The organism is Sedimentitalea sp. (assembly GCF_039973035.1).
Lineage (GTDB): Bacteria > Pseudomonadota > Alphaproteobacteria > Rhodobacterales > Rhodobacteraceae > Sedimentitalea.
Genome location: NZ_JBDWLR010000056.1, coordinates 1 through 52,277, shown reverse-complemented (window position 1 = coordinate 52,277; position 52,277 = coordinate 1). Strand labels below are relative to the sequence as shown.

Genomic DNA, 52,277 nt, shown 5'->3' with positions numbered 1-52,277 from the left:
AAATGACATCATCTACGATGGCGGCGGCAATGATGAATACCATGGCGATGCCGGCGCAGATCTGTTTGTGTTCTCATCCGGGCATGGCTACGACGTGATTGCCGATTTTGTCTCGGGTCAGGACCATATCCGGTTCACCATACCGAACCTGAACTTTGACGATCTTGTCTTTCGGGACATGGGGCAAGATGTGCAGATCGACACCGGGAGCGACACGATCACGCTGTACGATCTGGAACCGATGGACCTAGGAGCCACCGATTTCCTGTTTGCCTGACGTCCAAAACGCCCGATTTCACAAAATTATTAACATAATATAAACTATAGGATCAGTTCCTGTACGCGCAAAGTAGAAGTGTCACACTCCGACCCGCGAAACAGAAAAAGGCAGGCCCGCAGGCCTGCCCCAAAATCTCATACCGGTTGAACTGACGATTCAGTTCGTAGTGGTGGTAACCGTGGTTGGGTTGTCATCGTCATTGGATATGGCAATTGCCAATATAACGACAGCAGCACCAATGGCGACAGCCGCGCCGGCTGTCAGACCGCCACCGATCGCGCTTGGGACGCCACCGCCAGCACTTTGTGCATGGGCTGGTGCCGACAATGTGAGTGCGCCGAGGGCGGCAACTGCGAGAAGCTTTTTCATGATCAGAATCCTTGGCTGGATTAAAACTTTGGTAACCTACTTGGCCTAGCTCTACCCTAGGGAACAGGGTTTTTCAATATGGCCTCTGTGTATCTGGCGCATTGTCGCTACTTTTTCTGCGGACCGATGAAAACAGCAGCATATTGGCCTGCGTTCTCTCGGAATTGGGCTGAATGTCTCTAATCCGTCACCTGTCGCAACCGCAGATAGCCCACATGCGGTCCGGCCCATTGCCGCGACTGCCAGATCAGCCCCCGACCCGCGTCGACCCAGTAGTCGTTGGTGATGGCACCGCTGTTGCCTTGGCAATGCTCTCGCAAATGCCGCGTGGCATGGCGCACCTCAATGATTTCAATAGTCTCAGACCCCAGATCGGTCACCTCGCAGGCCAACGTCAGCGTTGTCTGCGTGTTGTTGCCACCAAAGATCTGATAGATTCGTTCACCACCCGCCGCCGGGCCAACGCCGCTGCCAGCCAGCAGCACCTCGGTCGACAGCAAATCCCCGCCCAACCCACGGGTCGCAATCAGCACCCCGCCCCGCACGGTCACGGTTTCGTTGCTGTCGGTGCGCCAGACCACGATCTCGCCAGGCCCCGAATCGCGGGTTACATAGCTGGGATAGAGAAACGCGGTCTGGTCTTCGCGCAGGCGGGTGACCTCCACAAAGGTGCCGTCCAGCGTATTCAGAACCGCCCGTGTCACCGGCGGGCGTTCCGGTGGCGGGTTGAAGCGTGCGGATATCGCCTCACGCGCGGTATCGATCACCTGCAATTGCAGGGTCGGAGCATCGACGCCGCCGCTGCAGGCCGCCAGAAAGGCCGCAGCGATGAGGCCTGCCATCAGGCGTGTCGATCGCATCATTCCCAGACCCTCGCCCATTGATCGGTCAACGCCCTGCGATGCGCCAGCCGCACCTGCCCATAAAGCCGCCCCGGCACGCTGACCATCTGGCCACCATCGCGCTGCACCGGACGGATGGAGGTGCCGAATGTCTGCTGACTGGGTTTCCCGAGGAACCAGTTGATCGGGATGCGGAACCGGATGCCCTTGTCAAAAGAGCCTTCTCCGAATTCCTCGGCCGACACGTTGGTCTTGGTCGCAAACGCCCCGACCATCCAGCCATTGCCGAACGTGCGGTCCACGCTGAGGGTGGCACCGACATCCCCGGCGAGGTATTGGCCCACGCTCAACTGTGCCAGATATCCGCCTGAAAATTCGTAATAGGCGGTGCCGTGACCGGTGAAGACATCATAGTCCTGAAACCCCAGAAGCTGGTCAAAATCACGTTTCTTCACGTAATTCGCCTCGACCCCCAGGGCCAGGTTACTGCTGACCGGTTTCCACAACAGTTCGGTGGACAGCCCGCCATACATGGTCTCCAGATATCCACCGGTCACGCGGGCATAGAGGTTGTGCCCCGGCCGCCATTGCTTGGCGACGAACAGGTTGTTCAGCGTGGTGCCATATTGCGCATATTCCACCTGGTCGGTGCGCACATGCGGCAAGACCGAATTGGACGGCGGCCCGCCATCGACGTTGCCGGCGAGACGCTGGCGGATGGCCCCCGAGATGATCCAGCCGGGGGCAGGCCGATAGGTGCCCCGCAAGGTCAGCCCCACATCGATCCGGAACGGCTGATCCGGGTCAAAATAGGCCGGGCTGAAATAGGGCGACAACGACCAGCTCTTGTCGGGATAGAGATCCGCCGCCGGGGTCGCATCCGCCGACAGCGGCGGCGCATCGGAAAAGGCGGTGACCGCCAGCAACGCATCGGTGGCGTTGCCGTCAAATTCCAGCGCCTCAAGGTCAGACCGGCGCACCGTGGTTGCCGACAGCGCCATGCCCCCGCTCAGAGGCACCAGCCGGAAGGTTTCCACCGATGGCGGCATCACCCGGCTCATCGCCCGCGCCGCCCGGCCCACCGCATTGGCAAAGGACAGGTACTGAATATTGCGGAACCGCAGTTCGGCGGTATCGGCCGTGACTGTCAGGCTCTCCAGAACCAGCCCGTCAGCCATCAGGATCGGCGCCAGCAGATCGCGCAGCTGCGCCGGAACCGATGCGTTCTGGGTCCAGGCGGTGGTCCAGACATCAGGGTTGGCACTCTGCGACGGGCGCTGCGGGATCGGCTGCGGCGCCGGGATCCGCATCTGGGTCACCGGCTGTTTCGGGTTCAGCTGGACCTGCAGATTAATCCCCAGTTCGCTGCCATACATGTAATAGGCACCCAGCCGGGTGCGGGGGCTGACCTGGTATTCCACCCCGAAATTGAATGGCGACCGTCTTTCAAAGATCGAAGCGTCCTGGGTTTCGGTCACATAGTCATCCGAGGAATATTCGAGTTTCAGCCCGAGCTTTTCATTGGGCAGCCATTCGATCCCGGCAAAGGGTGCATAGGGGCCGCGAAACCACTGGTCATAAGCCGGCTCGCCACCCAGGCTATCCGGATCATAGGGAGGCCGATCACCCGTGGAGCCAATGCTTCCATAGGACCCCAGCCGCCCCCAGCCGAGCCCGGCGGTCAGCTTCAGGCGTCCGGTTTCACCGACCCGCCCGCCCCAACTGGGCACCTCGAACCGCTTGGTGGCGACGATATACTCGCCAGCATAAATGCCGGTGCCGACAAAATCCTGCAGGCCGACGGTGACCTCGGGAATGTATTTCCGCTCGCGCAGCAACCGGAATCGCAGATCAAAGCTGCGGTCGTAATAGGTGTCGAACCCACCCATGTTCCAGTCCTGGATGGAATTGTACCGAAAGGTACCCGACAGCCACGGGGTCGCCTGAAAGGTCAGGTTGTACCGGGTCTGGCCACCAAACGACGACACGCCGGCGGTGAATTGCCCGTCCGGCAGCATCTCGGCAGACGGCATGTCCATGATCCCGGGCGACCCGTAGAAGTTGAGGCTCGGCGGCGGCAGCGGCACCAGCGTGGGTTCCGCGCTGCGGAGCGCCCCAGCACCCGGCTGACCCTGGGCCAGCACCGCACCGCCCGAAAGCGCACCAATCAGCAGCGTCGCGACAAACGCGCGGCCCCGCCCATTGCCAAGAGCTGACCTGACACGGCAAATGGACTTGTGAAAAAATGCCTTGAACAACACGAAGGACGCCTTTTGCCTATCAGCCTGCCTGCTGAACGTTCTCGGGCCGCTTAGATCACAAAGCAAGCCCCGGTATCAATCGCTGGCCCCGCCAGCGTCCGGGTTTCGGCGGAAACGCGGCATTGCGGTGACAATTGCGGACAGGTCAGGAACTTCTGCGTTCGCCTTCGGCCCGCCGATAGCCCTCGACCCAGCGGCTGATGACGGCGCGGGCGGCATCTGCATCGCTGGCCACCAGCGCATGGCGCAATCCGCGCAGGGCCGACGCCACTTCGATCTCGCTCAGATGGTCTTCCCGCGCGCAGAAGATCTTCGGGAAACGGGTGCCGATCAGATCCGGGCTCAGGGTCAGCTCCTCCTCGAGCTTCTCGCCGGGGCGCAGGCCAATGATCTCGATCGCGATATCGCCATCGGGATTGTCCTCGTCGCGCACCGAATAGCCAGCGCTTTCGATCACCTGGCGCGCCAGCTTCACGATCGGTACCGGCGCCCCCATGTCCAGCACGAAAGTCTCGCCGTCCCGGGCCTCGGCCCCCGCCGTCAGCACCAGCTGCACCGCCTCGCGGATGGTCATGAAAAACCGCTTTACCCTCGGGTCAGTCACCGTCACCGGGCCGCCACGGCTGATCTGGTCCTGAAACAACGGCACCACCGACCCGCTTGATCCCAGCACATTGCCGAACCGCACCATCGTGAACACGGTGTCTGCATGCCGCGTCGCCAGATCCCGCACCACCAGTTCCGCCAGCCGCTTGCTGGCCCCCATCACGTTGGCCGGGCGCACGGCCTTGTCCGAACTGATCAGGATAAAGCGTTCCACCCCGAATTCCGCCGCCTCGCGCGCCAGTGTCTGGGTGCCAAAGACATTGTTGGCCAGACCGGCCAGCGGATTGGCCTCGACCAGCGGCACATGCTTGTAGGCGGCGGCATGCAGCACCACCTGCACCTCATGCTCGGCCAGAACCGCACGCACCTGCCGTGGATCGGTCACCGACCCCAACAGTGGCACCAGATCGATCCCCGTCCCCTCGGTCAGCTGGTCCAGTTCCTGATGCACCGTATAAAGCGCCAGCTCGCTCAACTCATAGAGAACCACCTTGCGGGGCTGGCAGGCCAGCACCTGCCGGCACAGTTCCGACCCGATCGACCCCCCGGCCCCCGAGACCAGAACCACGCGACCGGTATAACTGTCGCTGGCATCGCCCAGCCCGTCGGCCCGCGCCGCACGGCCAAGGAAATTCTGCGGGGCAACCGGGGTCAGCTTGTCGATCAGCGCTTCCTCACCGATCAGCTGCGCAAAAGACGGCAAGGCCTGCACTTCCAGCCCGACTTTCTGCAGCCGCCGGGCAATCTGTGCCTGTTTCGGCTGGCTAAGCGACGGCATCGCCAGCAAGACCCGGTCGATCTGACGCTGTTTGACCAGCTCCGCGATCCGGGCCGGCGGAAACACCGGCAACCCCACCAGGGTCATGCCCTGCAACGAATTGTTATCATCGACAAAGGCCACCGGGTCGATCCCCTCGTGGCTGCGCAACGCCTGTGCCAGCTGGGTACCGGTGGTGCCCGCCCCATAGATCAACACCCGGCAACGCGGCTGCGCCCGGCGATAGATTGCATCCACAACCTGATAGAGCACCGCCCGGCTGGTCACCAGAATGATGAAATAGCTGATCCCAAAGATCACCTGGGTTCCCGGCGGCTGGTTCAACCCGGCCAGCCACGACAACAACGCCATGGTGCCGGTCAGAACCGTGGACAGGATCGCGGTCAGCCCGACCGCATGCCCTTCAAACGCCTTCAACTGGATGCTCGGGATGCCCAGCCACAGGGACAGGACCGCCGCCACCGCCAGCAAATAAGGCAATACTGGCAGGGTCTGAAGCAGGGTCTGGACCGCCGAATTCGGCAATACCTGCACCGTATAGGTGAACAGCAGGGCCAGTGGAATCAACGCGAGATCAATCGCCAGAAAGACATAGGCCTTCTGCTTGCGTGGCAAAGATCTGATCAAGTTCAACATTCAGTCGCTGTCCCTACGACATTCACACCATATAGCAATCGCCCGAAATTTGCGTTTTTTTCAACAGCACGAACGCAATGGATCACTAACAAATTCTTTAACCCTATCCAGCACTACTACGACATCCGAATGACGAGTCCAAACTCTCTTGCGCATAAAGGCGCTGAATCGCCACCCCATTCCGGTCAGATGCCCGCAAAACCAGCGTCAGGCTAAAAGCCAGCCCGGGCGATACGCGCCACGAAACGCTCCAGACTGCCGCTATTTGCAGCCCAGGAACCAAACGTGCTCGAGGATATCGTAAAACGGACGCTTGAGGTCCTCCCCCGTTATGGCAACACCTTCTGGGCCTTGCTCGCCACCCTGTTCTTCGTGGTCCGCGACATCAACAGCTTCCTCATCGCCACCGCCTGACCGCCCCCTCGGCTTTTCATCTTTGTCCAAATACTCTGGGGGAGACGCCCGAAGGGCGGCGGGGGCAACGCCCCCAAACACCAGCGCCAAACACCGGCCCCCATCCCCAACCGATGCCTTGTCGCATCTTTTCAACGTAGCACAGCGAAAGAGGATTCCGGTTCCCGCCGAAATCCTCTAGGAAAGACCAACCTCAATCCGGGCCAAGATCATGTCCCCTGCCCCATTCCCTTCCCGCGACCTGTCCATGGGCCTCGCAGTGCTGCGTGACGGCATCACGTCCGGCGACATCGCCGAGCGTGTCGACTTCGCCCCCGGTGTCTCGCTCATTGCCGATGCTCCGCTGGATGTCGGCGGCACCTGGCGCTCGCCCGCCGGGCGGTTGCTGGAGCTCGACATCTCAATGGCCGGGCGCGGCAACTGGATCGCCCTGCACATGGCGCTGGACCTACCGGATCTGGCCGATATCGCCTTTATCGGCTTTGGCTGCACCGGCGTCGGCCCCACACAGCAGATCATCCGCCCCTGCCTGCGTTCGGGCCTGGATGATGGCGGCTTTGTCGACTGCTTTCTTGATCGCCACATCCTGACCCGTACCGACGCCATCCCCCATGTGGATGCGCTGCACGTGCCCACCTGCCGCACCCTGCCCGAGACCGCACCCTGGAGGGAACTGCTGCTGTTCCTGCCGACCGAACCGCTGCGCTGGCACCTGCACGATCTGCGGATGTTTGCTGCATGACGCTGACCATCGCCATCCCGGTCCATGACGACGAGGCTTTCCTGCTCAGGCTTCTGGGCCGCCTCGCCCGACTTGGCTGTGCCGATCAGCTGGTGGTGGTCGATGACGGCTCCCCCACCCCGCTGGATCACGCCGCCCTCTGCGCTGCCGCGACCCTGCCCGCAGACCGGCTGACCCTGCTGCGTCACGACACCGCCCAAGGCCCCGGTATCGCGCGCAACGTGGCCCTTGCCCATGTCGACAGCGACCACCTGCTCTATCTGGATGCCGACGACCTGCCGACCCGCGAACTGCCGCCGCTGCTGGCGGATTTGGCGAGTCAGACGTTTGATTTCTGCATCTTTCGCCACCACGACACCCGCTCCGAGATGGAGCGCCGCTGGGGCCCCGAGCAGCTGGATGCCCGCCTGTGGCGCGCCGCCGGCACCGATATCGGCGCGCTGACCCCGGTCGGGGCCAAGGCCGCCGCCGCCCTGATGCAGACCGCGAACTATCCCTGGAACAAGATCTACCGCACCGATTTCCTGCGCGCGCATGACATCGGCTGCTCCGACCTTGCAGTGCATGAAGATATCGAACTGCACTGGCGCAGCTTTCTCGCCGCCGACCACATCCTTGCCAGCGATCGCATCGGCGTCATCCATTTCGTCAACGCCGATGGCGACCGGCTGACCAACCGGCTGGGCCCCGAACGGCTTGCGGTTTTCACCGCGCTGGACCGGATCGCTGCGGAGATCGCGACCAGAGAGGCAGACCCCCTGCCCCTGGCCCTGTTCGCCCTGGGGCTGATCGGCTGGATCCATGACCACCTGCTCCCCGAACTGCGCCCCGCCTTTGCCGACCGCGCCCGCGACTGGCTGAACCGCCATGTGGATCCCGCACTCTATCCCGCCATCGACGCGGCCCGGCCCAAAATCCGGGCAGATATCGACCAATTGCTGGTTCCCGCCGCAACGGGCTGACGCAACCATTGCCCCGCCCCGCGCGATTGCCTAGAAGGCGCAAAAGAGCTCACAAAAGATGGATTTCCGACAATGAGTGACCTGAAAAGCCTGATGGGCGTTTCCATGCACAAGGCCGGCAGTTCGGTCACCAACGGGATACTCAAGACCTTCTGCCGCACCCGCGGCTACAAGGTCGACGACATCTCGATTGCGGCCGGAAACTCCGACAAATCCCCGCCCGAGGTCTTTGTCGCCGCGCAGGACGACATGCAGCCCACCGGGTTCTATTACGGCATGGCCCGTGGCCCCTATGTCAAGGACATGCCCGCCCTCGCCGGCCTGCGCCTCGTCGTGCAGCTGCGCGACCCGCGCGATTGCATCACCTCGGCCTATTTCTCTTACGCCAAGAGCCATGTACCGCCCAAGGATCCCGAGCGCCGCAAGAAATTCGAGGCGCGCCGCCAGAACCTGCAGCAAAAGACCATCGACGATTTTGCCAAGGACAGCGCCGCCAATTACCGCATGCGCATGGAAGTGCTCGCCAACCTGTTGGCCGACCACCCGGATGCGCTGGTTCTGAAATACGAGGAAATGGTCACCGATACCGACGCCTGGATGAACCGCATTGCCGCGTTCCTCGACGTGCCGATGACCGATGAGCTGCGCGCAAAACTGGCGGAAAAAGGTGATTTTTCGACCAGCGGCGAAGACACCAGCAAGCACAAGCGCCAGGTCACACCCGGCGATCACGCGCGCAAGCTGGCGCCGGACACCATTGCCGAACTGAACCGGGAACTGGGTCCGGTGATGGAGCGGTTCGACTACACGGTCTGACCCCGCCTTCTGACTCGTCTTGCCGTGGCGCCTTACAAGGGCGCCACGAAAAACGCCGGAGCCCGCGTGCCGTCCTGAACATGGCTCAGAAAGCTGCGCGCGGTGTCCAGCGCCTCGCGGATGGTCACATCCATGTCCAGATACCGATAGGTCCCCAGACGGCCTACGAAACTGACGCCATCAGCCTCTTCCGCCAGTGCCACGTAATCGCCCAGCAGCGCCTTTTCGGCCACCTGCCGGATCGGGTAATACGGGATGTCATCGGGTCCGGCGGCGCGCGAAAACTCGCGGTAACAGATTGACCCCTCGTGATCCTCCCAGGGCGCGAAATGCTTGTGCTCGGTGATGCGCGTATAGGGCACATCGACCTCACCGTAATTCATTACCGCACAGCCCTGATAATCGCCCTCACAGGTGAACCGTTCGAAATCCAGCGTGCGGTATCCCAGGCGGCCCAGTTCGAAATCGAAATACCCGTCCAGCGGACCCGAATAGAACACGTGGTCATAATCCTCCGCCTGACTGCGATCAAACACGGTGTTCAGATGCACGGTGATATTGGCGTGATCCACAATGGCTTGGATCATCGTCGTATAGCCGTTTTCCGGCATCCCCTGGAACTGGTGGAAGAAATAGTTGTCGTCGTAATTAAAGCGCACCGGCAGGCGTTTCAGGATGCTGGCGGGCAACTCGCTGGGGTGACAGCCCCATTGCTTCATCGTGTAGCCCTTGAAGAACGCCTCGTAGAGATCCTTGCCCACGAACCGCATCGCCTGTTCCTCAAAGGTCTGCGGATCGGTGATGCTGGTGTCGGCCTGTTCATCAACGATGAAATCGCGCGCCTCGTCCGGGCGCATGGTCCGCCCGAAAAACTGGTTGATCGTGTGCAGGTTCACCGGCAGCGAATAGACCGCGCCCCCCGTGGTCGCCTTGACCCGGTTCTTGTAGGGCAGAAAGGTCTCGTAGGCGTTGACGTAATCCCAGACCTCGGCGTCGTCGGTGTGAAAGATATGCGGCCCATAGACATGCACCAGAACCCCGGTATCGGCATCCCGCTCGGTATAGCAGTTGCCACCGATATGCGCCCGGCTGTCCACCACCGTGACATCATGCCCCGCCTCGGCCAGATGCCGGCCGATCACGGCCCCGGACAGACCCGCGCCTACACAGAGAATATTCATGCTGTCTTTTTCTTTTGGGCGACAGGTTTTTTTGTTGTCCTGGCGGCTTGGCGTTCGACCTCGGCCTTTTGATCGCGAATGAGTTCCCGCACCAACGGTGCAACAAAATCGCGCATTAACACGTCGCTATCTGCAGGCAAGCTTCTGTCAGCCAGCGGAACCTCCGGCCCTGGTAACGGTTCCAGAAACAACGCATCCCGCCCGAAATAGCGCTCTGCCAAGGCTCGGTTTCCCCGCTCGTATTCCGCCATCAATGCGACGCGCTGTGCATGGGGGATCATCCGTTCAGACTGTTTCGTACCGCTGGCCAGGCTTCTGTCAACCTCGGCACAGGCCATGTTCAACCTGTCGCGAAAGCCCTCCGGAGCCTCGTTCAGCGGCAGGCGACGCATGAATTCCGAGATCAGCGGCGAATAGCTTGCGTTGATATGGTCCGGCTCCTTGAACGCGGATCGGTCCGTCAACCCGATGCTGTCGCAGAACATCTCGATCGGCCCCTGCGTCATTTGCTGTTTTTCATAGATGTTCAGGATCACATTCTCACGTCCGAACAGTTTTTCCAGATGTTTCACATAGCGATCATAATGGATCCAATGGAAATCCTTGCGTACCTTCAGGAAATCCTCGAACGAGCGGTGCATCAGCTTCGGGTTCCACTGCCATTTGACATTCTGCAGATACCAACTTTCCAGCCAAGTATCCTGGCGGCGCAGGGTGAACACCACCTTGACGTCAAACTGCTCTCTGAACTTTGCCAGCACCCGCAGATCCTTGCGCATGCAGATGTCTTCATCACTCAGGATCAGCGCGTGGATGTCGTTGGCCTTGTCGGCGGCACGCCGTTCCAGATTCAAGGCCACGGCCTTTGGATCCCGCAGCCCCGAGAACAGGTCGCTTATCAAGCCGACGTGACGGCGCACCCCGAGCGGATAGAGGAAGCCCTGTCCGATCAGAGGCTGAAAATTTTGAAACAGATATTTCTGCAGGGCAGATGTCGCCGTGCGATGCGCACCGATATGAACAAAAAGCTGTCTTTTCATGCCTGCCTTCGATTCCAGATTATTTTGGGTCTGCTTATCGTCGATCACCGATAGAACCAAGCGACTTTCCTATGCCCCTGGTATGATCTAGAGAACCTTCAACACTGTATTTCACTGAAAGAACCCCATGATCACGCTGCAAGAACTGACCTTGCCCGAAACCGGAATCTGTACCGAGCAAGATCTCTATTTTCACACCCGGGGCGATTTCAGCTATTCCCAGTCGCAGGCCGAGATCTGGCTGGATCAGGGCAGCCTGCTGATGTTGGACACCTATTTCAACCTGCTCAATATCGGCAAATGGCACGAGGCCTGCAACCTCGACGGGCTCGTGGCCGAGTTGAACGGCGCCGGACGCGTCGAACTGCGTATATTTATAGCAATTCCCGGACAATCTTGGGAAACCCTGTTTTGCGAGGTGGTGGACCTGGATCCGGTCGAGCCGGTCACCGCCGACCTATCGCATTACGTCGACCACGCCACGCGCGGGCTGATCTATATCGAGGTCAAACCGCTAGGCAAAGGCGGCGCTACTGTTACCGCCGGACGCTTTGCCACCCGCACAGCCCCCGTAACTCTGCCTCGGCTGGCCGTGTCGATCACCACCTTCAAGCGCGAAAAAGAAGTGGCCAAAACCGCCGCCCGACTGGATGACTTTATCCAGAGCTTTCCGTTCGGTGACCACATCCATGTGCAGGTGGTCGACAACGGCAACAGCGCCGATGTGGCCGAAAACGACCGGGTAACGCTGGTCGAAAATCCCAATTATGGCGGTGCTGGCGGCTTTACACGCGGCCTGCTCGAGGCGGAAAGAAACGGGTTCACCCATTGCTTGTTCATGGATGACGACGCTTCGTTCCAAATGGAAAACATCGCACGCACCTATACCTTCCTAGCTCTGGCCAAGGATCCCAGAACGGCTGTTGCCGGGGCCATGATCAGCAACACCCACAAATGGGCAATGTGGGAAAACGGCGCACGCTTTGATGGCCTGTGCCGCCCCCAGTTTGGTGGCACCGATCTGCGCAACCGCGATGCTGTGTTTGAAATGGAGCACAGGACTGCTGTCGAACGACACGACCTGTTCTACGGGGGCTGGTGGTTCTTTGCCTTTCCCATCACGCAGTTGAAATACCACCCTTTTCCCTTCTTTGTACGGGGCGATGATGTCAGTTTCTCGCTGAAAAACGATTTCAAACCCTACACGCTGAATGGTGTGGTGTCGTTTCAGGATTCCTTTATCGAAAAGGAAAGCCCGCAGGTACATTACCTCGACACCCGCAGCCATCTGATCCACCCGCTGGTGACCGACGAACTTGATCGCAGCGCTCTGCAGTCTGCCAAAGTGGCGGTGATCTTCATCAGCCGCAGCCTGATGAAATTCCATTATGACTCCGCAAGTGCCCAGCTTTTGGCGTGGAAAGACGTCATGGAAGGTCCCGCTTTCTTTGACAACAATATCGACATGGCCGCCCGCCGCGCCACCATCAAGGACATGACGCAAACCGAAGCTTGGCACCCTGCGTCTCAGCACGACCGAGAAGAGCGCCGCAAGAAAACCCTTAAATCCCCTGCGCGGCGGCGGCGGCTCGGCCTTTTGACCCTGAACGGACATCTCGTGCCGTTTTCCGCACGCCGCTGGGACAAGATCGTTCTTGCCGGCGAAAAGCGTCAGTTGCATTTCACCTTTGGCGCATCACAGGTTACCTACTTCAACGGCGCTGGCGACAAATGCTATACGGTGAAACAATCCAAAAGCCGGTTCTTTTCGCTCGGCTGGGATATGGTGAAAACGCTCTGGCGCTACGTCCGCGAATATGACGATCTCAAGAAGGTCTATCGCGACGGTTATGACACCATGGCCACGCGTGGATACTGGCAGGACAAGCTGCCCCTGACCCCGGAAAAACCGGACACATCCGGGGAGTCGAATGTTTCGCGCGCGAAACAAATTTCTGCAAGTCATTGAAAACAAAGGGCGGGAGAGTCAGCCCATGATGGCTTCGTGCATGGCGATGGCCTCGTCCAGATCATCGAAATACTGCATCTGGCCATTTTCCAGGACGATCCCGGAATCGCAGAACTGACGCAGCTGCCCCATGCTGTGGCTGACCATGATGGCGCTGGAATATTTCATCCGCTCGACAAAGACCGCGCGGCTCTTGCGCTTGAACACCGCGTCCCCCACGGCGGTGACCTCGTCCACCAGATAGGTGTCGAAATGGATGCCCATCGACGCGCCGAAGGTCAGCCGCGAGCGCATGCCGCTCGAATAGCTGCGCACCGGCATGTAAAAGGATTTGCCCAGTTCCGAGAAATCCTCGACGAAATTCATCAACTCCTGCGTATCCACGCCATAGATCCGGGCGATGAACCGCACGTTCTGCGCGCCGGTCAACTCGCCATGAAACGAGCCGCCAAATCCCACCGGCCAGGACAGCGTACCATCGCTGACGATCCGGCCCGAATCCGGATTCATGGTGCCCGCGATCATCTTCAGCAGGGTCGATTTCCCGGCGCCGTTCCGCCCCAACAACGCCAGCGACCGCCCCGTCGGCAAGGTCAGGTTCAGATTGTCGATCACCAGCTTGCGCTCGCCCTTGATGCGAAAGCTCTTGGTCAGGTTCTCAAAACGGATCACCGGCGCTTTCTCCCGACATCACCACGGGACGGCAGGGCATTCGCACAGCGAATGTCCCGAGAGCCCCATTGCGGATCACAAGCCCCCTGCCCCATTCCCGACCTCTAGCTCCGGTCGCGAATGCTGTAGAAGATCAGCGCCCCGATCGACCAGATCAACAGCAGGAACAGCGCCGACAGGGCGATCAAAACCGCGCGCTGAGGATATTCTGGCTCGGTCGCCAGCGTCGGCCTGATATAGGTCGCAAGATAACGGCTTTGGCGGGCGGCATCGGCCCGTGCCAATTCCAGCGCGGTCAGCGCCGCGCGATAGGTCTGTTCGGCGTATTCGCGATCTACGGTCAGACTCTCGAACTCGGCGATCAAGGTCGGATAGTCTTCGCCCACGGCCCCGGTGTCGGTGTTGTCGCTGGTAAAGGTCTGACGCTCGATCGTGATGCGTTCACGGATCACATCAATGCGTTGCAGCGCTTTGGTCAGACGCGGGTCGTTGGTATTGGTGGTGCCGCGCAGCAGGTCATATTCGATCAGCGCCTCGGCCAACTGTTGCTGCAGGTTGTTCATCACCCCCATGCGGCCCTGAATGTCGGCCTCGGGGTCGACGATCTTGGTGCGGGTCCGGAACCGCGTCAGCGCCTCGCGCGCGCCCTTGAGCCGCGCCACCGACTGGTCCAGATCGGCGCGGGCATAGCCCATGGCATCCTCGCGCGCCTGATTGTTCAGCGCATTGATCCGGTCCTGGCTCTGGTTGACGATGGCCCGGGTGATCGCCTGCGCGGTCTCGGCATCAAAGGCCAGCGCCTCGACTTCGATCAACCCGGTACCGGAATCAAACGAGATCCCGACAATACGTTGCCAGTACCAGACCAGATCCTCGACCGTGGCGTCCGGCCACAGCGCAAAGGCCCAGTCATGCGGCCAGCCCTGCGCGTAATGCGCGCGCAGATCGACGATCCCATCGACCAGTTCGACCATTTCCTGACTCTGGATGAATTCATACAGAATATCGCTGTCCGAGGCGGTGGTGCCCCCCGAGAACTGCGCCAGCCCGCCCAAAAGCTCGGTGGCACCGCCACTTTCCTGACTGCGCACGGTGAATCCGGCGGTCGAGGCGTATTGATCGTTGGCATGAACCCAGAGGTAATACCCCACCGCCGCCAGCGGGATTGCCACCACCAGCAGGAAACTGGTCAGCAGCCCCCAGTGCCGCCTGCGCATTCTGGCCGGTCCCGCAATCGGCTGGACCTGCACCACCTGTGCCGGGCCGGGTTTAGGTTTGGGTTTGCCACCGACCTTGCCCGGTCCTGGTTTGCCGGTGCCGGGTTTCGCAACTTTTCCGGGCCCCGGTTTACCGCCACCCTTGCCCGGTCCGGGCTTGCCGGGTCCGGGTTTAGCTCCCGGGCCAGGCCCAGGCTTGCCGCCAGGTTTGTCGCCCTCTCCACGTTGCACCGGCACGATTTCGCCCGCCGGTTTATCCCCGTCGTCGGCCCTGTCGGTTTTCTGGTCCATGCCTGTCACCCCGGCCCAAAGCCGTTTGTATCTTTCCCTGATTTCTTACATAGTCGGGCACACAAACGCCAGTATCAGAACGCTTTTTCATGTCCGTCCTGCCGCCTGCCCGATCTTCCGTGACCGCCCCCCACCCTGCCCCGGCCCTGAAGCCAGCGCAGAGCCGCCGCTTTGCCGCCGCGCGCACCATCATGGCGCTGATCCTCCGCGAAATGTCGACCCGCTATGGCCGCACCCCCGGCGGCTATATCTGGTCCATCTTCGAGCCGCTGGCGGCGATCCTGTTTCTCAGTGTCGGGTTTTCGCTGGTGATGCGCTCGCCCTCGCTGGGCACCAGTTTCCTGCTGTTCTACGCCACCGGCTACATGCCCTTTCACCTGTATCAGAGTCTAGCGGGCAGTATCGCCGCGGCCATCCGGTTTTCCCGGCCGCTGCTGCAATACCCGGCCGTCACCTGGTTGGATTCGGTGATCGCGCGGTTCCTGCTGAACAGCCTGACCGGCATTCTGGTCACCACCCTTCTGCTCGCCGGTATCATCACGGCGATCGACGCCCATACCACGCTGAACCTGCCACCCATCGTCGAGGCAATCGGCATGGCGATGTTGCTGGGCGCCGGGGTCGGCACGGTGAACTGTGCGATCAGCGGCCTGTTTCCGATCTGGGAGGTGATCTGGTCGGTTCTCACCCGGCCCCTGTTCATCGCCTCGGGGATTTTCTTTCTCTATGACACCATGCCACCGCTGGCGCAGAAAGTGCTCTGGTACAATCCGCTGGTGCATATCGTCGGGCGCATGCGGTCCGGGTTCTACCCCACCTACACGGCCCCTTATGTCGAGCCGGTCTATGTTCTGTCCGTCAGCCTCATCCTGCTGGCCACGGGGCTGCTGCTGCTGGGGCGCTATCACCGCGACATCCTGAACTTCTGAGGCGCGCGCTCAGGTCTTCCGGCGCATCCGCACTGCCAGGCTGCGCAGCGCGTATTGGGTGAAATGCCAGGCCGCGCGCCGCCGTGACAACCCCAGATGCCCTCTGCAGGCGGCCCAATAGACCCGCGCCGCGCGCCGCTTGTCCGCACTCGCGCCACCCGCATGCACCCGGTAGGTGGCCAACGCCTCGGGCAGGCCGATCACCGGCAGATCCCGTGCTGCGCAGGTCTTCAGGATATCGGCCCAAAGACAGAAATCCTCGGGCACCGCATCGATGGGCATCGGCAGACGGCCCAACTGTTCCCGGTCATAGACCGCCGTCAGGCACCCGATCACCAGCCGCCGGTCCAGCAGATCGCCGAACCCGGCCTTTGCCGGCACCGACTGGCGGCGCAGAGGACGGCCCGCCACATCAACGATATCGTAGCCGGTCCAGGAAAACCCCGCACCCGCCCGCTGCATCGCACTGATCTGAGCGGACAGCTTGTGCGGATGCCACATGTCATCGCAATCCAGAAACGCGATGAACCGCCCGCGTGCCGCTGCGATCCCGGCATTGCGGGCGGCTGCCGGGCACTGCATCTCGCGCTGCTGCATGAGCCGGATCCGGGGATCGTTCTCTGCCGCTTGCCGGACAATCGCAGGTCCGTCATCGGTTGACAGGTTGTCCACGATCAGATGCTCGTAATCGCCCATCTGCTGCGCCTGCACCGAGGCAATGTGATCGGCCAGAAAGGCGGCACCGTTAAAAACCGGCGTTACGATGCTGACCGTCGGGCTCATGAGTGCGGCTCTGCCAGCGCCCGGATCTCGGCGTGGGTCACATCCAGCCGCCCGGCCAGCCCGTCGCGCACAGCACGGCGCATCAGCCGTAGAAAGACGCGACGCTGCCCCGGGTGGTGACGCACCTTGGCCAGCCATTTTGGCAGGATCAACAGGCACGCGGGCCAGAACCGCCAGCCGCCGGCGCGGCGATAGAACAGCAGCAGGTTGCGGTGGTAATAATAAACCTTCCACAGCGGCTGGAATCGGCGCCCGTCAAAGGTCGAACAGTCATGTTCGAACCGCACCGAGGGTTCAAAGCCGATGCGCCCTCCGGCCTGACTCAGCGACAGGGTGAACAGCCCGTCATCGCCATAGACAAACAGCCGACCGTCCGGATACCCCGCCCGCGCAATCGCCGCGCGGGACACGAACAGGCCGACAAAGGTGGCCGCATCGACCGCGATCGCCGGCCCTTCGTAATCCTCTGCCGTGACATGCACACGGCCGCTGAACGGGTTGTAAGAGGGTCGGTTGACCGGACAGAGCGTGCCATCGGGGAAATAGACCGCCGCCGCCACCGCATCCCAGCAATTGTCGGGGAGGGCGTGAAATGCCGCCAGCCCAGACGGGACAGGGCGGGCGTCGTCATCCATCAGCACCATCCAGTCCGGATCGAACCGGTCAGTGGCCCACCGCATCCCGATTTCAAACCCACCAGCGCCGCCAAGGTTGCTGGATTGCGTCAGAACACAGAGGCGCGGATCGTCCTGTTCGGCCAGCCACGCGCCGGTGCCATCGGTGCTGGCATTGTCCACCACCACCACCGCATCCAGATCTGTGGGCGATGCGGCCAGCAGCCGGTCAAGGGTCGCCTGCAGCTTGGCAAGGCGGTCATAGGTGACCACCACTGCCACCAGACGGCAGCCCTGTTTCTGATCCCGATCCGTGGTCACTCCCGGCCCCTGCCTGACTTCTGTGGCGGCTATCCACAAATCCGGACCCGGTGTCAAATGCGGCACAGCGTTCGGGCCGACATTGCTGCTTCGCGCAGAGTCGGGTTGTTTGTTTTCAAGGGCTTGCAGAAATTTGTTTCGCGCGCGAAACAATCAAATATTGGAATGTGAATACACTCACCGGGATTTCAGCCAACCCTGCAAGGCTGCGAAGAGATCGGCATCAACCCCACCACCGGTCAGTTCGATGCGCGCGGCCTCGGGATCAAACCGCGCCTCAATGCGGCTCTCGGTAAGCCGCCGGGTGATCGAGTCGCTGTCCAGCCCGCTGAGCCGGGGCCGCGGGGCAGGGGACGTTAACGATGCGGTTTCCGGCGCGGTGTCCGCCGTTTGCGCCCGCGTCCAGTCGCGCAGAACCCCGGTCAGGATTTTCAGCTCTGCCTCGGCCGTCTCTGGCAAGGCCTCTCTGAGCCGAGCCCCCAGTTTAGAGCCGAATTGGTGATCTTCCTGCAGGGCCTTGGCCAGCCCCAGACCCAGTTTTTCGGGGATCGCGGCGGGAAAGCGCAGCACCCGGTCCAAAGGCTCTACCAGCGTCAGGAAAGAGCCGATCTTGGAGCGGCGCGATCGGCTGACTGATCCGAACAGCCCACGCAGGGCCGCGCGCGGGGTGGGATAGACACCCTCATGCACGGACCGTTGGGCAATGCGGCCTTTTTCATAGAGGCTGAGGGCGGCGCGGATCTCGTTTTCCTCGACCATCGCCACGTAGGCCTCCTGCGCATCCGCCGGGCTGATGATACGAGCCTGAACCGTGGCAAACCGGTCGTCCTGATCCGCCGCATGCAGTCGCCGCAATGCGCCAAGCCGCCGCCAGCCCGAGATCAACCCATAGCGCGCAGGGCCCTTGGGGGCGGGCAGGGTGACAACCTCGATCGGGGTCTGCTGGCCGCGCGCGCGCAGCGAGGTCATCAGCGCCTCCATCTCTTCATCGTCCGGCTGGATCATGCGGTCGCGCACCAGATGGGCGTCATCCACCGCGTCCAGCGGCAGCGCCTCGATCATCCGCCCTTCGGCACGGGCTGTGCGCAGCGTATCGGACAGTTCTGCCAATGCGGCATTGGCGCTGGTCTCGCCCGCCACCTGCGCGATCGGGGCCGGAGAGATCGGTCCGCGCGCGGTGGCCGCCGGTTCCGCCTGAAGAAACCCGTTCTGCGCCGGGGTCAGTCGTTTGCGTTTGGCCATGATAGCTCCCCTCTATTGCGCCGCTTCTGCCTGCTGTGCGGCCAGTTCCTCGCGCCGCCAGATGCCCAGCAACAGCCGCTTGAAGGCGGCGTAGGTGGCATCAAAGGTTTCGCGGCCTCTTGCATAGGTCTCGCGGTTGAAATCGCGGTAATCCGCCTCGTAGATGCCCGAGACCTGTTCGCCCGCCTGACCGATAAGTGCCGTGAAATCCTGCCGGTGTGGTGACAGGGTTTGGCCCAGATAGGCCTGCATCAGAGCCGAAAGTTCGCCCTGCTGTGCGGCGTCATAGCGGGTGATGACCGCGCGCACCGCATCCCATTCAAAGCCCATCTCGGGCCGTCCCAACGCGCGGGCGGCGACGTTTTCACCGTCTTCGATGCTGGCAAAAGTGGAATGCAGCATGTCAAAGAACCGGCCGGTGGAGTCAAATTCGAGAAACGACGCTCCCAGAGGCACCAGCAGGATATCCGCCGCCGCCAGCCCGTTGATGGTGAGATAGCCAAGGGCCGGGGGGGTGTCGATGAAGACGAGGTCATAGTCATCCAGCACCCCGTCTTCTTCCAGCCGGTCGGTGAGCGCATCCCAGAGTTTCCAGCCGCGTGCGGCCATGCGCCAGACCGGCACTTGGAATTCCGCCCAGTAAAGATTCAGCTGCGCCCCGATCAGGTCGATATTCGGCCAGTGGGTGGTTTGGATCAGATCCTGCGCCCGGATGTCGAGCGCCTCGGTCAGGGCCTCGTCCAAGGGTTGTGGCGCCTCGCCGCGATCCAGCCGGCGTTGGTTGTCGGCGCGCAGATGTTCGCCGTAGTGACGAGCGAGAAGGGGAAAGGCAGTCTGCCATTCATCCTCGACCGTGCCGCCAAAGATCGAGGTCATCGACCCCTGGCTGTCCAGATCGATGACCAGCACCTTGTAGCCATCCAGAGCGGCGGACATCGCCAGATGCGCTGCGGTGCTGGTCTTGCCAACCCCGCCTTTGAAATTTGCCACTGCAACCAGCTTTGCAGGCAATCCTTCGGGCCGGTAAGGGCGGTAGTTCTTGGCTTTGGAGCCTTGCGCGGCAAAATGCGCCCGCAGTTTCAAAACCTCGTCCAGCGTGAACCACTTGGCGCCGCCAGCGGTTTCGCTGGTGCCTTGTGGCAGGTCGGGGTTCTGTTTCAGCACGCGGCGGAAATGGGCCTGTGCCACGGGGATCAGATAGCGGGTGATTTCCCAGGTGGAAAACAGGCGCAGCTGTTTTCGCCCCGCTTCGTTCAATCCCCGACTGGCGAGATCAGCCCGGCCCTGGGTGCAGGCAGCAGCGATGTCCGCAAACCCGGCGGTGCCGGTTGGCGTGCCGATTTCCGCAAGCGCCACATCAGGATCGATGTTGAAATAGGGCGGAAGCCCTGCGGTGTCTTTTGCCATGATGCCTGCTCGATGTGCTGTGTTTTCGTCAGGATAGCACGAAACACATGACATGGAAGAAAAACCATCACAAACGGTGATTTTCTCAAGCAATTCGACGCTTTGCCAAGGGCGCGGGGGCGGCGTTTGTGGCGCTGTAGCTTTTTTTGATCTGTTAGATTCGTGTTATTTATGTGTTACGGCAAATTTGGATGTCGCGCAAAGCCTTGTGACAACAGTATTTTCCAGTGATTTTTCTGGGCGTGGTGACTCTGAACCCCCGAAAGAGCGACTCTGAAGCCACGTTCAGGCGATTCCGAACCCCCGTTGCTGCGGCCTGTGGATAACCTTAGGGTGAGTGTCATCGAAACCACGATAAAACGAGTCGGATACCGACCGAAAGTAGGGCGATGAGCAGGGCAGTGACAGCAGGCGGCGGAGGGCTTCTTCCGGACCGGCATCGGCAGAGTGATTTCTTTCTCTGCGATATTTTTGATGCGATCCCCAAGGATGATCTTGCCAGCATGGAGCATCCGTTGTTTTCGCTGGCGACGCGACCGGACCGGCGAATTCTGGATTACGAGCATAACGCGACGCGGATCACGGTGACGCCATCGGTGCGGGGGTTGGCGACGATTCACGACAAGGACATCCTGATCTTTTGCGTCAGCCAGCTGATGGCGGCGATCAATGCCGGGCGCCGGGTCAGCCGTACCCTGCATCTGAAGGCGCATGATCTGTTGGTGGCGACGAACCGCGAAACCTCGGGCGATTCCTATCGCCGGCTCAGGGATGCGTTCGAGCGGCTGGCCGGGACACGGATCACCACCAATATTGTCACCGGCGAGACCGAGACCACCACGGGTTTTGGCCTGATCGAAAGCTGGGAGATCGTGCGCAAGACACGCGGGGGCCGCATGGTCAGCGTGGCGGTGACCCTGTCGGACTGGCTTTATCGCGCGGTGCTGAGCAAATCGGTGCTGACCCTGAGCCGGGATTATTTCCGGCTCAGAAAACCGCTGGAGCGGCGCATCTATGAACTGGCGCGCAAACATTGCGGGCGGCAGGCGGAATGGGTGGTGTCGGTGGACACGCTGCTCAAGAAATCCGGGTCCGCCAGCCCGCGCCGGGTGTTCCGCGCCATGCTGCGCGACATGATCGGGGCCGGGCATCTGCCGGATTACCAGATTGAGGAACGCCCCGGTGATCTGATCCGGTTCAGCCAGCGCGATCCGGTGATCGACGTCCCTCCACCGGTTCTGGGGGCCGAAGCACTGGAGGCCGCGCGCGCCTTGATGCCGGGGGTCGATGTCTATGCGCTGGAGGCGGAATGGCGTGGGGTTTGGGCACGGTCGGGCGCGCCGCGCCTGCGCAAGCCGGACGCCGCCTTTGTCGGTTGGGTGAAGAAACGCAGCCAGCGCAGGTGATCAACTTGTGCATGGGGTGCAGAGAGCGGGTGACGCGGAGGCGGGCCATTGCTAAACCCGGCGACAGTAGAGTGAAGAGGGTGCGCTGATCATGCAGATTGAAAAAACGCCACTGCCGGGTGTGCTGATCCTGACGCCTGCGCGGTTTGGCGATGAGCGGGGGTTCTTTTCCGAAAGCTGGAACCGCAAGCTGCTGGCCGAGCATGGGATCGATCTGGATTTCGTGCAGGACAATCATTCGATGTCGGTGGCGGTGAACACGCTGCGCGGGCTGCATTTTCAGGCGCCACCCCATGCTCAGGACAAGCTGGTGCGCTGTGGGCAAGGTGCGTTGTTTGATGTGGCGGTGGATATCCGCAAGGGCTCGCCCACCTACGGGCAGTGGTTCGGCACTGAATTGACGGCCGAGAACGGGCGGCAATTGCTGGTGCCGCGCGGCTTTCTGCATGGGTTTGCCACGCGCGCCGAGCGCACCGAAATCCTGTATAAATGCACCGATTTCTACGCACCCGAATCCGATGGCGCGGTGCATTGGGACAGTTGCGGTGTCGATTGGGGGCTGAGTGGGGCGCCGATCCTGTCGGGCAAGGACGCCGCTGCGGGGGCGCTGGCGGATTTTGACAGCCCGTTTGTATGGGAAGAGTGACAGTATGAAACTGGTGGTAACAGGCGGTGCAGGGTTCATCGGTTCGGCGGTGGTGCGGCAGGCTGTGGGGCAGGGGCATCAGGTGGTCAATCTGGATGCGCTGACCTATGCGGCCTGTCTGGACAATGTGGCCAGTGTTGCGGAGGCCGAAAATTACAGCTTTGTGCAGGCCGACATTCGCGACCGCGCGGCGATGGATGCGGTGTTTGCCGATCATGCGCCCGATGCGGTGATGCATCTGGCGGCGGAATCCCATGTGGACCGGTCGATCGACGGCCCCGGCACCTTTATCGATACCAATATCACCGGCACCTACACGCTGCTTGAGGCGGCACGCAGCTTTTGGGTGGGCGCGGGGCGACCCGAGGGGTTTCGCTTTCACCATATCTCGACGGATGAGGTCTTTGGCAGTCTGGGTCCCGACCCGGAAACCGATGGGCAGTTCACCGAGGACACGCCCTATGATCCGCGCAGCCCCTATTCCGCCTCCAAGGCGGCGAGCGACCATCTGGTGCGTGCCTGGCATGAAACTTACGGTTTGCCGGTGGTGCTGACCAATTGCTCCAACAATTACGGCCCCTATCATTTCCCAGAAAAGCTGGTGCCTGTGGTGATCCTGAACGCGCTGGCCGGGAAACCGATCCCGGTCTACGGGGCGGGTGCCAACGTGCGCGACTGGCTTTATGTCGAGGATCATGCGGATGCGCTGCTGACGGTGCTGCAAAAGGGTGAACTCGGGCGCAGCTATAATATCGGCGGCGAGAACGAGGCCAGGAACATCGATCTGGTGCGGATGATCTGCGCGATTTTGGATGAGAAACGCCCCGGGGACAGATCCTACGGCGAGCAGATCACCTTTGTGACCGACCGCCCGGGCCATGACATGCGCTATGCGATTGATCCCACGCGCATCCGCGAAGAGCTGGGCTGGCGGCCTTCGGTGACGCTTGAGCAGGGGCTGGAAAAGACGGTGCAGTGGTATCTGGACAATGAAAGCTGGTGGCGCGCGTTGCAGGATCGTGCCGGCGTGGGCGAACGGCTTGGGACCAGCTCATGATCCTCGTTTTCGGCAAAACCGGGCAGGTGGCGCGGGAACTGGCGGTGCAGGCGGATGTGACCTGTCTTGATCGCGGGGCCGCGGATCTGGCGGATCCGGCGGCTTGTGCGGCAGCGATCCGGGCGCAGAACCCGTCGGCGGTGATCAACGCCGCGGCCTTTACCGCGGTGGACGCCGCCGAAGAGCGCGAAGCCGAGGCGACGGTGATCAATGGCGCAGCCCCCGGCGCAATGGCGCGGGAATGCGCGGCCCTTGGCATCCCCTTTGTGCAGATTTCGACCGATTACGTGTTTGACGGTAGCGGTGACACCCCGTGGCAGCCTGGTGACGTGACCGGCCCGCTGGGGGCCTATGGGCGCAGTAAGCTGGCGGGAGAGCAGGCGGTGGCCGAGGCCGGTGGAACCTATGCCAGTCTGCGCACCAGCTGGGTGGTGTCGGCGCATGGCAACAACTTTGTCAAAACCATGCTGCGGCTTGGGGCCGAGCGGGACGCGTTGACCGTGGTGGCGGACCAAATCGGCGGGCCGACCCCGGCGCGTGATATTGCGGCCGCCTGTCTGACGATGGTCAAAACCCTCGCATCAGAGCCTGATAAACGCGGCATCTATCATTTCGCGGGTGCGCCCGATGTCAGCTGGGCCGAGTTTGCCCGTGCGATCATGGCGCAGGGTGGCCGGGACTGTACCATCACCGATATCCCGAGCAGCGATTATCCGACCCCGGCGGCGCGTCCGGCCAATTCGCGGCTGGACTGTTCCAGCTTTGAAACCGCTTTTGACATGAAACGGCCCGATTGGCGTGATGGGTTGGCGGCGATACTGAACGATCTTGGAGAGGCCTGATTTCATGAGCACACGCAAAGGCATCATTTTGGCCGGCGGATCCGGCACGCGGCTCTATCCGATTACCATGGGGGTCAGCAAACAGCTCTTGCCGATCTATGACAAGCCGATGGTCTATTACCCGCTGTCGGCCCTGATGCTGGCCGGGATCCGCGAAATCGCGATCATCACCACACCGCAGGATCAGGCGCAGTTTAAGCGCACCCTCGGGGACGGCAGCCAGTGGGGCGTATCGCTGACCTATATCGCGCAGCCCAGCCCTGACGGTCTGGCGCAGGCCTATATCCTGGCCGAGGATTTTCTGGACGGTGCTCCGAGCGCCATGGTGCTGGGCGACAACATCTTCTTTGGCCACGGATTGCCGAAACTGATGGCGCGTGCCGATGCGCAGGACACGGGAGGCACGGTGTTTGGCTATCACGTGGCCGATCCGGAACGCTATGGCGTGGTGGCGTTTGATGCGGATGGCGCGGTGCGCGAGATCATCGAGAAACCCGCGATGCCGCCGTCGAACTACGCGGTGACCGGGCTGTATTTTCTGGACGGCAGCGCCTCGGCGCGGGCGCGCGAGGTACAACCTTCGGAGCGCGGTGAGCTTGAGATTACCTCGCTGCTGAGCATGTATCTGGCGGACGGGCTGCTCAAGGTGGAAACCATGGGGCGGGGTTATGCCTGGCTCGATACCGGCACCCACGCGTCCTTGCTGGACGCGGGAAATTTCGTGCGCACGCTGGAGGAACGGCAGGGGTTGCAGGCGGGCTGCCCCGAAGAGATCGCCTATGAACAGGGTTGGATCAGCGACGAAGAACTGGCGGCGCGGGCCGAAATGTTCGCCAAGAATACCTATGGCGCCTATCTGGCAGGGCTGTTGAAGTAGGGCATTTGAGCCTGCGGTTTCCGTTGCACGGCTTGCGCGGGATATTGCGCCAGCCATCTGCCCCCGGTTGCTTATTCCGCGTCTAGGATCGTGCGCATGGCCCAGTTTTCCAACGGTAGGTGAAAGGAGTTCTCGAGATCACCGTGTAGTTATCAGAAAATGTTGGTGAGGTGGACCAGATCCGTATCATTGCTTGCCCGTTTCCGGGGCCGTATTGTTGTTCGATGGCGGTGTAGATATCGTTTTCCGTCGCGATGCAGTTCCCCCTGATAAAGGTCGTGTCGATCGGATTCGCAGGCTCGGCATTGGGGCTGGATGGTGAGGCGGGCGTATTGGTGACCGGCGCGTCCGAAGGATCAAATTGCGGGTCGCGGTTCGGGCAGGCCCGTAACACCGATCTCAAGGCCTGTGCGGAGCCACGCAAGGTTATATTATACCGGATTTCACCGGCTTGGGTATCAACCGAGATAGCGGCCTGCGATCCTGAGAAAAGCGCATCCACCAGACGCAACCCTTCTCCCGCGTATAGTGGGGCACCATAGCGTGCCTGCCCATGCGCCGAGACGTCAAAGAGCGGTATCATAAAGGACAGTCGGTCATCGACAGTGACACGCAGGATGCCGTTATCGGCCAGCGGTGTACCGCCTTCGTGAACAATACCCAGGAGAGCTTGATCATTCTCGCACATCGCCACGAAACAGAAACTGGAGCCAGCCGACAGAACAGGGCAATTCATTGCCTTCTGATCCGGTCCGTTGACCGTGTGCCAGACGTTTTGCTGCGCTGTTGCGGCCACAGTGAAGAGCGTGGTGAGGAGAAGCCCAAGGGCAACCACTTTGTACATAGAAATACCCTGCAACAGCAATGCGCTGAGTATTGTCGGAATGGAACGATAGGGTCAAGCGAGCAGGGGCTGTGTCAGATAAACACCCCCGGACGCAAACCGGGGGCGTTTATCTGACAGGTTCCGGGTTGGAAATCGCTGACGCAATCACCTGCACGGGACGGGGCGATGACTCCGCAAAAGTTTTGCTTTCGCTTTGTCGCCTAACGCGTTTGCCGTGACAGACGCGTTAGATATTCCCGGCGGCGCTGAAGACACCAAAGAAGTTGCCGATGACGTTGGAAACGGTCAGGGCATCGTTGATCGGGGATTCGGTTGCCATGACCAGATCGTCCGGGTTGATCTGGAAGCGGCGTGCCGAGAACAGGCCGTCGGCCGTGGTCAGATCAAGGCTGAAGACCACCCGGCTCTGGCGCGGGCCGCGCACGCCGGCGCGAGAGGCTGAGGCCGGGTATTCACGCAGGACCAGCAGCCCTTTGGGATCGGCCTTGTTGTCCTGAAACCCGCCCATGATCGCGACTGCATCCATCGCTGACACGTCATCCTTGGTAAAGGTGTAGAGGTCTTCCTTGCCGGTCGCGCCGAAGGACAGGAAATAGCGTTCGTCTTCTTCCAGAAACACCCGGTCACCGCCGCGCAGCAGGGTATCCAGCGAGGGGTTGTTCAACAGCTTGTCCACCGAGGTGCCATAGATCGACCCGCCGCGCATCAGCCGGATCTGCGGATTGTTCAGGTTCGAGCTGATGCCGCCACCTGCCGAGATCAGCCCCAGCACCGAATAATTGCGGTCGGGCATCGGATAGGTGCCGGGTTGCAGCACGCCCGAGACCAGATCGACCGAGTTGTTGCGGCCTTCGGTCATCGACAATTGCACCTGGGCCGATGGCACAATCATTTCAAACGAGGTCTGCAATTCCTCGCGCGCCAGATCCGGGGTCAGGCCGATGACGCTGACATTGCCCACATAGGGCATGAAGATCGACCCGTTAGAGGCAACCTCGACATCGGTCAGCTGGATTTCCTTTTGCTCGGTCGTGGTCAGGAGCGAGTTGTCCGAACTGTCCCAGATGCGCACGTTCAGCGAGTCGCCGGGCTGGATGATCTGACTGCGCGCACCCTGGCTGGCCGAGATCCAGCCGAGATGTTCCTGTTTGCCGGTGGCGGGCCATTGCGCCACCGTCGGCAGGAAGGCCCGGGTCACCGAATAAAGCGCGAACTGGGCGGTTTCCGTATTTGCTTCTTTCAGGATTTCCTCGCTGGCCGGGGCGCCGCCGGGAAGACGGGAACAGCTGGTCAGAACCGAGACCAGCGCCAGCGCTACAAAAATCTTTGGAAGAATGTTCATATACAAGGGGCCTGTATTCAATGTTCAGGGGCTGGCAGTTGCCAGCACGCAAGATACTGTTACAGGAAAACCGGTCAACTGCGCGAGGGGGCAGATGCAGTTTCCCAAGACAATCGTACTGGGTGCAACAGGTCGTATCGGCATGATTCTGCGCAAATGCTGGGATCAGCGGGCGATTTCGTGGCAAACCCGCAAACCACGGGCCGGAGCAGGCTGGGTGGTTGTGGATCCTCTGGGAGAACCCGAGGCGCTGAAGCGCGCCGCAGACGGGTGCGCGGCGATTCTGTGTCTGGCCGGGGTGGTGCCGGGCCGGTCGGGGGCGGGCGCAATGGCCGACAATATCGCCCTGGCTGAGGCCACCCTGCGCGCCGCGGCGCCGGGCACGCGGGTGTTGCTGGCCTCATCCGCGGCGGTCTACGGGGCGACGCCGGGTCTGTTGCACGAAGACTGCCCGCCTGCGCCGCTGTCGGATTATGGACGCGCCAAGGCCGCGATGGAGCGGCGCGGCGCGGAACTGGGGGCGGCGCGCGGTGTCGCGGTGACGGCGCTGCGCATTGGCAATGTTGCCGGGGTCGATGCCATCCTTGGCGGCTGGGCTCCGGGGTTTCGGCTTGATCAGTTTGCCGACGGGCGCACGCCCCGGCGCAGCTATATCGGTGTGCAGACTCTGGCCAGTGTGCTGCACGACCTGATTGCAGCACCGGACCTGCCCGGTGTTCTGAATGTCGCCGCACCGGGGGGGATCGAGATGGGCGCGCTGCTGGATGCCGCCAATCTGGGCTGGACGCCGCGAGCTGCACCCGATACCGCCATTGCCGACGTTCAGCTTTGCACCGACAGGCTCGCAGGGATCACAGGCCTTGAGGCCGCTGACAACGAGGCGGCGGGGATGGTTGAGCAATGGCGAAAAACAGGCTCTGACATAGGATAGACGACATAAGATGACCTGGCAAAAACGTACTCTGGATCTGGTCTTTGCCCTCCTTCTGGTGGTGATCCTGGGGCCGATCCTGATCGGGTTGCTGATCTGGTTGCTGCTCAAGGAAGGGCGGCCGCTGTTTTATGTGGCCGAGCGGATGAAAGGCGTGGATCAGCCCTTTATGCTGTGGAAGCTGCGCACGATGACAGTGGTGGACACCGATACCGGCGTTTCCGGAGGCGACAAGGCGGCGCGGATCACCGCGACGGGAGCTTGGTTGCGGTCGCGGCGGCTGGACGAATTCCCGCAGCTCTGGAACATCATCCGGGGCGATCTGAGCTTTGTCGGCCCGCGCCCGCCCTTGCGGCAATATGTCGAGGCTTATCCCGAGCTGTATCGCGAGGTGCTGAAATCGCGCCCGGGCGTCACCGGGCTGGCCAGTATCGTCTATCACCGGCACGAGGCTGCGTTGCTGGAGCGCTGTGCCACGTCGGAAGAGACGGACGCGGTCTATCGGCGCATCTGCGTGCCGGCAAAGGCACGGCTGGATCTGATCTATCAGCGCCACCAGAGCATCTGTCATGATTTCGATCTGGTGTTCCAGACCATCGGCAACCTGTTTCGCCGGAGCCACAAGACGTGATCAGGGTCTTCATGACCGGACGGCATGTGCATCGCTCGCCCCTGCGCTATCCGGCGCTGGCGGATTTGTTTCAGGGCGAGATTACGCAGGTGGATCGTCCGGAGGCGGCGGACCTTTACGTCTTTTCCCATAGTGTCGACATTGCCGAGGCCCCGCATGCGATGGTGGCGGACTGGCGGGCGCGGCGACGTCCGGTCGTGCTGCTGTCGGAAGAACCGTTCTGGGATACGATCTGGACCCGCCGGCCGTTAGAGCGGCATATCAGTGTCGAAACCGGGTTCGGTGCGCTGCCGGTGGTGCAGCTGACCCATACCACCAGCGCGATTTTCCGGTTTCAGGAGATCCCCTATTACCTGCTGACCAATGACCGTTTCGCCAATACCTATCGCTGGCGGTTTGCCCGCAATGCCAGCCGTGGTGCACGGCAATGGCGCGCCTATTTTGCGGCGCGTGAAGCAGAACTGACCTTTATGTTCGAGCGCCGCCCCGGAGCGCAGCATGACGTGGCATGGCCCGCCGGCGACATTGTCGGTCTCTGCGCTTGGCGCACCGAACTGGCGGAACGCTGCGAAGGCGAAAAGGTACAGCGGCTGGGGCAAAGCTGGCAGGGCGGGATCAGCCGGTTTGATCTGGCAAACTGGCATTTTGACAAGCTGATGCGGCTGGATGAGGCGACCGGCACCTTGGCGGCGATCGAGAACACCCATCAGCCCGATTATCTGACCGAAAAGCTGTTTGACGCCTTCGCCTGCGGCGCAAGGCCACTTTATTATGCCAGCCCCGGCCACCGGCTGCACCGGCTGGGCCTGCCCGAAACGTCCTGGCTGAATCTTCATGGGCTGACGCCCGAGCAGGCGGCAGAGCAGGTCCGCCAGCCGTTTGCCGGGGTGAATTTCATCGCGGCGTTTCACGCGGCACAGGTGCGGCTGGCGGCGCTGTTTGGTGATGCCGGGGCATTGGTGCGCGAACGTCGGCGGCTCAAAGCCGAATTATTGGGCGAATTTGCAGCGCTGTTGGAAGCACCGGGAGATATTGTGCCGGAAGAGCGCCCCTGAGCCGACCCCGCGGGAGCACCCTCTTGTGACAGGGGGAAAACCATATTATCGCAGGACGCAATCGCGAGGTGAGCATTCAACATGACCAAGACAGCATTGATTACCGGGGTGACTGGACAGGATGGTTCCTATCTGGCGGAATTCCTTCTGGAAAAAGGATACGAGGTCCACGGCATCAAGCGCCGGGCTTCCTTGTTCAACACTGGCCGTGTGGACCACATCTATGAGGATCCGCATGTGGATCACGCCCGGTTTCAGTTGCATTACGGCGACCTGTCGGACACCTCGAACCTGACCCGCATCATCCAGCAGGTGCAGCCTGACGAGGTGTATAACCTGGGCGCGCAGTCCCATGTCGCGGTCAGTTTTGAAGCGCCGGAATATACCGCCGATGTCGATGCGCTCGGCACGTTGCGCCTGCTTGAGGCGATCCGTTTCCTCGGGCTGGAGAAAAAGACCCGGTTTTATCAGGCCTCGACCTCGGAGCTCTATGGTCTGGTGCAGGAAACCCCGCAGAAAGAGACCACACCGTTCCACCCGCGCAGCCCCTATGCGGTGGCCAAGATGTATGCCTACTGGATCACGGTCAACTACCGCGAAGCTTACGGTATGTATGCCTGCAACGGCATCCTGTTCAATCACGAGAGCCCGCGCCGCGGCGAGACATTCGTGACCCGCAAGATCACCCGCGGTCTGGCCAATATCGCGCAAGGGCTCGAGCCTTGTCTTTACATGGGCAATATCGACGCGCTGCGCGACTGGGGCCATGCCAAGGATTACGTGCGCATGCAGTGGATGATGCTGCAGCAGGACGTGGCCGAGGATTTTGTCATCGCCACTGGCGTTCAATATAGCGTTCGCGAGTTCATCACATGGTCCGCCGCCGAACTGGGCATCAGCCTGCGGTTCGAAGGCGAAGGCATCGACGAGGTGGCCATTGTCGACGCGATCGAGGGCGACAAGGCTGCTGCGCTGGCGCCGGGGGATGTAATCATGCGCATCGATCCGCGGTATTTCCGCCCGGCCGAGGTTGAAACCCTGCTGGGTGATCCCACCAAGGCCAAGGACCGTCTGGGCTGGGTACCCGAGATCACCACGCAAGAGATGTGTGCCGAGATGGTGGCGCAGGATCTGGACGCCGCGCGCCGCACCGCCCTGTTGCGCAGCCACGGTTTTCAGGTTGCGCATTCGGTAGAAGGCTGATCGGGGCCGGGGTTGAGGTCGGAATTGGGCCGGGGGAAATGACATGACGCTTGCAATCCTGAACCTGTCCGGGCTGGACGAGGCAGGGTGGCGGCCCTGGTTCGAGACGGTTCTGCCAGACAACACCGACTGGCAGGTGGCGGAGGATCCTGACGATCTGCCCGCTGCCGACAGATATGTGCTGATCTATGACGCCCCGGACGCACAGTTCCTGCGGGCGATGCAGGACGGGGTGCCGTTCGAACAGGTCATCGCCGGCTGGACAGACCATGCCCGACAGGTTCTGGGCCGCTGGCGCAAGGCGCGCCGCCGTCTGTATCTGATCGATGCCGATGCATTTGGTGCTGCCCCCGAGATGCTGGCCGAAAGTCTTGGCGGTTGGCTGGGCTGCGAGATGGGCACACCGCCCGCCTCCGAGCACGAGGCCGAGGCGCATCCTCTGGCTATTCTGGCGGCACAGGCGGCGCATAGTCTGGACCCGGTACGCCAGCTGGCGGACGAGCTTGAGGTTGGCGGCATGTCACCCCGGCTGGCCCGGAAAGGCAGCGAAGCGCGGATGGGCGCGGCCTATGTGGTGCTGCAGGAGCAAGCTGCGGCGGCGGAAAAGAGCACTTCCCAGAACAAGCAACTGGACAAGGCCAAGGCCAAGACAAAGGCTGCGCAGGCGGACCGAACCAAGACCCGGCGCGATGTGAAGACCCTGACGGCAAAGCTGGAAGAGGCTGCCGCCGAGACCGGCAGCCTGCAGGCAGAGCTGGCGGCTCGGGACGACGCGGTCAAGGTCGCGCAGGCAGGCGAGGCCGAGGCCCGCAAACAGATCGACACGCTGAACGCAAAGCTGGAGAAGGCTGCTGCCGATCTGAAGGCTCAGAAAGATGCGGCCAAGGCGGCGCAGACAGGCGAGGCCAAACGCGGCCAGCAGGTCGAGACGCTGACGGCAAGGCATGAACAGGCGACGGCAGAGGCAAATCGTCTGGAGGCCGCCCTGAAGGCCGAAAAGGAAACGGCGACCGTCGCCGCGCAGGCCGCACAGGCGCTGTTTCACGAAGAGATCGAGCTGTTGCAGCAACAGTTGATGACTGTGCAGCAGGCACTGGAGCAGGAATATAGCGACGGGCTGGCGCTGCGCAAGGAGGCGGGCAGCGACCGGCATCAGCTGCGCAGTGACATGGACCGGATGCGGTCTGCTGCCGAATTGGAACAGCTGCGCCTGTCGACGATGTTGCAAGAACAGGCAGAGCAGATTGCCGCCCTGCTGGAAGAGCAGCGGACGCTGACCACTGAACTTGATCGCAGCCGTGAAGAGGTGGATGCGCTGCTCGCCTCGACCTCATGGCGGGTGACCGCGCCTCTGCGCCGGGCCCGGCTGGCCGTGGTCAAACCGACATGAGCACAGCAGAAGTTCTTTATATCGGGTGTGGACCCGCACCCGATATCGACCCGGATGCCGAGCGCGTGGTGCTGGTGGAGCCCAGCCCCGATCACGTGCCGGTCATTCGCGGGCAGGTCCGCGAGATGGGTAGCCGGGTGCGCCTGATCCCCGCTGCCGTGGCGGCGGAAACCGGCAGCGCGCCGTTTCACATCTGCAATTTCTCCGATCTTTCGGGGTTGGACGTGCCGGCGGCGCTGTTTGACCTGATGCCGGGGCTGAAACAGGTCAAAACCGCCGAGGTTCAGACTCTGTCGGTGGCTGATTTGCTCAAACAGGCCCGGATCCGGTCGGATGGTTATGTGTTGCGCTGCGAGGCCCCCGGAGTGGTGCCGCAGCTCTTGCACCAGTTGCTGGCGGAACAGGGGCTGGACCGGGTTGCGACCCTGTGGCTGACCGTCGGGGCCGAACCGTTTCACGGGCCGGGCAGCGATGCGGATTCGGTGATCCGGCTGTTGCAGGATCATGGCTATCGTCTGTTGGCGCGCGAAGACGAGGCGGATCCGGATTGGCCCTGCCTGAAATTTGAGCAGGACAAAGGGCTGCTGGAGCTGACCCGCGCCCGCGACGCCGCCAATGCCGCAGCGACAGAGGCGCAGCGCACGCTTGAAACCGAACGTGCCGAAATGCTGGTCCGGCTGAAAGAGAGCGACGCGGCCCGTCAGGTGGCCGAAACCAAAGCGGCCGAGATGCAGGCCCAGCTGGAAGCGGGGGCCGCCGAGACCAAGGCATTGCAGGATCGGGTTGCGACGCTGGATGCGGAGGTGAACAGCGCCCGGACCGAAGGGCAGGCCCGGATCGAAGCGATGCAGGCCGATCTGGCAAATGTGCAGGACCGGGCCAAGGCCTTGGGTGCGCAACGGGACGGCCTGCGCACGCAGTCCGAAACATTGGTTCGCGAACGGGATGCGGCCCGTCAGAACGGACAGGCGCAGCTGGAGACGGCACAGGCGGAATTGGCAGAGGCACAAAAGCAGGTCGAGACGCTGAGCGGTGCGCGCGATCGTCTGCGTGCCGAGCTTGAAAAGACCAAAACCGAGAGGGACACTCTGAGAGACCGGCTTGGGACGGTCAATCAGGAACGCGACGCCGCGCGCACGGCGGCAGAGACTGTCCGGACCAACACGCGGGCGCAGATCGCGGCAGCGCAGGCCGAGACCGCCGAGTTGCAAAAGCGGGTCGAGACACTGAGGGAAAAGGCGGACCGGCTGCAAGCCGAGGCCGAGACCACGGGGGCAAGGGCCCGCGCCGATCTGAAGACTGCGAATGAGGCGCGCGCCAGAGCAGAGGCGCAACTGGTCGAAATCCGGAAAGCCCGCGCCGAAGTTCAGGCGCAGTTGACCAAGACCGGCACCGAGATCTCAGCGCTGCAAGATCGCGTCGCGGCGCTGATCCGGGATCGGGATACGCAACGCGCAGCGGCGGAAACCGCCCGGGCCGATCTGGGCATGGCCTTGCGGATGCAGGCGATGGCGGCGGCGGATCTCAAGGATCTGCAGGATCGTCACACCGCGCTGAGCGCAACCAAGGACAAGCAGGATGCCTTGCTGGGCCAGTTGGCGCTGCAACTGGGCGATGTCTCGGAACATCTGCAGCAGATCGAGGCGGCCCCGGCAAATCCGCGTCTGGAACGGGATGCGACGGCGAAAAAGGGCGGGGCATGAGCGCGCCCACTGATGCCCAGGCCCTGCTGGCCCGGATCGAAGACGCTCGGGCGCTTTTGAATGACCATGACCACCAGAAGGCGCTGACCCCGCGTCTGGCCGACCCTTTGCCCAGCCTGATCCAGCAATGCCGGACCCTGAGCGAAGAGGTCACGCAGGCCGAGGCGGAACCGGTGCGCTGTCTGCATCACTTTGCCTGCACCGGCGGCACGCTGATGGCCCGCTATCTGGCGGTGCAGCCCAACACCGTCCTGCTGAGCGAGATCGACCCCCTGAGCCGGCACCATATCGACGGCTCGTCCCCCCGGTTTGCCCCGACGGATCTGATCCAGCACCTGCGCTACAGCCCGCGCGCGATTCAGGAAGAGGTGATCGGTGACGTATTTCTCGCCGGGTTAGAGCCGCTTTTGGCTGATTGCCGGGGTCGCGGACGACGGCTCGTGCTGCGCGACCACGCCCATTCGCAGTTCTGTCATGGTGACGCGCCGCATGACCGCCCGACGCTGCGGGCGTTGCTGATGCAGCGCTATCCGGTGCGTTCGGTGGTGACGGTGCGCCATCCGCTGGATGCCTACCTGTCGCTGACCAACAGCAACTGGCTGCATTTCACGCCGGATACGCTGGATGAATATGCCCGCCGGAATCTGGCGTTTCTGGACGCTTACGAAGGGGTCGAAATCTTTCGCTACGAAGATTTCCTGACCGCACCGGAGCAGCAATTGCGCGACATCTGCAAGGTGCTGGACCTGCCATTCGCGGGGGTACAGGCCGAGCTGGTGGCCTTGATGCCCCTGACCGGCGACAGCGGGCGCGGCGGGCACGGTCTTCAGATCCGTCCGCGCCGCCCGGTGCCGGACGACGTCGCCGTCGCGGCGCGCAGTTCCAAACGCTATATCTCGCTGTGCGATCGGCTTGGATATGACCCGGCGCCGGATGTGGACCCCGGCGAAGGATCATAGCAGTTCGGCAAAGGCGCTGAAACCTGCAGCGCCTCGGGTCCGGACGGGCCTTACCGCCCGCGCGCCAGAACCTCGTTATAGAGCCGCATCGGTTCGGGATTCTTTGCCAGCGCTTCCTCGACCTCGGCGCGCTGCTCCTGTTTCAGGGTTTCGCGCTCTTCGGTCGGAACCCCGACCCGTTCTGTGGCCTTGTCGCCATGGCGTTGTGCCGCCCGGGCTCGGGCCTGGTCCTGCGCGCGTGCAGTGTCGCGGGCGAGATCGTCAGAGAGCGGCAGCGGGTCGTCCAGCACGGCGTTGAGCCGGGTGAGGACTGCGTTGAAGTCATTTATCGTTTCTTCGAATTCGCCAAGAATGAACGGTTTGTTCAGCTGTAGGGTCCGGGAATAGAAGGTCACGTAGCGGTCCAGACAGAACGAAACCGGCCGTCCCGAGAAAATCTTGTAGGACAGGATGGCGGCCGCCGGGTCGCGGATCAGCACGACGATCGGGATGTTCTGGAGCGCGCCCAGACGCAGGTTCAGCACCGAATGGGTGTGATGGCCCATAGGCGGGCGTTTGTGCCCGGTGGCATCGCAGATCACGTTAATCATATCGACGGAAAAGGTATTGGCGCTGCGCGGATACCCTTCGACTACCAGCTTGCTTCTGGGCTGGCAGACCAGATTGTGCATATTCTTTTCCAGAAGCTTGGCACGGATTTCGTCAGGGCTTAGCATCAGGCGTGACTTTCTTGTTGTTCTGTCTGCGCGCGCGGGATTGCCGCTGCGATCCGCAGGAATTGAGCGGCGACCTGGTCGGCGCGGTGATCGTTGCGGATCCGGGCAATGGCCTCGGGAATTGCGGAGAGCTCGGAAATCGTGGTCATCAGCGCATCGGCGAAAGCATCCGCAGTATAGTTGCGAGCGATGCCACCAATGCCATAGGTCTCGGAAAATTCCGCGCAGCCATGGCCGGGGCCGACCACCGGGACACAGCCATAGGCGCCGGCCTCAACCAGAATGTTGGGCCAGTTGTCTTCGTAAGAACAGCTGAGCACGATGTTGCTGGCGGCGAAGATGCCGACCAGCCGGGCATGATCGCTGATGCGCCCGTGCAGGACGTGGGTCAGACCGCTGCCGGTCAGCCGGTCAACCAGCATCGGATCGGCCTGGCCAACCACATCGATCTGCACCCTGCGTCCTGCGGGCAGCCGGTCGTGCAGGGCGGCAAGACTGTCCAGCGCCAGCGGCATGCCCTTGCGCCGCTCGGCGAGGGAATCGGCAATCAGCAGGATGCGGATGATGTCGTCATCCGGGCGTCCGGCCCCGGTCTCCAGCGGTGCATAGGCGTTGCGCAACACGTGCGCCCGATCGCCCGGGACAATGCCGCTGGCCACGGCCTGATCGCGCAGGAATCCGCTGGGCGCGGCCAGATGCACGTTGTCATGGGCAAAGATGGCGCGTTTGACGCGCAGGTTCACCGGGATGAACCGCGAGTCACACAGGCTCGAATCCACCTGCGGACAGCCCAGACAGCCCCGTGTCATGCCGGTACAGCCCGCCGGATAATGGCAGCCGCCGGTGAAATAGTGATAGTCGTGCAGCATGAACAGCATCCGCGTGCCGCGTGCCGTGAGGGTTTCAAGCTCTGCCAGCCCCAGCAGGTACGAGGCCCAGTGCACATTCACGATGTCATAGCCCGACAGAAGATCGATCAGCCAGTCGCGACGGTAGCCGGGGTATTCCACGGTGAAATGCGTATCAGTAAGCTGTCGGTTGCTCTTGCTGCCCGAGGGCACCACTGCTTCGGGCAGAAAGCCACCCAGTTCCTCGGCCGTCAGGAATTCGGCGCTCAGCCCATCCTGCGCATCCAGCGCCCGGGCCAGCCGGTGGGCGGCAATGCCGCCACCACCCGCGCCGGCGCTGGACAGGACCGCGATCCGGGTCGATCCGCCGGCAGAGGAAACCATGTCCCGCATCACACCGCCTCAAGATCCAGATCCAGCAACAGCGCCTGGTTTTTCTCGACCGTGCCCTGCAAGGCCGCAAGCTGCACCTCCAGCACGTTGTCGCTGGCGCGGGGCGGGGCCACCGGTTGCGGTGCGGGGGCAGGGGCGCTGGCTGCCTCGGCCTCGTTGAACAGGCCGACCAGGATATCCAGCGTTCTGCGGGCTTCGGCTATGCCACCGTGGCGGGCCTGCACCAGCGCCAGTTCGGTGATCGATTCCGAGCGTTTGTCACGGGTCTTGCAGTCTTCGTGATAGACCGAATAGGCGATATCACGCGGCAGATGCAGAAAGGTGTATTTCGCAGCCATACCCAGGAACAGGTCCGCATCCATCGCATAGTGATGGTCGAGTTTCACCGGCCCAACCGCATTCCATGCGGTGCGCGAAAAGAACACACTGGGCTGGATCAGGTGATGGGCGGCATAGTCCAGCAGGTAGGAGAAGGCGAGTTTTTCCGGTGAAAACCGGAAATGGTGGATCGGGCTGAAATCCTTTTCCGTCAGATAGGCATCGCCCACCACCACTTCGGTTCCGGGATTGGCATGGAACGCGCGACGCACCGCCACCAGCGTGTTCGGCAGGATGATGTCATCGCCGTTGAGCCAGTAGAGGATCGGCTGGGAGGCGCGCTCATAGCCCTTGTTGATCGCGTCCGACTGGCCCTTGTCCTTTTCCATCACCACCACGGCAAAAATATCGCGGTAATGCTCGACGATCTGCGGCGTTGCATCGGTGCTGCCGCCATCCATCAGGATCAGTTCGACCCCATTCAGATCCTGGCACATCAGGCTGCGCAGGGTTTTTTCCAGAAAGGCGGCAGAATTGTAGATCGGGATCACGATCGAGACCCCGGGCAGGTCGTCCTCGGCGCGGTCGATGACCAGCCCATCCTCCCATGGCAGGACGGAATCGGCTCGGATCGGTTCAGGCAGCATGACGGACCCCTTGGACGTGAGACAGGATTTCGCGCAACAGCAAACGCTCATCATCGCATTCGCAGCCCTGCGCCAGATAGTTGAATATGCGCGGATTGAAAATGCCGTGCTCGACCAGTTCGCCGCCGAAGACCGAGGCGATTTCGAGACGCAGCACCCGGGGATCGCCCTCGTGCAACTCGCGCAGGTGCCGGATCGCCGCACCGTGCAGGTTGCCTTCGGGATATTGGGTGCGTGCCGGCACGGGGCCGGGCGCAAATAGGCCCCGGCACTCCAGACAGAAAAGGATCGCCAGAAGGCGCTGGCAGAAGCGGTGATGCGGGTCCGGGTTGACCTCGAACAATTCCCGCGCCCGCGCCAGATCGCAGGCGCCCGCAGCCCGGGCCTCGGCAGCCAGATGCGCGATTGCCCCGCGCCGTGTGACCCAGCCCTGCACCGGACACAGCCGCAGTAACCGATCCGCCACGGCCATCGCCCCTGCGTCAGGCAGGGCGGCGGGGCGTGGCGGGTTGAGGAACATCATCTGCGCCCGGGCGGTCTCGGGCGCGGCGCGGTCGCATTCCCATTCGATCACCCGCTGAAAGATCGCGGCGGCCTCGGTCGGGTTTTTGCTTTCGACCCCGGCCAGTCGGCGCATGTCGGGCAGGTAATGGGCGAATTCATCCATGCTGCTGTAGGTGGTCGGGTGGCGTTCATGCAGCAACAGCCCGCTATCGGCAAAACCGCCGTTGATCGACAGGATCAGCGCCCCCATCACGTAATCCCAGCCGATGATGCCGAAACACATGCGACCGGCGCTGGTGCACGCGTCGGCCCGCTCCAGCACCTGCGCCAGTGATGTGCGGGAAAACACGAACGCATCCAGCCCTCCGCGATAGGGCGAACGATCTCCGAAGCGCACGGTCTCGGCGGCGCCGCATTCTTCGCGGGTCAGCGCCATGGCGGGAAAATGGTCCAGCCAATGGCCAAGTCCGGCAGGGCTGCGCATGGCCGGGAAAAGATCGGAGTTCACCACCGCCACTGGCCCGGTTCCGGGCCGGTCCTGCAGGCGGCGCAGGGTGGCGATAATCTGCGGCACCGGCTTGCCGTGAATGGCCTGCCCGGTGTCTTCGACAGGCAGCCGCAGGATGTCTGCATCGGTCAATCCGAGATTGATCAGCCGGTCCGCCTCGTCGTCGACATTGACGGTAAGGATCTGGACGCCAAGGGCTTTCCAGGCCTGAAAACAACGCAATTGCGCCTCGATGCGGGAAAAAGGGTTCAGCGAAGTGACCGCAGTCACAACAGCCTCTGAGCGCGCCATTGCCAAACACCTTTCGAACACATCCCGCCCTCTCCGAAGGACGACAGCCTGCGTTTACGATCTGCTTGGCTCGAAAGAAAGGCCCGCATCGGAGATTCTGCGGATTCTCACCTATTTGCCGGGCGGGTTTGATTGTATCGCACAAAAATGCTGCCTAAAGAGGCATGATAGCAAAGGCCGCGCTCCAGCAGTAAACCCTTACGGACAGACGCGGCCATACAGCGAAAAGGCATGAGATGTCAGCGACACAGGGACCGGGTAAGACCATCGTGCTGCATATCGGTCTGCACAAGACCGGCACCAGCAGCATTCAGGCAACGCTGAAACACAATCAGGCGGTGCTGCGCGAACGCGGTATGCTCTATCCGGGGTTCTTGCCGGCCAATCATTCGCAATTCTTCATCAACGCCTTTTCCAGCCGGGCCGAACATTATCACGCCAACCGGCGTCAGGGGCTGGACGCGACGGCGATTGCCGAACGTTCCGCAGAACAGATGGATCGGCTGGGCCGGGCGCTGACCCGGTTTCGCGGTTCGACCATCCTGCTCTCGGCCGAGGATGCCAGCACCCTGCAGGCCCCCGAAGTGGAACAGACCCGCAGCCGGCTGGATGCGCTGGCCGAGTCGGTTGGCGTCCAGACCAACTACCGGGTCCTGCTTTATACCCGCAACCCGGCGGCCTTTGTCTCGAGCGCCATGCAGGAGAACGTCAAGGGCAACGGCATGCGGCTTGATGACAGCCGCGAACTGCATATCCGCAACGCCTCGGGACGCTACCGGCGCATCCATGATGCATGGGCGGCGGCATTTGGCAGTGACGCGGTGAGCTTTCGTTGCTTTGAAACGGCCTGTGGTGAACCCGGCGGGCTGATCGGGGATTTCCTGCGCACCGTCGGCATCCCGCCCGAAGGCATCGAGCATCGCCTGACCAACGAAGGTATTTCCGACGAGGTCACCGAATTCCTGTCCTCGCTGTACCTGCCTGAAAGCGGGGCCGGGCATGGCCGGTTGCAGGATTGTAAAATGCGGATCGAGCTGACACCGGAAGATCGCGAAGCGCTGTTTGCCCTGCGTGGCAGCAAGGGCGGTCTGTTGTCGCTGGCCGACCAGATTCGCACCTGGGACGTGGTCGCGGATGACATGCATTTTCTGCAGGCCCAGTTTGGCATCACCTATGATCGCCCCGACGCCGGGCGCATCACCCCCGGCGAAAAATTCGCCACCGGCTTTCTGCAGGATCTGGCGCAGGCCCTGCCGCGCCTGTCCGTGCCCGCGCGCGAAGCGTTGCTGCACTATCTGCTGACGCGGCCTGTCGATGCCGGGGTTGCCGCAGAGTGAAACTGTCGCTTCATATCGGCACGCCAAAGTCCGGAACCACCACGATTCAGCAGTTTTTGAAGCACAATCGCGCGTTGTTGCAGGAAAACGGGGTTCATGTTCCGCAATCTGCGGGCGCAAGCAACCAACGGCGGCTGGCCGCCATGTTTCTGAACGACGACACCGTGGACGATTTCTTTCGCCGCCTGAAGCTGCAGGACCGGGTGGAACGCATCGCCGCCAAACGCCAGTGGCAGGCGGCTCTGAGCGCCGAGATCAAAGCGCAGACCTGTTCACATGTGGTGATGTCCTCGGAGCATCTGCAAAGCCGCCTGCACGAGCCCGAGGCGATCCGCGCCCTGTCCGATTACCTGCAGGACCGGTTTTCCGATATCCGGGTCATCCTGTATATCCGCGATCCTCTGGACACGATCGTCTCGCTCTATTCGACCGCGGTGAAATCCGGCTCCAGGCTGGCGGAACTGCCGCTGTCGCCGCCGGATCTCTGGGCCAATATCGTCAACCACAAGGCCACGATTCAACGCTGGCAGGCCAATCTGGCCCCCGCCGAACTGCGGCTGCGGCTGTTTCAGAAAGACGATTTCGTGCAAGGCGATCTGCTGGCCGATTTTATATCTGCGGCCGAGTTGCCAGCGCTTGACTACAAACGTCCCAAGCGCGCCAATGAATCGCTGGACCGGCTGGGTCTGGAAGTGCTGCGCCGTCTGAACAAGGACATCCCGGTGATCCTGCCGGATGGCACGACCAACCCGCAGCGCGGCAACATCAAGACGGTTTTCGAGGCGCATTTCAATGGTGGGGCGCCATTCCTGCCCAGTGCCGAGGCGGTGGCGGCCTATGACGCCGCCTTTGCCGATTCAAATGACTGGGTGCGCGAGACGTTCTTTCCCGAACGGGAATATCTGTTCACGCCCAAGACCCGGAACATGGCTTCCGAAGACGCGCTGGCCCCCGGCGATCTCGACGAAATGGCGGCATTTGCCGCCGCTCTCTGGCGTCGGAATCACAAGCGTGGGACCAGAAAGAAGAACCGGACATAGAAACGCGGGCCGTCGGCCCGGTTTCCCCCGGTTTCAGCGCATCAGAACCGTTTCCATCCGCTCGATCCGGGCCTCGAACGCATCGCCGGAAAAGAACAGGTGAAGCTCGGCCCCCCGGCTGTCTGCAATCTGATCCTGCGGGATCGCGATATGACCCTGCAACAGATGTGCCCCGCCCGAGGACGCCATGTGCTGATCGGCGAACACATCCTGATAGCCTTCGTCCTTGAGCAGTCGCAGGCAGGGGCGAAAGGCAAACAGACCGTCCGACACCACCTGCAGGATCAGCCCGACATAGCGCCCGCTTTGCACGGTGGCAAAATCCAGCGAATAGGACAGGGACACCCAGGGCGATTGTCCGGCGGTTTCCATCCGCAGCAGAAATCCGCCCTCAGTCGGGGCAAATCCCAGCCGCGCGCCAGAGTCGGGCTGGCTGGACAGCCAGACATGCGGGCCCAGATCCTGATGCGGAGTGGCAAGATCGACCGCGTCATGGTCGGCCAATGCGGCCAGCCGGGCGTTTTCGGTCTCGAATGCGGGGGTGGGTGCGGTGCTCATGATCGCCTTCTACTGGAGCCTCACCCCGCCGCCAAGGCGTTTTTGCAGAGGGCCGAACAGACCAATCCAAGGCGTTGCAAGGCAGGGCTGATCCGGTGTAGGCAGCCGCCATATCCCGGAAGGAAAACGCCCCATGAAGATATATGTTGCAGGACATCGCGGAATGGTCGGCGGCGCCATCTGCCGCCAGCTTGAAACACGCCGGGCAGCGGGCGAACCGATCGAGCTGATCACCCGCACCAGCGCCGACCTGGACCTGACCGATCAGGCGCAGGTGGCTGCATTCATGCAGGCCGAGCGCCCCGACCGCGTCATCCTCGCCGCCGCCAAGGTGGGCGGGATTATCGCCAACAACAGCTATCCGGCGCAGTTCATCTATGAAAATCTGATGATCGAATGCAACGTGATCCATCAGGCCTATGCCGCCGGGGTGACCAAGCTGCTGCAACTGGGCAGCTCCTGCATCTATCCCAAGCTGGCGGAGCAGCCGATGGCCGAGGACGCGCTGTTGACCGGCACGCTGGAGCCCACCAACGAACCCTATGCGATTGCCAAGATCGCCGGGATCAAGCTGTGTGAAAGCTACAACCGGCAATATGGCACCGATTACCGCAGTGTGATGCCGACCAACCTCTATGGCCCCGGCGACAATTTCCATCCGGAAAACTCGCATGTTTTGCCGGCCCTGATCCTGCGCTTTCACAAGGCGGTACAGGAAGGCGCCAAAGAGGTGGTGATCTGGGGATCGGGCAAACCGATGCGCGAATTCCTGCATGTGGATGACATGGCCGCCGCCAGTCTCTTTGTGATGGGTCTGGAGGATGATATCTACCAGCGCGAAACCCAACCGATGCTGAGCCATATCAATGTCGGCTCGGGCACCGATGTCACCATCCGGGAGCTGGCCGAAACCGTGGCCCGCGTCACCGGCTTTACCGGGCAACTGGTCTTTGACACATCAAAACCCGACGGCACCCCGCGCAAGCTGATGGATGTCAGCCGCCTGGAGCGCCTCGGCTGGACCGCCTCGATTGCGCTGGAGCAGGGGATTGCAGGCACCTATGACTGGTTCCTGTCCCAGAACACAGACGATTTGCGCGCAAAGTGACCCCGGACCAAGGGTAGGCAAAGGCAGCGCGCCACGATCGAAACGCGTTGAGAGACCCCGTTCCAGCAAACGATGCTGGAACGGAACCACTATTTGGAAAGCACCCTGTCCACGACCCGCTTGCTGGCGGATAACGTGTCGTATTTGAAAATCCGCTGCTTCAGCTTTGCTCTGTCATCGACGTATCTCTGGTCTTCGCGTGTGTTCAGGAGTGCGGCGCAATCCTTGCCTCTGGTGGCATATTCCCCGACCTCATAGCCAGACACGTCGCGTTCGTCATAGATTTCGCGCGTTTCCAGATAGGCTTCACGATCTGGCTGAAAGAACAGGACGCGCCCCCCCGTGAGCAGAAAGTCGTAGTAGGTGGACGAATAATCCGTCACCAGGATTCCAGTTTCTCTGAGATAGGGATAAATGTCGTCCCTTGGATCGACAAACAACACCCGATCCGTATCAAGCGCATCGACCATCGCCCGAAGCTCGGGTGTGTCTTCCGAAACCTTGTGGTTCTTTATCACCAATAGGCAGTCCCGCATCCCGGCACAGCTTTCGATAAAGGCGCGTGCTTCGTTCAAGAAGACGGTTCTGTCCTGTCGCTTGGCCCGGAAGGTCGGGCAATACAGCACTGTCTTTGCGCCCTGCGCACGTGCCCTGCGCATCCGCCCGATGATGTTCTGGTTGGTGTTGATCTCGGCAAACTCGATCTCCTCGCCGCCGTCGAACAGAATGTCGGTGCGCGGGCTGCCGGTCACGATGACTTCGGCGTTCGGAAACCCCTCCTGATACCGCGGGCTGACGAAATCGGACTCTGATGTCACATAATCTGCCGACAGGCAGTCATAGCTGTAAAACGCAAACCCGCCCGGGGGCTGACCTTCTGCGAGCTGGTAGGCAATGCTTTTCGCGGGAACCCCGTGCCACAGCTGGATCTTGGTCGCGCCGGAAAGGGCGATCTGCAAATAACAGTAGGTGGGGTTTGCCAAATGATGGGTGCAGGCAAACACGTATTTTGTCTCAATCAGCATTTTCAGCAAGGCGCTGCGCCTGCCGAACTGAAATGAATTCACCCCAGCCGCGCGAAGTTGTTCGTTTTCTTCTGCGGAATGGCAGAGCCAGAACAGTTCCAGATCGGGATCAATCTGCTGCAGGTTAGCATGTAGATAGGAATAGATGTACTTGCTGTTGTCGCTGAAACTGCCCGGCGACAGAACGCAAACCTTGTTCTTTTGCGCCCGCATCGAGGCGAGGCCGAGAAAATGCAAGGCGACACCGTTTTCGCCGACATCCAGTGCCCGTTTGACCGGGCGGTTTTCCTGAGGTTTCTTCAATCGTTTTCCCTGCCGCTTTTGCAGAAAGACCGCCAAAGGGCCGCCCCTGCCTATACTGATAAATCCCGGCTGCCGCAAAAAGCAGCGAAATACAGGCGCCAGACGCGCCATTTACTGCATCCATTGCTGAGTTGTGGACCGCCGAGAAATGTAATGATAACGTAACCGGATCGTAACGATAATGTAACGAATTTGTTGCAGCCAAGGCAACGAATTGGATGAGGCGAAATGTGATGCGACGCGTAATTACCTACGGCACCTTTGACACTCTGCACTATGGCCATATCCGTCTGTTGAAACGCGCGCGCGCGCTTGGTGACTATCTCATCGTTGCCCTGTCCAGCGATGCGTTCAACGCGGAGAAGGGCAAGAAGGCAAAATTCTCCTTTGAAGATCGCAAAACGGATCTGGAAGCGTTGAAATATGTCGATCTGATCATCGAGGAAAACACCTGGGATCAGAAAAGCACCGACGTCCAGGCCCATGATATCGATGTCTTCACCATTGGAGATGACTGGACCGGCGAGTTCGATTTCCTGAAAGAGCATTGCGACGTAGTTTACATGCCGCGCACGCCGGAAATCTCGAGCACCCTAATTCGCGGACGTGCTGCCGGTTGACGGCACCGTTGACGAGACAGGGCAGTTGCGTCTAAGCACCGCCGACCAAATCACATAACAACGGGTCGCTCGCATCCGGCAGGCCGTGCCGATCGGATGCGCTGGCCCGGACAGGGGCGGCTATGCGCGCAGTTCTTCATCTGGGGACCTACAAGACCGGCACCTCCAGCCTTCAAAACATGCTGCATGCAAACAGGGATTTGTTGCGTGAAAACGGCGTTTTGTATCCGACATCCGGTCTGAAAATCGAGCCAAAGCTTGGTATCCGTCATTCGCCGCTGATTTTCGGCTTCATGAGCGGAAAACAAAAGATATTTCCAGACGCTCTGGCCAAAGAAATCACTGAATCCGGCTGCGAGACCGTGATTTTCTCGGCCGAACCCTGGTCCGCACCGATGCATCAATCGCAACTGACCCGGTTTACCTGTGCGCTCGAAGAGGCCGGCTTCGATGACATCCAAGGGATCGTCCTGTTCCGCAATCTGGCCGATTACCACGTCAGTCATTACCGCGAATTCACCGTCAACCAGAAAAACGCCGCCCCTTACCGGGACTATGTCAGACGCCCAGTGGGTTTGTTCGATTACCTGTTCCTGCTGCAAACTTATCGGGGGCTGTTCGGCAACGGGCTGCGGTGCCTGCCTTATGATCAGATTTCCGACAGCTGTGCTGCCGTGTTTGACAGCCTCGGCCTGCGCGATCTGTTCGATAAGCTACAGCCAACCCCGAAGGCGAATGTCAAGAAACTGGACGCGCTGGACATCGAGGCGATTCGTTGCAGCAACGCGCTGAAACTCGAACATGACGCAGGCCTCGCCGCCTTGGCGCAACTGCGTCAGGAAAACACAGATTTCAACGACAGTGCATGGACAGAACAGAGTGCAGGGGCAGTCATGCCAACCAGTGCGAGCTACCAGAAGCGTTTCAAGACGTTGTCCGGATGGAGCGCGGACTGGATCGACACGCTGTTCACCAACCCGCACCAGAATGCGCGCAACGTGTCCGAGGTGACAGATCGTCTTATGGGCCGCCTGACCTGATGCTTTTCCTTTAACGAAAACCCCATCGGGCTTCAGCAGTGACTCTGCTGCGCAGGCTCAGGCCGCCTCTCTCAATCGGGTCAGACCCAGCGGTACGAGATAATCTGCGGCAAGACTGTCTTCGATCTCGTACAGGGATTCATCAAAATACCGGAAATCGCGGATATCACGCGCCCGTTTGACCGTGCGTTCGCCCTCGGATTGTTCCTGCGCATAGCGCGCAAAGCCGCCGGTAAACTGGCCCACCGCTTTTTCCAGCCGGTCGCGGTCGATCTCTTCCTGTCCGCCGGTCAGAAAGGTGATGGCTGATTCAACGCTGCCCATCGTATCGGCATAGAGATTGCCATAGCGCACGACATGACAGCGGACGCCCTGCATCCGCTCAGCATCCAGACACCACTTGCCCACGAAGGCTTTCCAGTAGTCCATACCCCAGGGCAGAAATTCGGCCCAGCTTTCGGCGGTGTCCTTGTTGCGCCCGTGATGCACCCGGAATTCGAAATAGGATTGCACGCTTTCCAGCGGGTGCCGGTATTGTATCAGGTATTGCGCCTCTGGCGTCACCGCGCGGTCGGGCTTGTCGTTCCACAGGCCGAAATCGTGATCCTTGACATAGTTGGCGTCCTCGATGGCGCGATCCTTGACCATGTGCACGGATTTGAACTTCATGTCCTTGCCGAAATAGGCTTGGCAAATGCTGCGCAGAAACCGGTGCCCCGAGCGCGGGAAACAGGGGTTCACTGTATGAAGAAGTCGGGACATGGGGATTCTCCGGGCCTGTAGTATGAGCGCTTCTTATAAGAGTGCCTGCGGAAAAGGCCAACAGAGCGCAAGCAGCAAGTCTGCCTGAAATACGTGCTTGAACCGAACGTCATATTCGGGAGATATGCACAGGACACGCCGAGAGAGTTCAGGAGTACAAGTCCCAATGATCACACCCGTTCTACTCTGTGGGGGCTCCGGCACCCGGTTGTGGCCGCTTTCACGCAAAAGCTATCCGAAACAATTTGCCGCGCTGATCGGCGACAACACCCTGTTTCAGGCCAGTGCGACCCGCCTGTCGGGGCCGGATTTTGCGGCCCCCATGGTGCTGACCAATGCCGATTTCCGGTTCATCGTGACCGAACAATTGGCCGAGGCGGGGATCGACCCGGCGGCAATCCTGATCGAACCCGAAGGGCGCAACACCGCGCCTGCGGTTCTGGCCGCAGCCATGTGGCTGGAGAAAACCGATCCTGACGCGCTGATGCTGGTGGCGCCGAGCGATCACGTCGTACCCGACGCCGCCGCCTTTCGCGCCGCCGTACAGGCCGGGACGAGTGCTGCCGAGGCCGGGCAACTGGTCACCTTCGGGATCAAGCCGACCCATGCGGAAGCCGGCTATGGCTATCTCGAACTGAGCGAGGATCCGGGGGATTTCACCGCCCGGCCACTGGCATTGTCCCGCTTTGTCGAAAAACCCGATGCCGCGCGGGCACAAGAAATGCTAACGGCGGGCAACTACCTGTGGAACGCCGGGATTTTCCTGTTTTCGGTCGCGGCCATCCTCAAGGCATTCCGTACACATGCGCCCGATCTGGTGGCTCCGGTGCAAGCTGCTGTCGAGCAAGGCAAACCTGATCTGGGCTTTTTGCGTCTCGCCCCCGAACCCTGGGCCAAAGCAGATGACATCTCGATCGACTACGCGGTGATGGAATATGCCGACAATCTGTCGGTGGTGCCTTTTGCCGCCGGCTGGTCGGATCTGGGCGGCTGGGACGCGGTCTGGCGCGAAACCGGGCCGGATGCGCGCGGGGTGGCCCTGTCGGGGCCTGCCACGGCGCTGGATTGTGACGACACCCTGCTGCGCAGCGAAGACGACGCGTTGGAAGTCGTCGGAATCGGGCTGAAAAACATCATCACGGTGGCCATGCCCGACGCGGTCCTGGTGGCCGATGCCTCCCGCGCGCAGGATGTGAAACAGGCGGTCGCAGCCCTCAAGGCAAAACAAGCCAAGCAGGCCGAAAGCTTTCCCAAGGATCACCGTCCCTGGGGCTGGTTCGAAAGCCTGGTGATCGGCGAGCGGTTTCAGGTCAAACGCATCGTGGTGCATCCCGGCGCCGCACTGTCCCTGCAATCGCACCACCATCGCTCGGAACACTGGATCGTGGTGGAAGGAACCGCCAAGGTAACCGTGGATGACGACGTCAAACTGGTAACCGAAAACCAGTCCGTCTACATCCCGCTGGGCGCGGTGCACCGAATGGAAAACCCCGGCAAAGTACCAATGGTGCTGATCGAGGTGCAGACCGGGACCTACCTCGGCGAAGACGACATCATCCGTTACGAAGACGTCTATTCCCGCGACTAAAACGTTCACCTGCGCCGCGCAGCGCGGATCATGAGGGTCGCTGCCCCTCAAACTCCCCGGAGTATTTGAACAAAGCTGAACGTGCAGACCTGTTCAGTCTTCAGCTTTGGAAAAATACTCCGGGGGAATCGCCCGCAGGGCGGCGGGGGCAACGCCCCCTGTTACGCTTCGACATCAGAACCACCTGCCGATCCACAGCTTGTCACCATCGATCCGGGTGATCGTCCCGGTGAAATCTGCGGGTGCCGTGGTGATCGGGGCGTTGGCGTTGGTGCAAATCTGGGTGCCATCCGCCCAGCGGACGTAATCGCCATCCCCGTTGCTGCCGCGCTCGATCACCGCCCCGGTCGGCATGCCGCCGGACTGGCTCACCGGCCCCAGAAGCTCGGACTGGGAGAAGACAGTGGACCAGGTATCCCAACCACCTCCGACATAGCGGCGAAACCGGACCTTGCCGGGGCGAAACGCGATCTGGCTACGGGCCGTGCTGGCATGTTGCAGGTGGATCACATGCCAACCGCCAGCGCCGTCCGGGGCCCCGTCAGCCCCATTGCCCTGATTGAAATAGAAACCGCTCGCAGACAGAGAGTCAAAATCCGTCGTCGGGATCAGCGTATCGCCCAGTCCGAAAGCCCCCACTGTCATCAGGGCTCCAACAGCCGTATCCTCAGGAGATGCCTGTATCGCCGCCCCCTCTGCCTTGCCCGTGGCACCGTCAAATCGCAGCGCTTCGGTCCAGTCGGTCCCATCCCCGGACACCTTGATCGCAAAATCCGTCACCCCGGCCAGACCTATCTCGGCGTGTCCCGTCCAGTTCGACTGAAACAGAACCGAGGCGGTATCGCCCGTGTCCGCCTTGTTGATCTTCAGCCGGTGATCGGAACCGGCATGGGTCAGCAGCGCGGCATCGGACGCAACGGCCAACCGGTTGGCGGCATCCGATGAGGTCCCGATCCCCAATCCCGCGAGATTTTCCGTCTCGGCCTGCGGCAAGACCCAAACCCCGCCATCCCATATACGCAACTGCGCCTCCGCACGGCCCCAGGCGCGCCAACCCTCCTGTGGCGCCACGAAATGCCAGGTTCCATCCAGCCACGCCGCCAGGGCATGTGCCTGCCCGGCCCAGGCCGCCACCGGGTTTGCACCCAGGGCATGCACCTCGCCCTCATCGGGGGCGGGGGGCGGGGTCGTCGCATCAAATTCCATGACGCTCAATTGCACGACAATATCCAGCCGCCGCAGCGCCTCGTTATGGGTCACGTGTTTCTGTGCCTGGCTTGGCATCAGAAAGGGCAGGGCGAGGATCGGTGAGGTATCCGGCATCCGGGTCTCCTGTGCTGGAACGGAACTCGCGCACCCTGCCGCAGCCGCCCTCAAGCCTGCCCTAATCCGGCGCGCGGGCGATTCATTCCCTATTCACCCCAAAGTCGCGCCGCCCCGGTTCCAACGCATTCTAGCTAGTTTCCGCTGTTTGGCCGCAATTGCGTCCCGTCTTTTGGCAGTCCAGGCGGCCATCCTTGTCGCGGGTTATGAGGTGGTGAGAACAGATGACACTGCAACTGGTGGGCCGGATCGCGACCGGCGATGCGCCTCTGGATGGCGATTTGCGCGATATCGATATCGTCACGACCGAGGCTGGCAGCCTCCTCTTTGCCACGACCGGGCAGAGCGGCGGCGTAAGCGTCTGGAGCGTGTCGGACACCGGAACGTTGGCGCGTCTCGCAGACAGCGCTTATTTCTCGGTCTGGGGCATGGGGATCGGATCATTCGATGCGGTCGAAATCGACGGGCAGACCCAGCTGATCCTGTCCGGCACCGGCGCAGGCAAGCTGATCCGCTATCGCATCGCGGAAGATGGAGCGCTCTCCAAGGCAGGCAAGATCGATCTGCCCGGCTCCACGACACAGACCCATGACGCGCTGACAACCGTCACCCTGACAGGCGGGCGTACGGCGCTTTATACCGTCGATACCGACACCGGGGCGCTTGCGGGCTGGCTGTCTTCGGGAAACGGCGCGCTGGACAGGGACATCGGCTTTGCGACTCCGATGGACACGCTGGACACAAATGATCCGGTCCTGCTGACCCAGACCGAAGCCGGGGGCGTCCGGTACCTGCTGACCGCCGACAACAGCGGGTCCGGTGTGCGCAGTTACCGCGTCGATGCCGACACCGGCCGGTTGACCGAAGTGGACAGCTGCGGAGCGGAAGACGGGCTTGGGCTTGCTCTGCCGACGGCGCTTGAAACCGTGACCGCCCATGGCGCAACCTGGGTGGTCTTGGCCGCAGCGGGCAGCGATTCACTCAGCGTGATGCAACTGGCGGCCAATGGCACCTTGATCCCGACTGACCACATTCTGGACACCCGCGCCACGCGCTTTGGCGGGGTTACCGCGCTCGAGGTGATCGAGGCCGACGGTCATGTCTTTGTCCTGGCAGGCGGGGCGGATGACGGGATCAGCCTGTTTTACCTGCTCCCAGGCGGACATCTGGTGCACATGCAGACTCTGGTCCATGACACCGGGCTGGGACTGGAGAATGTCACCGGGATCACCGCCGTCCGGATGGGCGACTCACTTCAGGTCTTTGTCAGTTCCGGAACCGAAGGCGGGCTGTCACAGTTCACGCTGCCACTGGGCGCGCTCGGCACGGTGATCAAGGCCAGTGACACCGGGCAGGATGTCCCGCTCTCGGGGACAGAGGGTAGTGATCTGCTTTTGGGCAGCGCCGGACAGACCACATTGCGGGGGCAGGCGGGGAACGACATTCTCGTCTCAGATGCCAGCGGCGGCATTCTGACGGGGGACGCCGGTGCTGACATCTTTGTTCTGCACCCAACCGAGAACACGCTTGTTATCACCGATTTCCAGCCCGGCATCGACCAGCTGGACCTGACCCGGTTTCCAATGCTGCGCAGTCTGGATCAGCTCATCCTGACACCGAGCGATACCGGTCTGATCCTTCGGTTCCGCGATACTCTGGTCGATATCCGCAGCCAGAACGGCAAACCGCTTTCCGTGCAGGATATCTGGCCAGACGGGTTGACAACTCCTGATCGAATGCTGCTCCCGGACCCGCGGATCAACGGAACCGGAAACGATGACATTCTGACCGGGGGCGACTTCATCGATCTGGTCAGAGGCGGCAACGGAAATGACATCATCTACGGATGGGGCGGCGCGGACGAACTCCACGGCGATTACGGTGAAGACCTGATCTATGGCGGCGTCGGAGATGATCACATCTACGGCGGCTTGCACTATGACACCCTCTATGGCGGCGATGGAAACGACCAGATCTGGGGCGGATGGGGACAGGACAAGGTCTATCTCGGCAATGGCGACGATGTTTTTCACGACCACGCCCAGAACGACGAACACGGCGCTGACATGGTCAGAGGCGGCAACGGA

General features: G+C 61.6%; 48 protein-coding genes and 1 pseudogene. 27 read left to right on the top strand and 22 right to left on the bottom strand.

The annotated features are described in order from the left end of the window. Positions 1-277, top strand: a pseudogene (locus ABJO75_RS13740) (hypothetical protein); the annotation flags it as partial. Positions 278-436: 159 nt separating this feature from the next. On the opposite strand, the gene ABJO75_RS13735 reads toward ABJO75_RS13740, so the two are convergent. The 4 genes from ABJO75_RS13735 to ABJO75_RS13720 form a co-directional block, all read right to left on the bottom strand. Continuing rightward, a complete protein-coding gene (locus ABJO75_RS13735) occupies positions 437-649 on the bottom strand; it encodes a hypothetical protein (protein ID WP_348125911.1) in 213 nt (70 codons plus the stop codon). Between the two features lie 179 nt (positions 650-828). Next, positions 829-1,512, bottom strand: coding sequence for a YjbF family lipoprotein (locus ABJO75_RS13730; protein ID WP_348125909.1), 684 nt, complete (start codon positions 1,510-1,512; stop codon positions 829-831). Beyond that, positions 1,509-3,752, bottom strand: a complete 2,244-nt coding sequence (locus ABJO75_RS13725; RefSeq protein ID WP_348125908.1) for a YjbH domain-containing protein — start codon at positions 3,750-3,752, stop codon at positions 1,509-1,511. Before ABJO75_RS13725 ends, ABJO75_RS13730 begins: the two co-directional genes overlap by 4 nt. A gap of 145 nt (positions 3,753-3,897) precedes the next feature. Further along, positions 3,898-5,772, bottom strand: coding sequence for a nucleoside-diphosphate sugar epimerase/dehydratase (locus ABJO75_RS13720; RefSeq protein ID WP_348125907.1), 1,875 nt, complete (start codon positions 5,770-5,772; stop codon positions 3,898-3,900). Positions 5,773-6,057: 285 nt separating this feature from the next. On the opposite strand from ABJO75_RS13720, the gene ABJO75_RS13715 reads away from it, so the two are divergent. The 4 genes from ABJO75_RS13715 to ABJO75_RS13700 all read left to right on the top strand — a co-directional run bounded on the left by ABJO75_RS13715 (position 6,058) and on the right by ABJO75_RS13700 (position 8,706). Continuing rightward, positions 6,058-6,186 (top strand): hypothetical protein, encoded by a 129-nt coding sequence (locus ABJO75_RS13715; protein ID WP_348125906.1) that lies wholly within the window; start codon positions 6,058-6,060, stop codon positions 6,184-6,186. Positions 6,187-6,397: 211 nt separating this feature from the next. Continuing rightward, complete coding sequence (locus ABJO75_RS13710) at positions 6,398-6,928, top strand: hypothetical protein (protein ID WP_348125904.1); 531 nt, start codon at positions 6,398-6,400, stop codon at positions 6,926-6,928. Then, the gene (locus ABJO75_RS13705) at positions 6,925-7,890 is read left to right on the top strand and encodes a glycosyltransferase family 2 protein (RefSeq protein WP_348125903.1); all 966 of its coding nucleotides are present in this window, start codon (positions 6,925-6,927) and stop codon (positions 7,888-7,890) included. The genes ABJO75_RS13710 and ABJO75_RS13705 overlap by 4 nt, the downstream gene beginning before the upstream one ends. A 72-nt stretch (positions 7,891-7,962) precedes the next feature. Continuing rightward, positions 7,963-8,706: a sulfotransferase domain-containing protein gene (locus ABJO75_RS13700; RefSeq protein WP_348125901.1), complete on the top strand. Its 744-nt coding sequence runs from the start codon at positions 7,963-7,965 to the stop codon at positions 8,704-8,706. Positions 8,707-8,738: 32 nt separating this feature from the next. On the opposite strand, the gene glf is transcribed toward ABJO75_RS13700, so the two are convergent. Together glf and ABJO75_RS13690 are read right to left on the bottom strand one after the other, a co-directional pair. Continuing rightward, complete coding sequence (gene glf / locus ABJO75_RS13695) at positions 8,739-9,887, bottom strand: UDP-galactopyranose mutase (RefSeq protein ID WP_348125899.1); 1,149 nt, start codon at positions 9,885-9,887, stop codon at positions 8,739-8,741. Continuing rightward, a complete protein-coding gene (locus ABJO75_RS13690; RefSeq protein WP_348125897.1) occupies positions 9,884-10,927 on the bottom strand; it encodes a hypothetical protein in 1,044 nt (347 codons plus the stop codon). Before ABJO75_RS13690 ends, glf begins: the two co-directional genes overlap by 4 nt. A gap of 127 nt (positions 10,928-11,054) precedes the next feature. Here ABJO75_RS13690 and ABJO75_RS13685 point away from each other — a divergent pair, with 127 nt between their 5' ends. Next, a complete protein-coding gene (locus ABJO75_RS13685) occupies positions 11,055-12,896 on the top strand; it encodes a hypothetical protein (protein ID WP_348125895.1) in 1,842 nt (613 codons plus the stop codon). An 18-nt stretch (positions 12,897-12,914) separates the two neighbouring features. On the opposite strand, the gene ABJO75_RS13680 is transcribed toward ABJO75_RS13685, so the two are convergent. Both ABJO75_RS13680 and ABJO75_RS13675 read right to left on the bottom strand, forming a co-directional pair. After that, positions 12,915-13,568 carry an ABC transporter ATP-binding protein gene (locus tag ABJO75_RS13680; protein ID WP_348125893.1) on the bottom strand — a complete coding sequence of 218 codons (654 nt, stop codon included), beginning with the start codon at positions 13,566-13,568 and terminating at the stop codon, positions 12,915-12,917. A 104-nt stretch (positions 13,569-13,672) separates the two neighbouring features. Further along, the gene (locus tag ABJO75_RS13675) at positions 13,673-15,076 is read right to left on the bottom strand and encodes a sugar transporter (protein WP_348125891.1); all 1,404 of its coding nucleotides are present in this window, start codon (positions 15,074-15,076) and stop codon (positions 13,673-13,675) included. An 89-nt stretch (positions 15,077-15,165) separates the two neighbouring features. On the opposite strand from ABJO75_RS13675, the gene ABJO75_RS13670 reads away from it, so the two are divergent. Beyond that, positions 15,166-16,005, top strand: a complete 840-nt coding sequence (locus tag ABJO75_RS13670) for an ABC transporter permease (protein ID WP_348125889.1) — start codon at positions 15,166-15,168, stop codon at positions 16,003-16,005. Positions 16,006-16,014: 9 nt separating this feature from the next. On the opposite strand, the gene ABJO75_RS13665 is transcribed toward ABJO75_RS13670, so the two are convergent. The 4 genes from ABJO75_RS13665 to ABJO75_RS13650 form a co-directional block, all read right to left on the bottom strand. Then, positions 16,015-16,788 (bottom strand): glycosyltransferase family A protein, encoded by a 774-nt coding sequence (locus ABJO75_RS13665; RefSeq protein ID WP_348125887.1) that lies wholly within the window; start codon positions 16,786-16,788, stop codon positions 16,015-16,017. Then, the gene (locus tag ABJO75_RS13660; RefSeq protein WP_348125886.1) at positions 16,785-17,723 is read right to left on the bottom strand and encodes a glycosyltransferase; all 939 of its coding nucleotides are present in this window, start codon (positions 17,721-17,723) and stop codon (positions 16,785-16,787) included. The genes ABJO75_RS13665 and ABJO75_RS13660 overlap by 4 nt, the downstream gene beginning before the upstream one ends. A 177-nt stretch (positions 17,724-17,900) precedes the next feature. Further along, complete coding sequence (locus ABJO75_RS13655; RefSeq protein ID WP_348125884.1) at positions 17,901-18,965, bottom strand: ParB N-terminal domain-containing protein; 1,065 nt, start codon at positions 18,963-18,965, stop codon at positions 17,901-17,903. A gap of 12 nt (positions 18,966-18,977) precedes the next feature. Further along, entirely contained in the window at positions 18,978-20,372 is a 1,395-nt protein-coding gene (locus tag ABJO75_RS13650; protein ID WP_348125882.1) for an AAA family ATPase, read from the bottom strand. A gap of 52 nt (positions 20,373-20,424) precedes the next feature. Between ABJO75_RS13650 and ABJO75_RS13645 the strand changes: the two genes are divergently transcribed. The 6 genes from ABJO75_RS13645 (at position 20,425) to rfbA (ending at position 25,200) form a co-directional block, all read left to right on the top strand. Next, positions 20,425-20,649 (top strand): hypothetical protein, encoded by a 225-nt coding sequence (locus ABJO75_RS13645; protein ID WP_348414099.1) that lies wholly within the window; start codon positions 20,425-20,427, stop codon positions 20,647-20,649. 112 nt (positions 20,650-20,761) lie between these two features. Continuing rightward, positions 20,762-21,778 carry a replication initiator protein A gene (locus ABJO75_RS13640; protein ID WP_348125880.1) on the top strand — a complete coding sequence of 339 codons (1,017 nt, stop codon included), beginning with the start codon at positions 20,762-20,764 and terminating at the stop codon, positions 21,776-21,778. A gap of 91 nt (positions 21,779-21,869) precedes the next feature. Then, entirely contained in the window at positions 21,870-22,424 is a 555-nt protein-coding gene (rfbC, locus tag ABJO75_RS13635; protein ID WP_348125878.1) for a dTDP-4-dehydrorhamnose 3,5-epimerase, read from the top strand. A gap of 4 nt (positions 22,425-22,428) precedes the next feature. Further along, positions 22,429-23,481 (top strand): dTDP-glucose 4,6-dehydratase, encoded by a 1,053-nt coding sequence (gene rfbB / locus ABJO75_RS13630; protein ID WP_348125876.1) that lies wholly within the window; start codon positions 22,429-22,431, stop codon positions 23,479-23,481. Beyond that, on the top strand, positions 23,478-24,323 hold the full coding sequence (rfbD, locus tag ABJO75_RS13625; RefSeq protein WP_348125874.1) for a dTDP-4-dehydrorhamnose reductase: 846 nt from the start codon (positions 23,478-23,480) through the stop codon (positions 24,321-24,323). The genes rfbB and rfbD overlap by 4 nt, the downstream gene beginning before the upstream one ends. A 4-nt stretch (positions 24,324-24,327) precedes the next feature. After that, positions 24,328-25,200: a glucose-1-phosphate thymidylyltransferase RfbA gene (gene rfbA / locus ABJO75_RS13620; protein WP_348125872.1), complete on the top strand. Its 873-nt coding sequence runs from the start codon at positions 24,328-24,330 to the stop codon at positions 25,198-25,200. A gap of 82 nt (positions 25,201-25,282) precedes the next feature. On the opposite strand, the gene ABJO75_RS13615 is transcribed toward rfbA, so the two are convergent. Both ABJO75_RS13615 and ABJO75_RS13610 read right to left on the bottom strand, forming a co-directional pair. Beyond that, positions 25,283-26,044, bottom strand: coding sequence for a hypothetical protein (locus ABJO75_RS13615; RefSeq protein ID WP_348125870.1), 762 nt, complete (start codon positions 26,042-26,044; stop codon positions 25,283-25,285). A 229-nt stretch (positions 26,045-26,273) separates the two neighbouring features. Further along, positions 26,274-27,389: a polysaccharide biosynthesis/export family protein gene (locus ABJO75_RS13610; protein ID WP_348125869.1), complete on the bottom strand. Its 1,116-nt coding sequence runs from the start codon at positions 27,387-27,389 to the stop codon at positions 26,274-26,276. A 94-nt stretch (positions 27,390-27,483) separates the two neighbouring features. Between ABJO75_RS13610 and ABJO75_RS13605 the strand changes: the two genes are divergently transcribed. The 7 genes from ABJO75_RS13605 to ABJO75_RS13575 all read left to right on the top strand — a co-directional run bounded on the left by ABJO75_RS13605 (position 27,484) and on the right by ABJO75_RS13575 (position 35,261). Next, entirely contained in the window at positions 27,484-28,320 is an 837-nt protein-coding gene (locus ABJO75_RS13605) for an NAD(P)-dependent oxidoreductase (protein ID WP_348125866.1), read from the top strand. Between the two features lie 10 nt (positions 28,321-28,330). Then, positions 28,331-28,951, top strand: a complete 621-nt coding sequence (locus tag ABJO75_RS13600; RefSeq protein WP_348125865.1) for a sugar transferase — start codon at positions 28,331-28,333, stop codon at positions 28,949-28,951. After that, complete coding sequence (locus ABJO75_RS13595; protein WP_348125863.1) at positions 28,948-30,006, top strand: hypothetical protein; 1,059 nt, start codon at positions 28,948-28,950, stop codon at positions 30,004-30,006. Before ABJO75_RS13600 ends, ABJO75_RS13595 begins: the two co-directional genes overlap by 4 nt. A gap of 81 nt (positions 30,007-30,087) precedes the next feature. Next, positions 30,088-31,209 carry a GDP-mannose 4,6-dehydratase gene (gmd, locus tag ABJO75_RS13590; protein WP_348125861.1) on the top strand — a complete coding sequence of 374 codons (1,122 nt, stop codon included), beginning with the start codon at positions 30,088-30,090 and terminating at the stop codon, positions 31,207-31,209. Between the two features lie 43 nt (positions 31,210-31,252). Beyond that, the gene (locus ABJO75_RS13585; protein ID WP_348125859.1) at positions 31,253-32,599 is read left to right on the top strand and encodes a hypothetical protein; all 1,347 of its coding nucleotides are present in this window, start codon (positions 31,253-31,255) and stop codon (positions 32,597-32,599) included. After that, entirely contained in the window at positions 32,596-34,302 is a 1,707-nt protein-coding gene (locus ABJO75_RS13580; protein ID WP_348125857.1) for a hypothetical protein, read from the top strand. Before ABJO75_RS13585 ends, ABJO75_RS13580 begins: the two co-directional genes overlap by 4 nt. Next, positions 34,299-35,261 carry a hypothetical protein gene (locus tag ABJO75_RS13575; protein WP_348125855.1) on the top strand — a complete coding sequence of 321 codons (963 nt, stop codon included), beginning with the start codon at positions 34,299-34,301 and terminating at the stop codon, positions 35,259-35,261. The genes ABJO75_RS13580 and ABJO75_RS13575 overlap by 4 nt, the downstream gene beginning before the upstream one ends. 50 nt (positions 35,262-35,311) lie before the next feature. Here ABJO75_RS13575 and ABJO75_RS13570 read toward each other — a convergent pair whose 3' ends face one another. The 4 genes from ABJO75_RS13570 to ABJO75_RS13555 are packed head-to-tail and all read right to left on the bottom strand — an operon-like array spanning position 35,312 to position 39,486. Continuing rightward, complete coding sequence (locus ABJO75_RS13570; protein ID WP_348125853.1) at positions 35,312-35,977, bottom strand: hypothetical protein; 666 nt, start codon at positions 35,975-35,977, stop codon at positions 35,312-35,314. Further along, a complete protein-coding gene (locus ABJO75_RS13565) occupies positions 35,977-37,218 on the bottom strand; it encodes a glycosyltransferase (protein WP_348125850.1) in 1,242 nt (413 codons plus the stop codon). The genes ABJO75_RS13570 and ABJO75_RS13565 overlap by 1 nt, the downstream gene beginning before the upstream one ends. Then, positions 37,218-38,183 (bottom strand): glycosyltransferase, encoded by a 966-nt coding sequence (locus ABJO75_RS13560; RefSeq protein ID WP_348125848.1) that lies wholly within the window; start codon positions 38,181-38,183, stop codon positions 37,218-37,220. Before ABJO75_RS13560 ends, ABJO75_RS13565 begins: the two co-directional genes overlap by 1 nt. Next, positions 38,173-39,486 carry a hypothetical protein gene (locus ABJO75_RS13555; RefSeq protein ID WP_348125845.1) on the bottom strand — a complete coding sequence of 438 codons (1,314 nt, stop codon included), beginning with the start codon at positions 39,484-39,486 and terminating at the stop codon, positions 38,173-38,175. The genes ABJO75_RS13560 and ABJO75_RS13555 overlap by 11 nt, the downstream gene beginning before the upstream one ends. Before the next feature lie 236 nt (positions 39,487-39,722). On the opposite strand from ABJO75_RS13555, the gene ABJO75_RS13550 reads away from it, so the two are divergent. Both ABJO75_RS13550 and ABJO75_RS13545 read left to right on the top strand, forming a co-directional pair. Next, on the top strand, positions 39,723-40,823 hold the full coding sequence (locus ABJO75_RS13550) for a hypothetical protein (RefSeq protein WP_348125843.1): 1,101 nt from the start codon (positions 39,723-39,725) through the stop codon (positions 40,821-40,823). Beyond that, positions 40,820-41,863, top strand: a complete 1,044-nt coding sequence (locus tag ABJO75_RS13545; protein ID WP_348125841.1) for a sulfotransferase — start codon at positions 40,820-40,822, stop codon at positions 41,861-41,863. The genes ABJO75_RS13550 and ABJO75_RS13545 overlap by 4 nt, the downstream gene beginning before the upstream one ends. 33 nt (positions 41,864-41,896) lie before the next feature. Here the strand turns inward: ABJO75_RS13545 and ABJO75_RS13540 are convergent, their stop codons facing one another. Beyond that, on the bottom strand, positions 41,897-42,421 hold the full coding sequence (locus ABJO75_RS13540; protein ID WP_348125839.1) for a hypothetical protein: 525 nt from the start codon (positions 42,419-42,421) through the stop codon (positions 41,897-41,899). 133 nt (positions 42,422-42,554) lie between these two features. Here ABJO75_RS13540 and ABJO75_RS13535 point away from each other — a divergent pair, with 133 nt between their 5' ends. After that, positions 42,555-43,529 carry a GDP-L-fucose synthase gene (locus tag ABJO75_RS13535; RefSeq protein WP_348125837.1) on the top strand — a complete coding sequence of 325 codons (975 nt, stop codon included), beginning with the start codon at positions 42,555-42,557 and terminating at the stop codon, positions 43,527-43,529. Positions 43,530-43,618: 89 nt separating this feature from the next. Here the strand turns inward: ABJO75_RS13535 and ABJO75_RS13530 are convergent, their stop codons facing one another. After that, positions 43,619-44,857, bottom strand: a complete 1,239-nt coding sequence (locus tag ABJO75_RS13530; RefSeq protein WP_348125835.1) for a CDP-glycerol glycerophosphotransferase family protein — start codon at positions 44,855-44,857, stop codon at positions 43,619-43,621. 233 nt (positions 44,858-45,090) lie between these two features. On the opposite strand from ABJO75_RS13530, the gene tagD reads away from it, so the two are divergent. Next, a complete protein-coding gene (gene tagD / locus ABJO75_RS13525; RefSeq protein WP_348125833.1) occupies positions 45,091-45,477 on the top strand; it encodes a glycerol-3-phosphate cytidylyltransferase in 387 nt (128 codons plus the stop codon). Between the two features lie 122 nt (positions 45,478-45,599). Continuing rightward, positions 45,600-46,517 carry a hypothetical protein gene (locus ABJO75_RS13520; protein WP_348125831.1) on the top strand — a complete coding sequence of 306 codons (918 nt, stop codon included), beginning with the start codon at positions 45,600-45,602 and terminating at the stop codon, positions 46,515-46,517. A gap of 57 nt (positions 46,518-46,574) precedes the next feature. On the opposite strand, the gene ABJO75_RS13515 is transcribed toward ABJO75_RS13520, so the two are convergent. Then, positions 46,575-47,279 carry a hypothetical protein gene (locus tag ABJO75_RS13515; RefSeq protein WP_348125829.1) on the bottom strand — a complete coding sequence of 235 codons (705 nt, stop codon included), beginning with the start codon at positions 47,277-47,279 and terminating at the stop codon, positions 46,575-46,577. 166 nt (positions 47,280-47,445) lie between these two features. Between ABJO75_RS13515 and ABJO75_RS13510 the strand changes: the two genes are divergently transcribed. Further along, positions 47,446-48,867: a mannose-1-phosphate guanylyltransferase/mannose-6-phosphate isomerase gene (locus ABJO75_RS13510; RefSeq protein ID WP_348125827.1), complete on the top strand. Its 1,422-nt coding sequence runs from the start codon at positions 47,446-47,448 to the stop codon at positions 48,865-48,867. A 174-nt stretch (positions 48,868-49,041) separates the two neighbouring features. Here ABJO75_RS13510 and ABJO75_RS13505 read toward each other — a convergent pair whose 3' ends face one another. Next, positions 49,042-50,190: a DUF2793 domain-containing protein gene (locus ABJO75_RS13505; protein ID WP_348125825.1), complete on the bottom strand. Its 1,149-nt coding sequence runs from the start codon at positions 50,188-50,190 to the stop codon at positions 49,042-49,044. A gap of 224 nt (positions 50,191-50,414) precedes the next feature. On the opposite strand from ABJO75_RS13505, the gene ABJO75_RS13500 reads away from it, so the two are divergent. Further along, the coding region (locus tag ABJO75_RS13500) for a hypothetical protein (RefSeq protein WP_348125823.1) at positions 50,415-52,277 on the top strand (1,863 nt) is incomplete at its 3' end.

What these genes read in the sequence shown, in the direction of transcription:
- ABJO75_RS13565 (WP_348125850.1), bottom strand. Translation starts at nt 37,218, where the DNA reads ATGCGGGACATGGTTTCCTCTGCCGGCGGATCGACCCGGATCGCGGTC.
- ABJO75_RS13685 (WP_348125895.1), top strand. Translation starts at nt 11,055, where the DNA reads ATGATCACGCTGCAAGAACTGACCTTGCCCGAAACCGGAATCTGTACC.
- rfbA (WP_348125872.1), top strand. Translation starts at nt 24,328, where the DNA reads ATGAGCACACGCAAAGGCATCATTTTGGCCGGCGGATCCGGCACGCGG.
- ABJO75_RS13710 (WP_348125904.1), top strand. Translation starts at nt 6,398, where the DNA reads ATGTCCCCTGCCCCATTCCCTTCCCGCGACCTGTCCATGGGCCTCGCA.
- gmd (WP_348125861.1), top strand. Translation starts at nt 30,088, where the DNA reads ATGACCAAGACAGCATTGATTACCGGGGTGACTGGACAGGATGGTTCC.
- tagD (WP_348125833.1), top strand. Translation starts at nt 45,091, where the DNA reads ATGCGACGCGTAATTACCTACGGCACCTTTGACACTCTGCACTATGGC.
- ABJO75_RS13505 (WP_348125825.1), bottom strand. Translation starts at nt 50,190, where the DNA reads ATGCCGGATACCTCACCGATCCTCGCCCTGCCCTTTCTGATGCCAAGC.
- ABJO75_RS13690 (WP_348125897.1), bottom strand. Translation starts at nt 10,927, where the DNA reads ATGAAAAGACAGCTTTTTGTTCATATCGGTGCGCATCGCACGGCGACA.
- ABJO75_RS13670 (WP_348125889.1), top strand. Translation starts at nt 15,166, where the DNA reads ATGTCCGTCCTGCCGCCTGCCCGATCTTCCGTGACCGCCCCCCACCCT.
- ABJO75_RS13540 (WP_348125839.1), bottom strand. Translation starts at nt 42,421, where the DNA reads ATGAGCACCGCACCCACCCCCGCATTCGAGACCGAAAACGCCCGGCTG.
- ABJO75_RS13720 (WP_348125907.1), bottom strand. Translation starts at nt 5,772, where the DNA reads ATGTTGAACTTGATCAGATCTTTGCCACGCAAGCAGAAGGCCTATGTC.
- ABJO75_RS13570 (WP_348125853.1), bottom strand. Translation starts at nt 35,977, where the DNA reads ATGCTAAGCCCTGACGAAATCCGTGCCAAGCTTCTGGAAAAGAATATG.
- ABJO75_RS13730 (WP_348125909.1), bottom strand. Translation starts at nt 1,512, where the DNA reads ATGATGCGATCGACACGCCTGATGGCAGGCCTCATCGCTGCGGCCTTT.
- ABJO75_RS13615 (WP_348125870.1), bottom strand. Translation starts at nt 26,044, where the DNA reads ATGTACAAAGTGGTTGCCCTTGGGCTTCTCCTCACCACGCTCTTCACT.
- rfbC (WP_348125878.1), top strand. Translation starts at nt 21,870, where the DNA reads ATGCAGATTGAAAAAACGCCACTGCCGGGTGTGCTGATCCTGACGCCT.
- rfbD (WP_348125874.1), top strand. Translation starts at nt 23,478, where the DNA reads ATGATCCTCGTTTTCGGCAAAACCGGGCAGGTGGCGCGGGAACTGGCG.
- ABJO75_RS13645 (WP_348414099.1), top strand. Translation starts at nt 20,425, where the DNA reads ATGGAAGAAAAACCATCACAAACGGTGATTTTCTCAAGCAATTCGACG.
- ABJO75_RS13585 (WP_348125859.1), top strand. Translation starts at nt 31,253, where the DNA reads ATGACGCTTGCAATCCTGAACCTGTCCGGGCTGGACGAGGCAGGGTGG.
- glf (WP_348125899.1), bottom strand. Translation starts at nt 9,887, where the DNA reads ATGAATATTCTCTGTGTAGGCGCGGGTCTGTCCGGGGCCGTGATCGGC.
- ABJO75_RS13550 (WP_348125843.1), top strand. Translation starts at nt 39,723, where the DNA reads ATGTCAGCGACACAGGGACCGGGTAAGACCATCGTGCTGCATATCGGT.
- ABJO75_RS13705 (WP_348125903.1), top strand. Translation starts at nt 6,925, where the DNA reads ATGACGCTGACCATCGCCATCCCGGTCCATGACGACGAGGCTTTCCTG.
- ABJO75_RS13575 (WP_348125855.1), top strand. Translation starts at nt 34,299, where the DNA reads ATGAGCGCGCCCACTGATGCCCAGGCCCTGCTGGCCCGGATCGAAGAC.
- ABJO75_RS13665 (WP_348125887.1), bottom strand. Translation starts at nt 16,788, where the DNA reads ATGAGCCCGACGGTCAGCATCGTAACGCCGGTTTTTAACGGTGCCGCC.
- ABJO75_RS13510 (WP_348125827.1), top strand. Translation starts at nt 47,446, where the DNA reads ATGATCACACCCGTTCTACTCTGTGGGGGCTCCGGCACCCGGTTGTGG.
- ABJO75_RS13580 (WP_348125857.1), top strand. Translation starts at nt 32,596, where the DNA reads ATGAGCACAGCAGAAGTTCTTTATATCGGGTGTGGACCCGCACCCGAT.
- ABJO75_RS13655 (WP_348125884.1), bottom strand. Translation starts at nt 18,965, where the DNA reads ATGGCCAAACGCAAACGACTGACCCCGGCGCAGAACGGGTTTCTTCAG.
- ABJO75_RS13640 (WP_348125880.1), top strand. Translation starts at nt 20,762, where the DNA reads ATGAGCAGGGCAGTGACAGCAGGCGGCGGAGGGCTTCTTCCGGACCGG.
- ABJO75_RS13560 (WP_348125848.1), bottom strand. Translation starts at nt 38,183, where the DNA reads ATGCTGCCTGAACCGATCCGAGCCGATTCCGTCCTGCCATGGGAGGAT.
- ABJO75_RS13555 (WP_348125845.1), bottom strand. Translation starts at nt 39,486, where the DNA reads ATGGCGCGCTCAGAGGCTGTTGTGACTGCGGTCACTTCGCTGAACCCT.
- ABJO75_RS13600 (WP_348125865.1), top strand. Translation starts at nt 28,331, where the DNA reads ATGACCTGGCAAAAACGTACTCTGGATCTGGTCTTTGCCCTCCTTCTG.
- ABJO75_RS13675 (WP_348125891.1), bottom strand. Translation starts at nt 15,076, where the DNA reads ATGGACCAGAAAACCGACAGGGCCGACGACGGGGATAAACCGGCGGGC.
- rfbB (WP_348125876.1), top strand. Translation starts at nt 22,429, where the DNA reads ATGAAACTGGTGGTAACAGGCGGTGCAGGGTTCATCGGTTCGGCGGTG.
- ABJO75_RS13610 (WP_348125869.1), bottom strand. Translation starts at nt 27,389, where the DNA reads ATGAACATTCTTCCAAAGATTTTTGTAGCGCTGGCGCTGGTCTCGGTT.
- ABJO75_RS13650 (WP_348125882.1), bottom strand. Translation starts at nt 20,372, where the DNA reads ATGGCAAAAGACACCGCAGGGCTTCCGCCCTATTTCAACATCGATCCT.
- ABJO75_RS13700 (WP_348125901.1), top strand. Translation starts at nt 7,963, where the DNA reads ATGAGTGACCTGAAAAGCCTGATGGGCGTTTCCATGCACAAGGCCGGC.
- ABJO75_RS13535 (WP_348125837.1), top strand. Translation starts at nt 42,555, where the DNA reads ATGAAGATATATGTTGCAGGACATCGCGGAATGGTCGGCGGCGCCATC.
- ABJO75_RS13515 (WP_348125829.1), bottom strand. Translation starts at nt 47,279, where the DNA reads ATGTCCCGACTTCTTCATACAGTGAACCCCTGTTTCCCGCGCTCGGGG.
- ABJO75_RS13735 (WP_348125911.1), bottom strand. Translation starts at nt 649, where the DNA reads ATGAAAAAGCTTCTCGCAGTTGCCGCCCTCGGCGCACTCACATTGTCG.
- ABJO75_RS13605 (WP_348125866.1), top strand. Translation starts at nt 27,484, where the DNA reads ATGCAGTTTCCCAAGACAATCGTACTGGGTGCAACAGGTCGTATCGGC.
- ABJO75_RS13520 (WP_348125831.1), top strand. Translation starts at nt 45,600, where the DNA reads ATGCGCGCAGTTCTTCATCTGGGGACCTACAAGACCGGCACCTCCAGC.